Below are 50105 nucleotides of genomic sequence, written 5' to 3'. Positions count from 1 at the left end.
TTTCGCTTAATTATTGCTTCTGACCAATTTGAGGGGCTCACAACCTTGGCCAAACACCGCCTTATTTACGAGCATGTCCAAGACCTGATCCCCCACCCCATCCATGCTCTTGCTATCGAACTGAAATAAAAAAGGATTTTTCATGAAAAGACTTGCTGTACTAACCCTAAGCTGTGCGTTAGCCGCACCGTTGGCTGCTCAGAACGTCGCTACCGTCAATGGCCAAGCCATTACCCAACAACAACTGGACGAGTTCGTTAGCCTACTTGTCAAACAAGGGGCGCAAGACAGCCCAGAGCTACGCAATCAGGTCAAAGAGGAAATGACCATTCGCCTTGTCGCAGTTCAAGAGGCAGAAAAACTTGGCCTCAACAAAAAATCCGAAGTCGCCCAAGAACTAGAGCTCGCTCGCCAAGGGATTTTAGTGCGTGCTTTACTCAACGACTATATTGAAAAAAACCCCTTAAGTGACAAAGCCCTAAAAGACGAATACGATCAACTAAAAAAAGCTGAAGCTGGCAAAAAAGAATACAAAGTCAGTCATATTCTGGTCGAGGACGAAGCCGAAGCCAAACAGCTATTAGCCGATATTAAAGCGAAAAAAATCAGCTTTGCCGACGCCGCCAAACAAAAATCCATTGATTCCGGTAGCGGCGCTCAGGGCGGAGACCTTGGGTGGGCACCTAATACCATCTATGTGGCCGAATTTGCACAAGCAGTAGAAAAGCAGAAAAAAGGCGAGCTCAGCGCCGCTCCCGTTCAATCTCAGTTTGGTTGGCACATTATCCAAGTCAACGATGTGCGTGATATGAGCTTCCCTAGCTTTGAGGAAGTCAAACCACAACTCGAGGAGATGCTCCGTCAAAAACAATTGACCGAGTACCAAGAGTCGTTGATGAAAAAAGCAAAAATCAATTAAACCCACAAAAAAGCCCCAACCAGTTTACCCGTTGGGGCTTTTTTTACTTACAGAGCATATATCAAGAGACCAGTAGCTGCTGCAAGCCCGCTTCGTCTAAAATCGTAATACCTAACTGCTCGGCGCGCGTTAGCTTCGATCCTGCTTCTGCTCCTGCCACCACATAATCCGTCTTTTTTGAAACAGAACCTGTGACTTTACCACCAGCTGCTTCAATTTGTGCTTTGGCCTCGTCACGTGTCCAGTTAGGCAAAGTTCCCGTTAATACAAAGGTTTTACCAGCAATCGCACTAGCAGTCGTCACTGCTGTCTGTGCCGGAGACTGAGGCTGTACCCCAACCTGTTGTAGCTGCTCTAGGACCTGAATGTTATGCGGTTCGGCAAAAAAATGAGCAATAGATGCCGCCACAACCGGCCCTACATCATTAACCTGTAGCAGTTGCTCTTGCGTTGCCTGCATAAGATGCGAGAGTGTTCCAAAATGCTCAGCCAGCGCTTTGGCTGTGGCTTCACCAACATGCCGAATTCCCAATGCATAAATCAAACGCGCTAAAGGCGGGGTTTTAGCCGCAGCAATCGCCTGAACCACATTTGCAGCCGACTTCGCCCCCATACGCGGATAAGCCGCCAGCTCCAGGGTTTGTAAAGTAAATAAATCTGCTAGGTTTTTCACACGACCACTATCGACCAGTTGCTCTATGAGCTTAGTGCCGAGGCCTTCGATATCCAGCGCCTTACGACTGGCCGCATGCTCCAAGCTCTGCTTACGTTGCGCCGCACAGACCAGCCCCCCCGTACAACGAGCAATGGCCTCGTCTTCGGGGCGCTCAATCGCAGAACCGCAGACGGGGCATTCTGTAGGGAACACAAACTGCTGTGTATGCGCTGGCCGTAAATCTAATACCGGAGCCACTACCTCGGGAATCACATCCCCAGCGCGACGTACAATTACGGTATCACCGATACGCACATCCTTACGTCGAATCTCGTCTTCATTATGCAAGGTCGCATTGGTAACAGTAACCCCGCCTACTTCGACTGGCTCTAAGCGAGCAACCGGTGTTATGGCACCCGTTCTCCCGACTTGTACCTCGATAGCGAGTAGCTTCGTCGTGGTTTCCTGAGCTGGAAATTTATGCGCAATTGCAAAGCGCGGGGCTCGTGCCACAAAGCCTAAAGCGCGCTGCCAGGCTAAATGGTTTACCTTATACACCACGCCATCAATTTCATACGGTAAGGCTTCGCGCTCGGCCATGGTTCGTTGATAAAAATCCATTAAAGCCTGCACCCCCTGTAACACCGCTCGATGCGAATCCACAGGGAAACCAAACTGTTGCAGCCAATCTAACATGTCAGACTGGGTCGAAAAAGGCTCAGCTTGGTCCGTGTCCCCAGCAAACAGATCCGCTTGAGTTCCCGATGGCATTTCTATCGCCCCCCAGCCATAAGCATAAAAGCGCAAAGGGCGTTGTGCTGTGACTTTCGGATCAAGTTGGCGCAAGCTGCCCGCTGCCGCATTGCGTGGATTAGCAAAAGGTTTTTCCCCTCGCTGGTGCTGCTGCTGGTTTAATACGATAAAATCCGCATGGTGCATTAAGACCTCGCCACGCACCTCTAGCACCAAAGGCCAAGTGCTGGGCTCCCCTTGCAACTGCAAAGGAATGGATTTAATCGTACGTACATTAGCCGTAATATCCTCACCGGTATAGCCATCACCTCGTGTAGCAGCTCGCACAAGCACACCCTTTTCATAACGCAAGCTAACCGCTAAACCATCAAATTTATATTCTGCGTTATAGGATAAGGATTCGGTGGCTTTTAATAACCCCTGCTGTTTTAGACTGTCTGTAACCCGCTTATCAAAGGCGATTAACTCGTCCTCAGCAAAAGCATTCCCTAATGACAACATGGGTACCGCATGAGCAACAGGGCTAAAAGCGCTAGAAGGTGTAGCCCCTACACGCTGTGTAGGCGAATCGGCTGTCACCCACTCCGGATGCTCCGCTTCCAGTTGCTGGAGCTCACGCAACAAAGCGTCATATTGCGCATCCGCAATGAGCGGGTCATCCAACACATAGTACCGATAGTTATGATAATGCAGTTCTTTTTTTAATGCTTCTAAACGCTGCTTCACGCAAAAACCCGCTGTGTACGTGGCTCGCCGGCATAAAAACCAGCTTGCTCAATTTGTTCATACATTTGATAAAGCTGTTGATCAATTTCATCATCAAAATGATCCGTTAACAGCTGTCCCTGATCATCGACCAGCTCACCACCTAAACGAGCTGCCAAATCCCGCCCTACTGTCGCCATACGACTGAAAGCCTGCTCATCTTTAGGACTATTTGGTAAGTCCAATAGAAAATCCAAACGCTCAACCGAAGCTGACAACATAGCTAAAGCAGGCTTACCATTAAACAACAAGGTAAAACGCGGCAAGCCTGAGCTTGCCAACCATGCCAATTGCTGGCCATACTCCATAAAACCAGCACTCACTACAACTTGGCGCACGGTTTCTGTAGGAATGGGCTCTGCCAAACGCAAACTTAAGCCCACCTGAGCATCTAGGCTCGCACACAGCTGATCTAACTGCTGTGCTTGTGCCACGACTTCGGCCTGCTCCGGCCCATCTACCGTGCCATCTAGCTGTTGAGCTAAATTTTGGGCTGCCATCCATAACCGAGACCAATCAATATCCGTAAGGGGGCCACGACGGTTCGCCAATAAAACAACCAGCTGTATCGAAGTATAGGCTTCTTGATCATGAGGGTAAGCATGATGCTCACCATTAACCGCTGTAGCAAATAGTCGTACGGGCTTCGTATCCACACGTAAATAAGCCCGCAACAAATCGATGAGCTCACCCCCTGGCACGGGCTGGGGAAAATGCACATCAATCACAGCTTCTGTAGTGGGATCTATCTCTTCGGCCGGAATAGCCGGTTCCGCTTTATCCTCGGCTAATGTTTCCGCTATACGTACCGTTGGCTCACGCCGCTCCTTATCCGCTTCTAGCTGTGCCATCAGTGGATCAGCAGGTACTTCGGGAAATTTCCCCTGCATTTTGCGGCGAATACGTCGATCTTGCCACCAGTTGAACACTACGACCAGCAAAATCAGTACCGCCCCCAGCGCCACCAACCCTATTTGCAAATCACTCATTATGCGACCCGACCCTTTTTTAGGCTAAACATATTAACGATATTATGACAATATTATTGCGCCATTTCGACTGCAGCAGCCATATCTACAGCAACAATACGGGAAACCCCCTGTTCTTGCATGGTCACTCCAACCAGTTGCTTGGCCATTTGCATAGCAATTTTATTGTGAGAAATAAATAAAAACTGTGTTTGATCACTCATACTCTGAACTAAATTGGCATAGCGCTCTGTGTTGGCATCATCTAAAGGCGCGTCGACCTCATCCAGCAAACAAAATGGTGCGGGGTTTAGTTTAAAAAAAGCAAAAACCAAAGCCGTTGCTGTCAATGCTTTTTCTCCACCCGATAAAAGTTGGATTGTACTATTACGCTTACCCGGTGGCTGAGCCATGACCTGAACACCTGCATCAAGAATTTCATCCCCTGTCATCATTAGTTTGGCTTCCCCCCCACCAAAAAGTTGTGGAAACAGATTACCAAAATGCTGATTAACTTCGTTAAAAGTACTTTGTAGCAATGCTCGCGTTTCTCTATCAATTTTTCGAATCGCGTTCTCTAGGGTTTCTATGGCTTGAGTCAGGTCATCATGTTGCGACTGAAGATACTGTTGGCGCTCTTGAGCCAAACGGAGCTCCTCTAGGGCTGCCAAGTTAACCGCCCCAAGTGCTGTAATCGCTCGGTTCACGCGCTGTACTTCTGTCTGTAGCCAAGTGACTTTATGCCAATTTTCGGGTTGCTCTTGCATAAAAGCCGCTAAATCCTGCCGATCCACCTGCTGAGCGTTTAGCTGCTCAGCATATTGCTCTACGGTCATACGAGCCGCTTGCTCTGCAAGCTGCAGCTCAATGACTCGTTGACGTAAAGGCTCAATCCCATCCCCAGTCTGGTGGCGGTTTTGCTCTAAGTCTTGTAGCTGCATCGCAAGCTCTGCTAAATGTTTTTGCTGCTGCTGTACCTGATCCTCTTGCTCTACACGCTGCTCTAAAGCCTCTTGCAACATCGCATGTAGTTCATCCACATCGATATGCTCGTATTCACTCTCTAGACCAGCAAGCTCCATTTGCGTACGCTGAGCCAAATCGAATGCTTGCTGCTGACTACGTAAAAGCTCATCAACACGAGCCTCTATTAAGCTTTTATTATATTGTAAGCGCTGATGTTGCTGTTCGATTTCACGCAACTGCTGGCGTAATTGCTGACAGATATCGTCAATATCCGTTAACTTCTCCTGGTACTGCTCGATGTGCTCATTGAGCTCTTCGATTTGCCATGTGAGCTCTTCTTGCTGTAAAGCAATCTCCTCGCTCTGTAACCGGTAGGTATCCAACTGCTCTGTTATTTCTTCGATCTCTTGCTTTAACTGTTGCTTGCGTTGTTGTGCTTGCTGCTGAATCTGCAACGCCTGCTGATAGACAAAACGCTGCTCATGCATTTGTTGCGTATTCGCTTGCACCTGCTGTATCTGCTGTTGCACCGCTAAACGCGTTTGCTCCACGTGTTGTTGAGCCTGCTCAAATTGTGTTTGTGCCACATCTACATGTAAGCGCTGTGCTTTCGCTGCTTTCTTTTGCTCCTCGATCAGCTGCTGTCTAGCGAGCACACCGGCCTGCTCTGAGTCGGCAGCGTACAATAAAACCTGATAGGCTTGGACGATATGCCCTTCGGGAGTCACCAACATCGCTTCGGCAGGTAGTTTTGCTCGCTGAGCCAAAGCCTCAGAAAAAGTAGGAACACTATACACATGAACTAGCATCGCTGCTAGGGTGGTCTCCCAAGCTGAATCTTTAAGTCGAATCTTATTAAATAAAGGCTCAGCAAAGTCCACGGCATTCGTTGCCGGTGACAAGAATAGCTCTTGCTCAGCCTTACTAAACCCAACACGCGCCGGCGGACTAGCCTGCATAGATGTTAACTCGCTCCAGTCTTTTAACACCAAAGCTTGTAAACGCTGACCAAGCACAGCCTCGACCGCTTGCTCCCACCCTGGCTCTACTTGCAACATCTGCCACAAACGTGACTTGTGAGCGAAACCATGGGTACTTAACCACCCTTCTAGTTCCTCTTGTCGCTGCACTTGCTGCTGCACGCTTTCTAAAGCAGTCAGTTGCGCTTCAATTTGTGTCAATAGCTGTTGCTGCTCATGCAATAATTTTTGCTTTTGTTGCTGCTGCTCGCGTGCAACATCTAAAGCCTGCTCTAGTTCTTGTAACTGCCGCTGGGAGGCATGGGCTTTTTGCTCCGCCGCAGTCGCTTGCTCATGCAGCCTCTCGATCTCCTGCGGCTGGGCCTGATGCAGCTGCTGCCACTCCTCCTGATAACGTCGCTGGCGATGCAATAATTGCTCTTGCTGTTGTTGCAATGACTGTCGCCTTTGTTCTGCTAACGCTACCTGATGCTTCGCCTCTTGTTGTTGCTGCACCAACTGGTCACGCTTGGCTTGAAGTTGATGCTGCTGTTGTTCTGCTGGCTCTAGCTGCTCTTGCATCTGTTCAATACGCATCAAGCTTTCTTCTATTTGCCCAGCCAACTCTTCAAGCTCCAGCTGCTTTTGCTCTAGCTCGGCCGCGCTGTCCTGATGCAGCTGCTCCCATTCTTTTTTTTGCTGCTCAAGTTGTTGCTGGCGTTGCTCCATACGCGTTTGCGCCGTATTCGCGTGTTGAATATCGGCTTCAATTCGGCTCACTGTTGCGTTGATCTGATACAGGCCCCCTTGCGCTTTTTGTACCTGCTCTGTGGCATCAAAATGCTGCTGTCGCAATTGCTCAATGCGAGCCTCGGTATTGCGCATCGTCGCCATGGCTGCTTCCACTTCGTTTTGAGCCTGCTCTATAGCTAAAAAATGTCGCTTTTGCTCCTCACGAGCTTGGTTTTCTTTCAGCCACCACAGCACATGTTGCTTTTTTTCGCCTTCGGCTTGCAGCGCCTGATATGTTTTAGCCACTTCGGCTTGAGCCTCTAGGCGTATTAACTGCTGCTCAAGCTCCTGCAAAATATCCTCTAAACGCGTCAGATTTTCCCGCGTATCACGTAGCCGACTCTCGGTTTCTTTACGTCGCTCTTTATAACGGGAAACGCCCGCTGCTTCCTCTAAATAAACACGTAGCTCCTCTGGCTTGGCTTCAATAAGCCGGTTAATCATTCCCTGACCAATAATGGCATAACCACGCGCCCCTAGCCCCGTACCAAGAAACATATCATTGATGTCTCGACGACGTACTTGCTGGCCGTTAATAAAATAACCGCTGGTTCCATCGCGAGTCAGCTCTCTACGTACCGCTATCTCGGTATAAGCACCCCACTGCCCCGTAATGCGCCCTTCGGCATTATCAAAGGTTAGCTCTACCGAAGCACGTGCTGCAGGCTTACGCTGATCCGAACCATTAAAAATTACATCCTGCATGGAGCCACCACGTAGCTCCGAGGCACGGCTTTCCCCCAGCACCCAACGTACTGCATCAATAATATTTGACTTACCACAGCCATTTGGCCCTACGACCCCCACTAACTGGCTTGGGGTAGGAATCACCGTCGTATCGACAAACGACTTAAAACCCGATAATTTAATTTGTGTTAGACGCACTAAAAACCCACTAGGCAAAATAGTTACAGCTTTCGTATGATAACGCAGTCGCTTCGCAAACGTGTTCCTTTAGCCAGAAAAATAACATAAGGCTATACTGAGTTACATCCAATCAAAATCACCTACGTGGGGATTTTCATCCCACCTCTTCATCGAGATACGTTTTGAATAAAGGTTTCTATCTAGTTATGGCAGCGCAAGCGCTGTCTTCTGTTGCTGATAACGCATTATTAATCGCCGCCATCGCTTTAATCGCCGACCTAAGCGGGCCCGATTGGATGGTTCCCCTTATGAAATGGTGGTTTGCTTTGGCCTATGTCGCCTTAGCGGCGTTTGTAGGCGCTTTTGCCGATGCATTCCCTAAAGGGCGTGTGATGTTTATCACCAATGGCATCAAATTTATCGGCTGCGCCTTGATGTTTAATTTGCATACTTTGGCTAGCACCCAAGACATGCAACTGTTTTACATCTTCTTTGCCTACACACTGGTCGGCATTGGTGCCGCGGCCTACTCACCGGCTAAATACGGTATTGTCACCGAAATGCTCAAGCCTGAGCTCTTAGTCAAAGGCAATAGCTGGATCGAGGGTCTAACCGTGCTTTCTATCATTGTAGGGACGGTATTAGGCGGCGTTTTAATCCACCCCGATATTAGCCCCACCCTCCAAAACACGCCCGGTATCAATCAAATGGCAACCAATCGAACCGAGGCCGCCATTTTAATCATTGGTTTTATTTATCTTGCGGCGGCAGCCTGCAATTTACTCATTCCTAAAACCCATGTTCACTACCCCCAGCAAAAAACCAATCCTTTTGCCTTGATTCATGATTTTAAAGGCTATGTCTGTGTGCTTTGGCAAGACAAGCTAGGCCAAATTTCGCTTGCTGTCACCACCCTTTTTTGGGGTGCTGGTGCCACCTTGCAATTCATCGTTATTGAGTGGGGCGCGCAACAGCTCGGCTACCGTTTAGATCAAGCCTCAATTTTAATGGGGGTCGCAGCCCTAGGAACAATTGTAGGCGCCTATTTAGCCGGTAAAGTTCCTCTGAAAAAAGCCTTATCTGTACTGCCTATGGGGGTAGCTATGGGGCTAGTGGTACTACTGATGCCTTTTGTCAAAAGCACATGGGCCGTACATAGCTTATTACTTTTAATTGGCGCTACTTCTGGCTTTTTTGTTGTTCCCATGAATGCTCTCTTACAGCATCGCGGTCATGTGCTTTTGTCTGCTGGACACTCGATTGCTGTGCAGAATTTTAACGAACAGCTGAATATTCTTTTTATGTTAAGCCTTTATAGCCTACTATTGTGGTTACGCTTACCCATCAATGTCATCATTATGATTTTTGGCTTACTCGTAGCCACTATGATGATGGTGTTTATTTACTGGAATAAACAAAATCATAAACGCGACCCCCTTCTTTCACAGTGCATTGGCGAAGAGGGTCACGGCAAAGCATTACAAGAGCGCTAACTGCTTGCGCTGCATATAAAAATCGTTTAGATAAGCCGATTCATAAGCATACGCCACTTGTAACAACAAGCGCTCATTGAGCTGTGCTCCAACTAGTTGTAACCCTATGGGCAAATTTTCTCCAACTCGCCCATAGGGTATGGATATGGCTGGGTGCCCAGTTAGGTTAAATGGAGCGCAATGGTGGGTAGTTGCGGAGAATAAATCGTGGGTATCCCCACCTAAAGTTAAGGTATCCACTCCAATTTTTTGCATACCAAAACCCACTGTGGGCGTAACCAGAAGATCCACGTCTAAGAACAACGCGTTAAACTGCTCTGTTAATCGCTGTTGCTCCTGTCGAGCGTAAATATAATCCATTGGTGTAAACTGTGCGACAGAACGCAAGGCCTGAAGTACATCCTCGCCAAACAGGGACTCTGCCTCTTGCAAACGTTGGGCATGCTCGGCCGCCGCCTCACAAATCGCCAGTGTAAATAACGTACCAATATGGTCTTGATTCACGGGCACAGGCACCTCAACCAAAATAGCACCTAGATCCTGTAACTGTTTCAGCGCTTTTTCATAATGTGCCTTAACCTCTGGTTCCACATACTGCTGAAAATAGGTCATCGGTACACCAATCCGGACACCTTTTATATCCCGCTTTAACCCTGTCAGATAATCCGATTGATCGTATATACCCAACAAAAAAGCCATATCAGAAACCGTTTTCGCTAAAGGCCCCACATGATCTAAAGACAAGGAAATAGGACGTGTGCCTTTTGCCGAAATATGATGACGCGATGTTTTAAATCCAACTACCCCACAAGCCGCTGCAGGAATACGAATCGAGCCACCCGTATCGGTACCTAAAGTTGTCACTGCCAAATCAGCCGCTAAAGCAGCTCCACACCCGCCACTCGACCCTCCAGGCGTATATTCTGGATTCCATGGATTTTTTACTGGCCCATAAAAAGGGTTGTTACTGGTAATACCAAACGCATACTCATGCATATTTAACTTACCCAAATTCACCGCACCCGCTTGTTGCATCACCTGCACAGCGGGAGCTGTATGATCGGGGACATAGTTTTTCTCCACCGCCGAACCGCTGGTTGTTCGCAGGCCCTGAGTCAACAAATTATCTTTATAGGCAACGGGGATACCCTCTAGAGGGCCAACGGGATCCTGATGCTGATAACGCTGTGTAGCAATCGCAGCCTGCCGTCGAGCTTGTTCCGCATTCACCGTAATATAAATATTGAAACCGTGATGTTTTTCTATGCGTGTTAAGTAATCCTCGACGATCTCAGACGGTGATACTTTTTTTTCTATATAAAGCTGGCGCAATGTAAGTAAATCATAATGGGCCATCTTGTCTCCTCATTCCTTTATTTTATGTTGTCATTAAGCGCTTACATAGTAGCAAATCTGCCCACGCGCGGGCTTTTAACTGTGGGCGTAATAAAATAGATGCGGGGTGATAACTCACAATTGTGGGCAGCGTTATCCCTTCAGGACTTTTCCAATGGTGAACTTCCCCACGCAAAGCCTCAAAATCCCCTTGTAAAAATATCGCCGTGGCCTTCGATCCCAATAACAATAAACGCTTTGGTTGTAAAAGCTCTATTTGCCGCAACAACACACCAAAACAAGCCTGTATGTATTCCATTTGCGGCTGACCTGCAGAACGACATTTTAATAACTGCGTCATGTACATCTGCTCAAAAGGCACAATACCAATGCTTTGCATTTGTGCTGCAAATAACTCCCCACTTTTACCCTGCATCGGTAAGCCTGCTAGCTCTTCGTAGCTACTCGGAGCAGAACTAATCACCAACCAATCCGGTTGCTGCTGCTGGCCTGCCCCCACAACCACTTGTTGTCGCTGCTCATGCAAAGCACACTGTTGGCACTGCTGTACATAAGCGTGCAATTGCTCCCAGCCCATTTGCTCTACATCGATTTGGGATACATCCGTCGTCGCACCTACGCGTGTCGTTAATACCGTATCCTGCGTCACCTTAGGGAGAGCAGACGGTGTCGTCTCCGGCGCCAATAAGGCCTTGGCTTGAGCTAAAGCTTCTTTCGCCTGAATAGGCACAACCGAAGAAGAAGTCATCACAGGTGCCGAGACGGATTTCATCTGGGCGGGTGCCGACACTGATTTACGATAAGGCGCTAGAAACGGAGAGGCAACACCAATTTCTTGGAGCCAACTTGTTTGTAAAGCAGATAATTGAAGAGAAGGCATGGGTATAGGTAATTAAGCCAGTATTTTTGTATAGAGCACCGCGTCTTCGCGCTGCTGCTCAGGCAATGCATAATAATTTTTTCTGACACCCACCTGAACATAACCTGCCCCTTCGTACAAGGCAATAGCAGGCTGATTCGACGCTCGCACCTCAAGATGTATATTTTTCGCACCTTGGGCTCGTGCGTGTTGTTCTGCATAACAAAGAAGCTGTTGAGCAACCCCCTGCCGTTGGGCCACAGGCGCCACCCCAATAAGCAAGAGCTCCCAATCCTCTTGCGCTGGCATCATCACCGCATAAGCCACGACCTTATCTGCTTGTGAAGCCACCCACAACACATGACCACTCGCCATACTACTTTCTAAAGCTGATTGTGACCAAGGCGCAAACTGCAACTCTGTCTCTAAAGCTGCTACTTCGGCTAAGTCCGTCGCTACTGCCGGGCGGATATGCGTGGCTTGCCACGTCGAGCTAGGATTACCACCTAAACCGGTTTCTCTCTCCGCCGTCGTAAATGCGACGCGATTGCGCACATAAAGCGGTGCTGCCAACGCAGGCTCAATCAACTGTTGGTGTTGGTATTGCAACCAGGCTAAGTCCGCAATCGTCGTTGCTTTAGGCAGCTCAGTGCCACCTAGGTGTACAGGTAAAGCCTGTAAAGAGGCTAACAAATCAGGAAAAGCCACTAAACCATCACCCGACACACGTAAAACACTCGGGTTTTTAAAGCTTTGTTGTTGCGCTAAAACGTGCTGGATATACTGCAAAACTTGAGAATGATGAATTAACATGGGCTTATGTAGAGCATACCAAGCGCCTGTGGTGGTTTGTTGATATGCCCCCACATACAGCTCCTGCATACGCGCATCCGCCACAACAATTTCAATGGTTTCTATATCATGCTGCGCCTGTTGAGCTGCTACGCCCAATAATGAAGGCACCGCTGCTACTTTTAAGCCCAGCCCATAAGCCAAGCCTTGAGCAACACCGCACGCCACACGTAAGCCAGTAAACCCCCCAGGCCCTTGCGCAAAAGCAATCAGATCCAGATCCGCTCGCTTTAGATTAGCTTGCGTTAACACCTGATCAATAAGCGGCAACATACGCTCTGCATGCTCTGTACTACCTTGATGCTCTACAACATAATGCTGACGCTGACTCTGATGGACACAAAGCAAAGCCACACCACAGACTGCACTCGCACTATCGAGAGCTAGAATATTTACTTTCATCCTATTTCCATCCCAACAAATGCTGCTCGCATCCAGATAAAAAAGCACCTATCGTACGCTTTTGCGTCAAGCAATGACCGTATTTTTCACACCAAAAAGGTAACAAATTGTATCTATATGTGTTTTTTACAGGGTGTCCATCCAGAAAAAAGCATCAAATGTAAAATTTTTCTACGAGCCTGTACGCCCACCTTTTTGCCTGTTACATTTTAATCATGAACACACAAAATCAGCCCCTTACCAGAAAAATACTCGTCGTCGATGACGACCCACGTTTACGCGATTTATTGCGTCGCTATCTTTCAGAACAAGGCTTTAATGTCTTTGTTGCAGAAGATGGCAAAGAGATGTCCAAGCTCTGGCAACGCGAACACTTTGATTTACTGGTCCTTGATTTAATGCTGCCAGGCGAAGATGGACTATCAATTTGTCGTCGTTTACGTGGTGGTCACGATAACACACCTATTATTATGCTAACGGCAAAGGCCGAGGAAATCGACCGCATTGTTGGCTTAGAAATGGGTGCAGACGACTATTTAGTTAAGCCATTTAACCCGCGCGAGCTCTTAGCGCGAGTCAATGCCATTTTACGTCGCCGCGGCACAGAAGAACACCCCGGCGCCCCTAGTCAGGAAAATGAGTCCATTGAGTTTGGGCCTTACACCCTAAACCTATCGACTCGCACCTTACTAAAAGGCGAAGAAGTGGTACCCATTACCACGGGCGAGTTCTCTGTCTTAAAAGTCTTTGCGCGCCATCCAAAAATTCCTTTGTCTCGCGACAAACTAATGGAATTAGCACGTGGTCGCGAATACGAAGCTTTTGACCGCAGCTTGGATGTACAAATTTCTCGTTTACGTAAACTGATCGAACCCAACCCATCTAAGCCTGTTTTTATTCAAACAGTGTGGGGTTTAGGCTATGTTTTTGTACCAGATGGTGGCCATTAACGGTATGATCATGGCATGAAAACCGCCAAAACAATCTCTACAGTCTCTAAAAAGCCCCCTTTTAAAATGGGGCTTTTTAGTCGCACCTTTTTCTTACTCCTAGGCCTAATGGGCGTCAGCTTTGGTATCTGGCTTCAAACTTTTTTCTCCATGGAGTCCGGTCCACGCGCAGTACAGATGGCACACCGCGTTATTACCTCTGTTAGTATTACGCGCTCTGCGCTAACCTACGCCCCACTAGAGCAACGTCCAGCGTTACTACTAGATCTTGCCACCCAAGAAGGCCTACGCGTACAACCCCGCGAAGAAGAAGACATCCTCGAGCCTATTTTACGATCACCTTATTGGCAACGTGTTTCAGAAGAGGTACGTAATGGCCTAGGTAGCCAAACACTAATTATGTGGTCCGTTAATGAAGCGCCTGGCATCTGGGTCTCTTTCGATCTAGAGGGAGATAAATACTGGTTGGTCTTTGACCGAGAACAACTAAGTCTGATAGCGGGCGCAGAGTGGATAGGATGGATTCTCTCAGCATTGCTTTTATCTTTTTTAGGCGCTGCCGTCAGCGTACGTTTTGTAAACCGTCCCCTTGCTCAACTAGCACAAGTCACCCAACAACTCGCTCGTGGTGAAACGCCATCCCCTTTACCCGAAAAAGGCCCAGCAGAAATCCGTGACATGAATGTGGCTTTTAATCGCATGACCCGTGATATCCGACAGGCCGAAGCAGATCGGGAAATCATGCTTGCGGGGATTTCTCACGACTTACGAACCCCTCTAGCCCGCATGCGCTTAGAGATCGAACTCTCAAATGTTAGCGAGGAGACACGCCAAGCTATTGATGAAGACTTAGCTCAAATTGATCGCAGTATTGCGCAATTAATGGAATATGCTCGCCCAGCCGCCAAAGCCCCAGATGAAGGGATCAATATCAGTCAGGTCCTAACAGACCTTTTTGATCGTGAGCGCAGCCATACAGAAAGTCTTGGTGGACAGCTAACAGCAGATATTGTGCCCCACCTTTTTGCTCGTATAGACGCCAATGATTTAAAACGTATTGTAAGCAACCTCATTGAAAATGCACGACGTTATGGACGTAGTCCAACCGACGACCGAGCTTATATTCATCTGAGCGCACACTCCAAAGGCAACATGATAGAAATTAAAGTCCAAGACCAAGGCAAAGGCATCGAGGAACACGAAGTGCAGCGTCTACTACGCCCTTTTTCTCGTGGTGAGCTTGCCCGTACAGGTGTCAATGGTGCAGGCTTGGGCTTAGCAATTGTAGAGCGTCTTTTACAGCCTATTGGCGGGCGTTTAGAGCTACGCTCGCCTCCAGGCCAAGGCCTAACTGCACGTATCGAAATCCCTAAGCTAAAAGTCCGTGAAAGTGCTAGAAAAACGGTGTGATTCGCGTAGAATCTACTCTATGTTTAGAGTATAAAGGATCCATATGAAAACCGTTGGCGATAAAATCGAGCCTTTTAAAGTCATAGGGGTTAAACCAGGGTTTAATGACCCCCAAGAAAACGGGATCTCCGCTTTCGAGGACATCACAGAAAGCTCGTTTCCAGACAAATGGAAAATCGTTTATTTTTATCCTAAAGATTTTACTACGGTATGCCCAACCGAAATTACGCGTTTTAATGCACTAGGCCCCGAGTTTCAAAAGCGGGACGCAGTAGTTTTAGGCGGCTCCAGTGATAACGAATTCGTAAAACTGGCATGGCGACGCGAACACCCAGACTTAGCGCGTTTACAGCACTATCAGTTTGCAGACACCACCGGTGCACTGATTGATCAGCTGGGTATTCGCCACAAAACCGAGGGGGTTGCCCTACGCGCCACCTTTATTATCGATCCCGACAACGTTATCCAACATATTTCCGTTAATAACCTTAACGTTGGCCGGAACCCAGATGAAATTCTACGGGTTTTAGATGCGATCCAGACTGAATCCCTTTGCGCCAGTAATCGTGAAATCGGTGGCCCTGTCTTAAGCTAGCCTACACTTAGCCACACTACGTGCCTTAGCGTATTTACGTGGCACGTAGGAGCTAAAAAATTAGGTTTCAGACTGGTAAATCAATACCACCACGTTTGCAGCAATCCCCTCTTTACGCCCTAAATGCCCTAAGCCTTCGTTGGTTTTGGCTTTGATATTGATACGATCGGCACTAAGCTGCAAATCCGCGGCAAGGTTTTCTATCATCGCAGGTGCATGCGGCCCAATTTTTGGCGCTTGCGCATGAATCGTGGCATCCAAGTTGATAATTTCCCAACCTTGTCTTTTAACCATATCCAGTGCGGTACGCAACAAAACCCGACTATCCGCTCCCTTGTACTGTTCATCCGTATCGGGAAAATGTCGGCCAATATCCCCTAAGCCCGCCGCACCTAAAATCGCATCCGTAACAGCATGCAATAATACATCCGCATCAGAATGCCCCAATAGCCCATGCGTATGTGGAATGGTAACGCCGCCAATAATCAATGGACGATTTTCCACCAATGCATGAATATCAAACCCCTGTCCTACTCGTAAATTCATAACCATTTTTCCAATAAATGAAAATCATGCGGCCACGTCACCTTGAAATTTCTAGGATCACCCTGAACTAATAAAGGTTGATAGCCTTGCTGCTCCATTGCTGAAGCCTCGTCTGTCACAACAAACCCCTGCTCTTTAGCCTGTTGCAATGCGGCTTGTAACGCTACCGCTTTGAACATTTGTGGTGTTTGCGCCAACCACAGGGTCTCTCTAGGCACGGTCTGGCTAATCCTTGGTAGCTCCTCAACCGTGGCGCGCTTGACGGTATCCGGAATAGGAATAGCCAATATTCCACCTTGATTATGGGCCAAACACTGGTCAATCAAACGTTGTAACGCCTGCGCAGGCAGCCCTGGCCGAGCGGCATCATGCACCACTACCCACTCGTCTTCCTGAGGCTGCCAGTCCTGTAAGCCGTTATACACGGTGTCAGCACGTGTAGCACCGCCAACCGGACGCCAGATCACTCGCTCTAGCCCAGCAAGCGCTCGCTCCACCCAAGTATCCGTTGGGCTTACAATGACTCTTACCTGATGAATACGCGGATCGGCTAACATAGCCATCACCGATAATCGGAGCATAGGTAAGCCATTAAGCAACTCATACTGCTTAGGTAAATCAGGCTTTAAGATAGCCGCTGTAGACGGACGCCTAGCGCGTGCTCCTATGCCCGCCGCAGGGACCAATGCAATTATTTTTTTCGACATAAACTACCCTTCATCCTATGAGCAAAACCCAACGCCCTTCTGATCCAGTGCAATATCTTAACAGTACCACTCAAACCTTACAGGCATTAAAAAAAGGACAACGCTATCAGCAACCTATGCCCCCTGGATCTGGCGACGCGTGTTTAATTGCCGATTTGGCTACTCATGGCCAAGCGCCTCTTGCGGTATTTTGTGCACACCCTGTCGATGCACAACGCCTCTGTGATGAAATCCTATTATTTAACCCACAGCTACACGTGCAGGCTTTCCCAGATTGGGAAACCCTTGCCTATGACCGGTTTTCCCCTCATGAGGACCTGATTTCAGCACGTTTACGCACACTCAACGCCCTACTTGAGTCTAATGTCGACGTGCTCACCATTCCGGTCAGTACTGCATTATACCGGCTTGCTCCCCCTACTTTTTTAGCTGCTTATAGCTTTAGCTTTAAGCAAGGGGACCAACTGGACGAGCAACAATTTAAAGAACAAATGTTGCTTGCCAACTACAGTCATGTCACCCAAGTCTCCGCACCCGGCGAGTTCTCGATACGTGGTGGCTTAATCGACTTATTCCCTATGGGGTCTAGCCTACCTTATCGCTTAGACCTTTTTGATGACGACATCGAATCCATCCGTGCTTTTGATGTAGATAGCCAGCGCAGCTTGTATCCCGTCTCCCAGATTGACCTGCTTCCAGGACGCGAGTTCCCTTTAGATGAAACGGCACGCCACCTTTTCCGCTCCCAATTTCGTGAGCATTTTGAGGGGGATCCTTCTCGTGCCCTTCCCTATAAAGATATTGGAAACGGTATCGCTTTTGCGGGGGTCGAATATTATCTGCCTTTATTCTTTGAAGAAACGGCGACTATTTTTGACTATCTACCCAAAGACAGCATTCTTATTACACATCAAGACTGCCAACAAGCCATTGATGCCTTCCACACCGATACCGCCCAACGGTATCACTTTTTGAAAAGTGATCCTGAGCGACCCATACTGGCTCCCGATTTGCTCTTTTTGTCAGCAGAAAGCTTTTTTAGTCAGCTAAAGCATTTTTCACGTCTGGATTTACAAAAAGGGGAAGCCCATCCTGATTTTATTCCCGTCCCTAATGTTGCCGTAGCAAGACGAGCCGAAGATCCTATTGCGGCCTTGCGTGCAGAAGTGCTAGACCCTAGCCGCCGTACATTATTGTGTGCGGACTCAGCTGGGCGGCGCGAAACCCTTACACAAATGCTCAATGAGTTTGATCTGAGCCCTCGCACCGATTGTGCAGATTTCAATGACTTTCTCCATAGTGATAGCCATTTTGCTTTAGTCACGGCTTCACTCTTTCAAGGGTTTGCACTCAAAAAAGCCGCCATCACCATTCTTACGGAAAACGACCTTTACCCCAATCAGGTTCGCACTTCCCATCGCGGACGACGGAGCCAACGCAGCCAAGTCGAAGCAATGGTGAAAGACCTGTCGGAACTGCGCGAAGGAGATCCTGTGGTACATGCAGAACATGGCATTGGGCGTTATCACGGTCTGATTGAAATGGACCTAGGAGAAGGTCCGGTGGAGCTACTTCATTTGGAATACGCCAATGAAGCAACGCTTTATGTACCGGTCGCCCAGCTACATGTTATTTCCCGCTATAGCGGTACCGATGCCGAGTCCGCCCCCTTGCATCAGCTCGGCTCAGGCCAATGGGAAAAAGCACGTCAAAAAGCGGCTAAACAAGCCCGCGATACGGCAGCAGAGCTTTTAGCCCTCTACGCACAACGCGCGCTGCGTCAAGGGCAGCAATACCAAGTCCCTCTGAATGACTATGAGGCCTTTGCGGCGGGGTTTGGTTTTGAGCCCACTCCAGATCAAGCGGCTGCCATCGAAGCCGTCTTAAATGACATGAAATCGGGACAGCCCATGGATCGATTGATCTGTGGTGATGTTGGCTTTGGAAAAACAGAAGTGGCTTTACGTGCGGCTTTTGTTGCTGTCGCCAATGGCAAACAAGTCGCCATTCTTTGCCCCACGACCTTATTAGCCGAACAGCACGCTCAAAGCTTTGCTGATCGCTTTGCCGACTGGCCCGTTACCGTGGCTGAGCTTTCGCGCTTCAGAACCAGCAAGCAAACCAAAGCCACCATCGAGGGTCTAGCAACTGGTCAGGTCGATATTGTCATAGGCACCCATAAAATTCTCTCTAAAGATGTCAAATTCAAAGACCTCGGCTTAGTTATTATCGATGAGGAGCATCGCTTTGGTGTGCGCCAAAAAGAGGCGCTCAAAGCGCTGCGTGCCGAAGTCGATATGCTGACCTTAACCGCCACGCCCATCCCACGCACACTAGGTATGTCTTTAGAGGGGATCCGTGACTTTTCTATTATTGCCACAGCACCTGAAAAGCGTTTAGCTATTAAAACCTTTGTACGGCGCGAGGACGAAGGCACCATCCGCGAAGCCTTACTGCGTGAGCTAAAGCGTGGCGGACAAGTCTATTTTTTACACAACGAGGTCGAAACAATTGAAAATCGACGCGCACGCTTGCAAGAGCTCGTTCCAGAAGCCCGTATCGGGGTCGCCCATGGACAAATGCCTGAGCGTGAATTAGAAAGCGTGATGAAAGACTTCTACCAAAAGCGATTTAACGTATTGCTTTGCACCACGATTATTGAAACAGGGATTGACGTACCCACAGCCAATACGATTGTGATTCAGCGTGCAGACAAACTAGGCTTAGCCCAGCTTCATCAACTACGCGGGCGTGTTGGTCGCTCTCATCACCAAGCCTATGCGTACTTACTTACACCTGGTGAAGAAGCCATCACTAATAATGCCAAAAAGCGTTTAGAGGCCATTAAAGCCATGGATGAACTGGGCGCGGGTTTCTTTTTAGCCATGAATGATCTAGAAATCCGCGGCGCCGGTGAGGTTTTAGGGGAGCACCAGTCTGGTAATATTCAGGAAATTGGTTTTTCTATGTATGCCGACATGCTAAACCAAGCCGTCAAAGCCCTCAAAGCCGGTGAAGAACCGGACTTGCTCTCACCCTTTGAGAATAAATGTGAGGTCAACTTACGCGCTCCCGCCTTATTGCCAAGTGATTATTGCCCAGATGTACATGCACGTCTTAGCTTTTACAAAAAGCTCTCTCACGCTCAGCATAACGACGATTTAGAGCTCGTCCACGAGGAGCTGATTGATCGCTATGGTCTATTACCCGAGCCAGCAAAAAACCTACTCACAGTGCACCAGATCCGTATTAAAGGCGAACAACTAGGCTTAGAAAAAGTGGACTTACAAGAAGAGCAAATCATTCTACAGTTCAATGCCAAACCCAACGTAGATCCAGTGCAGCTAATCGAACTCGTACAGCAACATAGCAAAACAATTCGCTTTAACGGCCCCGACCAGCTTCGTGTCCAGCTGCCACAAGCCACGCCTCTTGCCCAGCGTGTCCAAAAGCTCAACCAGCTATTTAAGCAGCTTGGTCTACAGGCAATGGCTTAAACCGTCTCAGCGCTCTTTATTCAAGAGCGCTGTCTATCCCTGCTTTTGATCAGAAGCTCAATCTAAACCAATTTAAAATCGCATCCAAAGGCGCCACATTTAATGCAAAACGTGCTTGCTGCTGCACCACTGGTTTAGCGCGATACGCTACGGAATAATACGCCTGTGCCATCATGGGTAGGTCATTTGCACCATCACCTACTGCAATAATCTGTTCTTTGGTGGCATTGAGTGTTTTGGCTAAACGCAATACGTGATCCGCTTTGGTTTGTGCGCCAACAATATCCCCCTGTACTCGCCCCGTCAGCTTGCCGTCTTTGATCTCTAGGGTATTCGCATACGCCTCATCAATACCTAAACGCTCCTGCAAGCGTTGCGTAAAAAATGTAAAACCACCTGACACAAGTAAAGTACGCACACCGTGCTGCTTGGCTACCTTTACCAAGCGCTCTGCCCCAGCGTTTAATTGCAAACGCTGTTCATATACCTGCAACAAGGCTGACTCAGGCACCCCTTCTAATAACGCTACCCGACGGGTTAAGCTTTCAGCAAAATCTTTAATCTCTCCACGCATGGCGGCTTCTGTGATCGCTGCCACCTCGGCCTTGCGCCCAACTGCTGCGGCAATTTCATCAATACACTCAATATTAATAAGCGTAGAATCCATATCCATAGCGAGGATTTTTATGTCACGCAACAAATGCACGGGATCAATAAACGCATAATCCAACTGTGCTTGTTGGCAGGCTGCAATAATTTCAGCCGATTGACTCGTATCTACCCCCAACAAACGCACTGCTGTCGGACCTAGCTCTTGGACCCCTTCTGCATTAGCTAATGCCGCAATCGTTTCTATAGTAGATGGCTCAAAACGTAGAGCTTGTAAAATTAAATTTGACATAGACGTAAAGAAAAAACCCCTCGTAATAGAGGGGTCATTATAAAACAATTGCCACTTATACGGCTTTGGGCTGAGTGACTAAAACACGACGACGCTTGAGCAAGTAACGAATAACAAACCCAGGATACGCCAACACCAAAAACAGACTATATGTAATGGCATAAAACTCCCAGCCTTGAGGGAACACATTACCTAAGCTGGACTCAAAACCAATCCCAAGTACACCAATCAACCCATATAGCACGCTAACCTCGAGCAAGCGTGCAAAAAAGGATTTACTAATGAGTTGTTTACGTTGTGTCCAAGCAGGCACCGCTAACAATAAAGCGGCCACCAACACACATGCCACACTCAATAAAAGTAAATGCATCGGACTCACAAACAATGTTTGACTTAATGTACGATGCATTAGCCAACCCGCAGCAAGCAAAACCCCCGTATACACGATAAAAACCAACCATCGTGCTAACACCGAGCGGTTTTGCTCACCTTTTTGTTGCCAGGGTAAAAACAACAAAGGTCGCTCAACAAAGAAGGGAATGTTGGCGCTGACCAAAGACAGCACAATTAATACCCAAATAGCAACGTTTTGACTCATGATAAACCCACATTAAAAGCGCAAAGATTCTTGAATAACGCGCATGCTTAGATCCATGAGACCACCGGGTAAAATCCCGAGAATAATGATCAATAAGCCATTCACCGCAAAAACAGCTTTGGCTGCAAAGCCGATTTGAATGGGCTGATCCAGCACATCCGTCTCGGGCTCGTCAAAGTAAGCCGCTTTAACCACACGAATGTAATAGAAAGCACCCACTAAAGACATCAGCACCGCCAATACAGCTAGGCTCACATGACCTGCTCCAACAACGGCCTGCAACACCGCTAATTTAGCGTAGAAGCCAGCCATAGGGGGAATCCCCGCTAGAGAGAACATGGTCAGCAACAGCAACAGAGCTAACATCGGATGACGACGATTCAGTCCCTTGAGATCGGCAATGTTTTCACACTCAAAGCCTTTGCGACTCAAGACTAAAATCAAGCCAAATGTTGCTAAGGTCGTTAGTACATAGACCACGCCATAAAACAAGGCAGAACCATAAGCATAATTTGCCATCATCACGTCTTGACCGATCAACTGGCGAATAAACCCAGTTAAGCTATCGGCCTGAGCGCTTTCTGTGGCCACACCAGACAATAAGCCTAAAAACACAAAGCCCATATGGGAAATGGTGGAATAGGCCAGCATGCGTTTAAAGTTAGTCTGTACTAAAGCGGTTAAGTTCCCTACCACCAAAGAAAGCACAGCCATAAACATCAGCATAGGTTGCCAATCCAACGCAATACCATGTAATGCTTCTACCAACAAGCGTAGGGTCACCGTGAGTGCCGCCAGTTTCGGCGCTGCAGCAATCACTAAGGTAACTGTAGTCGGAGCCCCCTGATACACATCCGGTGTCCACATATGGAAAGGCGCTGCGGTAAGCTTAAACGCTAGCCCTGCCACCACAAACACCACCCCAAAAATCAACGCTAAGCGCTCTGCTTCACCAGCATTAATGACCGCAGCAATGGCTTTTAGATCCAAATGTCCTGTAGCGCCGTAAATCATGGACATGCCGTATAACAGCACCCCAGAGGACAAGGCACCCAAGATAAAGTATTTCATTGCAGCTTCGGTCGCTTGCGCATTTTCACGACGAATGGCAACCAAAGCGTAGAGCGCAAAGGACATGAGCTCTACCCCTAAAAACACCATGAGCAAGCTGCCGGCAGAAATCATTAACAACTGCCCTAGCAATGCCATTAGCGTTAAAGAATAAAGCTCACCGCCACGCTCTACCATCTCGCGCTGCTCAGCATATTGACGCCCATACAACAGCGTCACGGCCACAGCCACACAAGAAAGCAATTTCAAAAAGTGAGATAGCGAGTCCACCACATACAAGCCACTAAAGCTTACACCGGTTAGACCTTGGCTCCACTGCCAAAGCACGGCTAATCCCACCACCACAATGCTTAGCTGACTAAGCGCAAAAGTACTATGTCTGGCTTCTGTTTTATTGAATGAATCAAAAATCAGCACACCTGCAGCTAGGATCAGAAGCAGGATCTCAGGCAAAGCCAGAGCGAAATCAAATGAGTTTTGCATAATGTTCCAGGTCTACAGTTTCGATACAGAGACGTGCTGCAGCAGAGCATCGACGGAGACGTGCATGATTTCCGTAAAGGGTGCAGGATAAATCCCCATGCCCAAGACGGCGATAGCCATCACGCCTAACACAAAGAACTCACGGCTGCTAAGGTCGCTCATTTCCTCTACGGCAGGATTTTTGATGGGGCCATACGCCACACGCTTGAGCATCCAAAGCGAATACGATGCACCGGTAATTAACGCTGTCGCTGTTAATAAACCGATCCAAAAATTGTATTCAACCGCACCCATAATCACGGTGAACTCACCAATGAAACCACTTGTACCTGGTAGCCCACTATTAGCCATGGAAAACAGGACAAAGAAGGTCACGAAGCGAGGCATCACGTTAACGACGCCACCGTAATCAGCAATCTCACGTGTATGCATACGGTCATATAACACACCAATACACAAGAACATGGCTGCTGAAACAAAACCGTGCGAAATCATTTGCATGATCGCGCCTTCCATACCGGTTTTGTTGAAAATGAAAAACCCGAGAGTCACAAAACCCATGTGCGCTACAGAAGAATAGGCCACGAGTTTTTTCATGTCTTTTTGTACGATGGCTACCAAACCAATGTACACCACCGCTACTAAAGACAAGGCGATCATCAACCCAGAGAGGCTATGCGAGGCATCTGGAGCGATCGGCAATGAAAAACGCAAGAAACCATAAGCCCCCAGCTTAAGCATAATAGCCGCCAAAACCACCGAGCCCCCTGTAGGCGCTTCCACGTGAGCATCTGGCAACCAAGTATGTACCGGCCACATTGGAACTTTGACAGCAAAAGCCATCAATAAGGCAATAAAGATCAGAATTTGCGTATTCAAACCTAAGGGCAGTTTATGCCAGGTAAGAATATCAAAGCTACCTCCAGCCTGATGCCATAGGTACACAAAAGCCACTAAGGTGAGCAAGGATCCCATTAGGGTATAGAGGAAAAACTTCACCGAGGCGTAGACACGACGCGGCCCACCCCAAACCCCTATGATGATGTACATGGGGATCAATGTGGCCTCGAAGAAAATATAAAAGAGCAAACCATCGAGTGCGGCAAATACGCCAACCATTAACCCCGATAAAATCAGGAAGGCTCCCATATACTGGGCGACACGATCGGTGATTACCTCCCACCCCGCTAATACCACAATAATCGTGATAAATGCGGTCAGCAGAACAAACCAAACAGAAATCCCATCTACGCCTAAGTGATAATTCACTGCGTATGATTGGATCCAAGGCGTAAGCTCCACAAACTGCATGGAAGCAGTGCTAGGATCAAAGCCCGTATAAAGAGGAATTGTGACAAGAAACGCTACGACTGAGCCAATCAAAGCCAAAGTACGAGTGAAATTGGCTCGATCGTCTCGCCCAAGGGCGAGGACTAATAGCCCCGCCACAATAGGCGTAAAGATCGCAAGCGTTAGCCAAGGAAAAGTAGAAGACGCCATATCGCTAGCCATTATTGAACCGTCAGCACGAAAAAGGTTAAGAGCGCCATAATGCCGAGAATCATGGCAAAGGCATAGTGATAGATATAACCGGTTTGTAAACGACGAGAAATTGCTCCAAACCAGCCCACCACACGAGCGCTACCATTGACAATCAAACCGTCAATCAAACCTGCGTCAGCACCTTTCCAAAGTCCAGTACCTAAGCAGCGCACACCGCGTGCAATCACTTGCTCATTAATCCAGTCCACATAGTATTTGTTTTCTAGAACACGATAGACACCCGAGAAATTACGCTTAAGCGCAGCAGGGATGCTGGGGTTTACGAGATAGAAATACCATGCGACCACTAAACCTGCGACCATTAGCCAGAACGGTACGGTAACGAAACCATGTAAGGCGTAGGCCACCCAACCATGCCAACCTTCAGCTAATGTCTGCATCACGGTATGTTCCGGATGAACGGTGATCACACCATTGAAGAAATCGCCAAACAACAATGGGTCAATGAACCAAATGCCAGCGATAACAGAAGGAATGGCTAAGAGGATAAGAGGCAGCGTCACCACCCAAGGGGATTCTTTAGGATCACCCTGAAGCGCTTCGTGCTCACCCAATGCCTCTGCGGGAGGATTACGGAAATTTTCTTTGCCGTGGAAGACTAAGAAATACACACGGAAAGAATATAAAGAAGTAATAAAGACCCCAATTAAGGTCGCATACTGAGCAAAGCCGGCGCCCCATACCCCAGAGGCTGAAGCCAATGCCGCTGCCTCGATAATATTCTCTTTGGAGTAAAAGCCAGAGAAGAAAGGCGTACCAACTAAAGCCGCTGTACCAATCAAGAACGTGATCCATGTGATGGGCATATATTTACGCAAGCCGCCCATGGCACGAATATCTTGATTATGGTGCATACCAATAATGACAGAGCCAGCCCCTAAGAACAGTAGTGCTTTAAAGAAGGCGTGTGTCATCAAGTGGAAAATTGCCACCGAATAAGCCGAGGCTCCTAGTGCGACAGTCATATACCCCAACTGGGATAAGGTGGAATAAGCCACCACCCGCTTGATGTCGTTTTGGATAATGCCCAAAATCCCCAAAAACAGCGCGCCAATTGCACCAATCACAATAATAAAGGACAACGCGGTATTGGAGTACTCAAACACGGGGGAGAAACGCGCCACCATGAAAATCCCTGCGGTTACCATCGTTGCGGCGTGAATCAATGCAGAAATCGGTGTGGGACCTTCCATGGAGTCGGGTAACCATGAGTGTAAAGGGACCTGTGCCGATTTACCCATCGCACCAACAAATAAGGCAATACACGCTACCGTTAGCAGCTGCCAACTTGTACCAGGGAAACTGAGCTGTGCCAATTGTTCGGCTTTAGCAAAAATTTCACCGTAGTGCATAGTGCCTGTATAGGCATAAAGCAGACCAATCCCCAAGGCAAAACCAAAGTCACCAACACGGTTCACCAAGAAGGCTTTCATGTTAGCAAAGATGGCGGTTTCTTTTTTAAACCAGAATCCAATCAATAGATAAGAAACCAAGCCCACGGCCTCCCAACCAAAGAAGAGCTGTAGCATGTTGTTAGACATGACCAGCATCAACATGGAGAAGGTAAACAGGGAAATATAAGAGAAAAACCGTTGGTAGCCGGGATCCTCTGCCATATAGCCGATTGTGTAAATGTGCACCATCAGCGACACAGAGGTCACAACCACCATCATGAGCGCGGTCAAATTATCAATCAAAAAGCCAATTTGCCACGTGGCATCACCAATAGTTGCCCAGGTATAAACCGGACCATCAAAGGTGTGACCGTTTAGTGTTTGCATCAACACCATCACGGAGCCAACCAAGGAAATCAATACACCTAAAATAGTGATTGAGTGAGCGCCTTTTTTGCACACAAATCGGCCTAAAAAGCCGGTGCCAAAAAGCCCCGCAATCAGCGCCCCTGCTAAGGGAGCTAATGCAATGAGTAAATATAAATTTGGTGAGTTCATTGTTTGTGCTACCCCATCAACCCTTGAGCTGGTCAAGTTTTTCGACGTTGATTGTATTCAGGTTACGGAACAACAGCACCAGAATAGCTAAACCGATCGCGGCTTCGGCCGCTGCAACGGTTAAAACGAAGAAAACAAAGACCTGTCCGGCCGTATCCCCAAACCATGTGGAGAAGGCAATGAAGTTCATGTTGGCAGAAAGCAAAATGAGCTCTACCGACATCAACAGAATAATCAGGTTGCGACGGTTCAAAAAGAAGCCAAAAAGCCCGATTGTGAACAAAATAGCACCAAGAACCAGATAATGCGTTAGACCGATTGTCATCATTGCTTGTCTCCTGCATCGGCGGTAGTAGGTGTGACGGCTTTCATTTTGACCATTCGTAAACGATCTGAAGCCTTAACGCGGACCTGATCTGAGGATACGGTACGTTTTACATCACTACGCTTACGCAATGTCAACGCAATGGCAGAAACCATACCAACCAATAAAACAACGCCACCTACCTCTACAGCTAATATGTAGTCGGTGTACATCGCTGTACCCACCGCTAAGGTGTTGTTGTAATCCGCAGGCATTTCTACAGCAGGACCAACATCTAACCACGCCCGGGTCAGAACAAAGGCCATCTCTAAAATCATGATGCCGCCCACGGTTAAGCCCAATGGTAGGTAAGCTTTAAGGCCGCTTCGTAACGAAGGCATGCGCATATCCAGCAGCATAATGACGAACAAGAACATCACCATCACTGCGCCCACATACACCACGACAAGCAACAAGGAGAGGAACTCGGCACCGAGTGTCATCCAAATCATGGCGGCAGTAAAAAACGAGAGAATCAGATGTAAAGCAGCAGCCACGGGGCTGGCAGCGGTCACCACACGGAAGGCCGCCACCACCAAAACCAAGGCTAAGACATAAAACAGGATTGTAGTAAACATGTGTCAGTCCTTTGCCTTAGCGATACGGTGCATCGGCAGCGCGACGCTCGGCAATTTCAGATTCGTAACGATCACCAATCGCTAGAAGCATTTCTTTGGTGTAGTACAAATCCCCACGTTTTTCTCCATGGTATTCATGGATGTGAGTCTCTACGATAGAGTCCACAGGACAGCTTTCTTCACAGAAACCACAGAAAATGCATTTGGCCAGATCAATGTCATAACGAGTGGTACGGCGCGTACCATCTTCTCGCTCATGCGACTCAATCGATATCGCCATCGCTGGACAAACCGCCTCGCACAATTTACATGCAATACAACGTTCTTCGCCATTGGGATAGCGACGTAGCGCATGCAAGCCACGAAAACGTGGTGATGCAGGGGTTTTCTCATAGGGATAATGCAAAGTGACCTTGCGACGGAAAAAATATCGACCCGTCAGGCGCATCCCTTTCAGCATCTCCGACAGCATTAAGCTGCCAAAAAAATCTTTGATTGCTTCCATAATTTGCCCCTATGTCCTAGTTCCAGATATTAAGCGGCGTCTGCATCCAGATTGCCACAATCACGAGCCAAATACCCGTCAATGGAATAAAGACTTTCCAGCCTAAACGCATAATTTGGTCGTACCGATAACGTGGGAATGTGGCGCGGAACCAAACAAACATAGACACGACCACAAAAGTTTTTAGTCCTAACCAAAGCCACCCGGGAATCCACGTAAAGGGTGCATAATCCACTGGGGGTAACCAACCACCCAAAAACATGATGGATGCCAATGCAGAAAGCAAAATCATGTTGGCATACTCACCCAAGAAAAAGAGTGCAAAGCCCATACCGGAGTATTCAACCATGGGTCCAGCCACAATCTCGGACTCCCCCTCTACCACGTCGAAGGGGTGGCGGTTGGTTTCAGCAACGGCCGAAATCACATACACCACAAATAAGGGCAACAAAGGTAGCCAGTTCCAAGAGAGGAAATTCACACCTTTATCTGCAAACATACCGCTATCTTGGCTCATCACAATGCCGCTTAGGTTTAAAGTCCCCGACACTAACAAGACGGTTACTAGCACAAAACCAATAGCGAGCTCATAGGAGAGCACCTGAGCGGCTGCACGCAGCCCCCCTAGCAAGGCGTATTTAGAGTTGGATGACCAGCCCGCTACCACCACACCATAAACCCCTAAAGAAGTAATGGCTAAGATATAGAGCAAGCCAGCATTAACGTCCGCCAATACCATTTCAGGACCAAAAGGCATCACAGCCCATGCCGCTAGCGCTGGCATCAGCGTCACGACAGGTGCTAAAACAAACAATAAGCGGTTCGCATTAGCGGGGACAATGACCTCTTTGGTAAGAAGTTTGAATACGTCAGCAAAAGGTTGGAGCAAGCCGCGGTAACCCACACGAGTAGGTCCACGACGGACGTGCATAAAACCAATCATCTTGCGTTCCCAGTAAGTGAGGTAAGCCACACATAAAATAATAGGAATCGCAATACAAAGAATCTTAATTAGCGTCCACACCACATACCAAGCGGTCGGGCCAATCAGACCTTCGCCAAACTGTTGAATCGTCGATAGCCAGTCCATTACACGCGCTCCACTGTCAGTTGACCAAACGCACTGCCTAAAGCAGCCGTTTCAGCAAAAGCTGCTGCAATACGCACACTGTTCACGGCAACGGTGTTGTCGAGCTGTGCAACCAGCGTGATCTCGCCTTGGGCAGAACGTACCCGCACCTGATCCCCATCTACCAACTGCAATTGCTCTAAGGTTTGAGCATGTATGCGGGCTGTGGGTAAAGCACTAGCGGGAGTTTGCTGCAAAGGCTCTGAGCGACGAACCATCGCATCTGTACGGTAGATTGGTACATCCGTGACTCGCTCAATCGTATTTGCTTCGGGTAATAAGGCGGGTTTCGCTTTAATGTCGTTACATAAACGCGAGGCCACCCCTGAGCTAATCACCGTATCGCGTACCGCCTCTGAGGTTTCCTCATCAAAACCATCCAGCTCGAATAAATTACCCAACACGCGCAATACTTTCCAGGCTGGACGTGAATTTCCTACTGGGGCCGCTACACCTTTAAAGCTTTGCGCACGGCCCTCGGCATTCACAAAAGTACCAGAAGTCTCAGTAAATGGAGCAATAGGCAACATCACATCCGCCCAGCCCTCTGCCGCAGACCGATATGGAGTTAAGGCCACGGATAAGGTTGCACCTTTTAGGGTCTCAACCGCACGAGTACCTAAATCACTATCTAGCTCAGGTTCTACGTTCAAGACAAAATAAGCGTGTAAAGACTGAGCCAACATTTGCTCAGCGGTTAACCCACCATTAACAGGCGTAGCTCCTGCTAAGTAGCCCCCTACGGTATTTCCACCTGCGGTTAAGAAACCTAACGTGGCGCCTAAGGTTTTGGCTAAGGCAGAAGCGTTGGCCATAATGACACTTGCCTGATCAGAAGCCACCGCCATATTGCCTAAAAATACAGCAACACGCTCACCTGATACCAGACTTTGTGCAATCTGTTTCGCCGCTTCCGAAGGCTCGAGTGTAGCGAATTCGTCAATAGGCGTTTGATTTTTCGCCTGAGCAACGGCTACAGCGACCTGTGCCACAGCATTAGCGATTTGACTAGGCGCAGTAGTGATACGCCCTGCAATATGTGTAAATAACGGATCATCGGCGGCCGAATCAATAAAAGAAACCTGCGCGCCCTTTTTAACCGCTTGACGTAAACGTTGTGCCATCAAGGGGTGATCTTTACGCAAGAATGAGCCGATTACCACAACACGGTCTAAATGATTTAGCTCGGCAATAGGCATACCTAACCATGGTGTGCCCTCAAGAGCTTGGTCAAAACGTGCATCGGTTTGGCGTAAGCGGAAATCCACATTCTCAGAACCCAAGGCACGAGTTAAGCGTGCAAGCAAGGCAAGCTCTTCCGTCGTAGACTGCGGGCTGCCAATCGCCCCAATTTGATCACTGCCAAATTTTTCCTGAATGGCTTTTACCCCATGCACAATCATCTGTAGTGCATCATTCCAGGAAGCCTCACGCCATGAGCCATCATTTTCACGAATCATAGGGTGCTCAAGGCGATCTTCGTAAAGCCCAGCATAAGCAAAACGATCGCGATCACTGATCCAGCACTCGTTTACCTCATCGTTTTCAAAGGGCACTACACGTAGAACCTTGTCCATTTTGGCATGGACAATGATATTCGCACCCAAACTATCATGAGGGCTAACGGTGCGACGACGTGCTAATTCCCAAGAGCGTGCTTTAAAGTGGAAAGGCTTAGATAACAAAGCACCTACGGGGCAAACATCAATCATGTTGCCCGAAAGCTCCGACTCCACGGCTCGCCCTACAAAAGTGGTGATTTCGGCGTGCTCGCCACGCCCAACCATACCGACTTCTTGAATGCCAGCGATTTCCTCGCCTGTACGTACACAGCGTGTGCAATGAATACAACGCTGCATGGCCTCGGTGGAAATTAAAGGCCCCATAGATTTAGCGGCTACCACACGCTTTTCCTCTTGGTAGCGTGAGGCGGAGCCGCCATAGCCCACCGCTAAGTCTTGAAGCTGGCATTCGCCACCTTGGTCACAGACGGGGCAGTCTAAGGGGTGGTTGATGAGCAAAAATTCCATCACGTCTTTTTGCGCCGCTATGGCTTTTTCAGAGCGTGTGTGTACCACCATGCCATTGGTTACCGGCGTAGCGCAGGCAGGCAAAGGCTTAGGGGCTTTTTCTACGTCAACCAAACACATGCGGCAGTTTGCCGCAATACTGAGCTTTTTGTGATAACAGAAATGCGGCACATAGACCCCTGCACTGTGCGCAGCTTGAATAACCATGCTGCCTTCAGGGGCTTCTAGTTTGATGCCGTCGATGGTGAGTTCTACCATTAGTTTGTCCTGAGCCTACAAATATTGGGGCACCACACAGCTTTTGTGCTCGATGTGGTGTGCGAACTCGTCGCGGAAATGCTTAACAAAACTACGTACAGGTAATGCAGCCGCATCGCCCAAAGCGCAAATCGTGCGCCCCATAATGTTTCCGGCAATTTCATCAAGCATAGCTAAGTCTTCAGGCCGACCTTGGCCGTGTTCAATACGGTGAACCATGCGCCATAACCAGCCCGTACCCTCGCGACATGGTGTGCACTGACCGCAACTTTCATGGTAATAAAAATACGATAAGCGCAATAAGGATTTCACCATGCAACGGGTTTCATCCATCACGATGACCGCTCCCGAACCCAGCATGGAACCGGCTTTAGCGATGGAGTCATAATCCATATTGGTCTGCATCATGATGTCAGCGGGTACGACTGGCGCACTGGATCCCCCTGGGATCACGGCTTTTAATTTACGCCCGCCTCGTACCCCCCCTGCTAATTCCAATAGTTTGGAAAAAGGTGTACCCATTGGCACTTCGTAGTTACCAGGCAGCTCTACATCACCGGACACGGAGAAAATTTTAGTACCACCGGCATTAGGCACCCCGGCCTCTAGGTATTCTTTACCGCTATTGCGTAAGATCCAAGGCACGGCAGCAAATGTTTCAGTATTGTTGATGGTGGTAGGCTTGCCGTATAAACCATAGCTGGCAGGGAAAGGAGGCTTAAATCGCGGCTGGCCTTTTTTACCCTCTAATGACTCGAGCAGAGCGGTTTCCTCGCCACAGATATAAGCCCCATAACCATGAAAAGCATGTAGTTGAAAGCTAAAGCCCGAACCGAGAATATTTTCACCTAAGAAACCCGCAGCACGAGCTTGCTCCAGCGCTTCTTCAAAACGCTGATAGACCTCAAAAATTTCGCCGTGAATATAGTTATAGCCAACGCTGATCCCCATTGCATAAGCAGCAATTGCCATACCTTCGATAACGGCATGAGGATTAAAACGTAAAATATCACGGTCTTTAAAGGTACCAGGCTCACCCTCATCAGAGTTACAGACTAAGTACTTTTGGCCAGGTAAATTACGTGGCATAAAGCTCCACTTTAACCCACTGGGGAAACCAGCCCCCCCACGGCCACGCAATGCGGAGGTTTTAATTTCCGCAATCACGTCCTCTGGCGTCATACCCGTAGTCAGGATACGACGTAAGCCCTCGTACCCCCCACGTTTAATATAACCATCCAGGTCCCAATTCGTGCCATCTAAACCGGCAAGAATCTGCGGGTTGATATGGCGCCCATGAAAAATCATGCTGCGCGATAAGTCATTAGCAGGATTGGGATCCAAGCCTTGTGATAGGCGTTTTAAAACATCTAAACTCATGCCGACTCTCCGTCCTTGAGGGCAGCCAACATGGCATCAATGCGCTCAGGCTCCATACGTACGCACATGTGATGATTATTCACAAGCATCACTGGTGAATCTCCACATGAGCCCATGCACTCGCACTCTTCAATAGTAAACAAACCGTCTTCTGTGGTTTGACCATAGTCGATGCCAAGCTTTTGTTTTAGGTATTCGCCGGACTTCACCCCATCTCGTAACGCACAGGGTAAGTTTGTGCAAACGGAAATGGTGTATTTGCCAACCGGCTGTAAATGGTACATATCATAAAACGTGGCTACCTCTTGTACCATTACCGGAGGCAAACCGAGATAATTCGCTATATCTTCAATGATGTCGGTAGACACCCACCCTTTTTCTTCTTGGGCTATCGTTAGCGAAGCCATAATGGCCGAGCGCTTTTGCTCAGGCGGGAACTTGGCTAGTTCTTTGTCGATGCGTTGATAGGCTTTTTCGGAAAGCAGCATAATTTGATTCCGTTATGTTGAATGCCGCCTTAGCGGTCGATCTCACCAAACACAATGTCTTGGGTACCGATGATGGTCACTGCATCAGCCAGCATGTGGCCGCGCGACATTTCATCCAAAGATTGCAAATGTACAAAACCCGGGGCGCGAATTTTCATGCGGTAAGGCTTATTGCCCCCGTCAGACACTAAATAAATGCCGAACTCGCCTTTAGGGTGTTCGATACCAGCGTAGACTTCGCCAGGTGGAACGTGCATGCCCTCGGAGAACAGTTTGAAATGGTGGATGAGTTCTTCCATCCCCGTTTTCATGAGCTCACGCTTCGGCGGTGCGACTTTATGGTTATCTGTGATAACAGGACCTGGGTTTTTACGTAACCACTCTACACACTGGCGGATAATGCGATTGCTTTCGCGCATTTCTGCAATGCGTACTAAATAACGGTCGTAACAATCCCCATTGGTGCCCACCGGAATATCAAAATCCAAGCGATCGTATACCTCGTAGGGCTGCTTTTTACGTACATCCCACTCTACGCCAGAACCACGTAACATAGGCCCAGTAAAGCCTAGAGCCATGGCGCGCTCTGCTGTGACAATACCCACATCCACCAAACGCTGTTTCCAAATACGGTTATCTGTTAGAAGCGTTTCGTACTCATCCACGCACGCAGGAAATCGATTCGTAAAATCTTCGATAAAGTCTAATAAAGAACCGGAACGCGCCTCGTTCATCTGACGTAGTTCTTTATCACTACGATATTTATTACCCTGATATAAAGGCATGGAATCGGGCAGATCACGATAAACCCCACCCGGACGATAATAAGCAGCGTGCAGACGCGCACCGGATACGGCCTCGTACATATCCATTAAGTCTTCACGCTCGCGGAACGCATACAAGAACACCGCCATCGCGCCCACGTCCAGAGCATGGGAGCCCACTGACATCAGGTGATTGGATAAGCGTGTGATCTCATCAAACATCACACGGATATATTGAGCCCGCAAAGGGACCTCGATACCAAGGAGTTTTTCTACCGCCAAACAATAAGCGTGTTCATTACACATCATGGATACGTAATCAAGACGATCCATATACGGTAATGTCTGCAAATAGGTGCGGTGCTCGGCCAGTTTTTCAGTGGCCCGGTGCAACAAACCAATATGCGGGTCGGCACGCTGGATGACCTCGCCATCCATTTCTAGTACTAAGCGTAAAACCCCGTGTGCAGCAGGGTGCTGAGGACCAAAGTTTAATGAGTAATTTTGAATTTCAGCCATATTAGCGCCCTACTCCATAATCATCTTCACGAACAACGCGAGGGACAATTTCCCTTGGCTCAATGGTTACCGGCTGGTAGATCACCCGTTTTTGCTCGGGGTCATAGCGCATCTCTACATAGCCTGATATCGGGAAATCTTTACGGAATGGATGGCCAATAAAACCATAATCCGTCAAAATACGTCGTAAATCAGGGTGGCCCTCGAAAATGATCCCATACAAATCAAAGGCCTCTCGCTCAAACCAGTTAACCGAGGGCCAAACAGGAAATAAAGTAGGAATAGAGGGGAACTCGTCATTGGTGCAGTAAGCGCGAACCCGCATCCGCCAATTATGAGTTAAAGAGAGAAGATGGATGACCACCGCGAATCGGTGAGGAAAACGAGATGCTGCATCGGTATAGGTTGGAGCACCCCATGCAGAATAATCAATACCACAAAGATCAATACAGGTTTCAAAGCGAAGTGATGGATGATCACGTAGTGTGGTACAGATATCAACCCAGTTTTCTGCTGGGGTTTCTAGAGTGATTTCACCATGAGAGTGAATAATCGTTGCATCGTCGCCAAACACCGAGTGCAAAGTAGATTTAAGGGTTTCAAGCCGAGTCATGTATGTACCTTTGAAGCTTTAACGTGCAATGGTGTTAGTTAAGCGGATCTTATTTTGCATTTGTAATAAGCCGTAAACCAAAGCCTCTGCAGTGGGAGGACACCCTGGCACATAGATATCGACAGGCACAATGCGATCACAGCCACGTACTACAGAATACGAATAATGATAGTAACCGCCACCATTAGCACAGGACCCCATTGAAACCACCCAGCGCGGTTCTGCCATTTGATCATAGACTTTGCGTAAAGCTGGCGCCATTTTATTACAAAGGGTTCCAGCCACAATCATTAAGTCAGACTGGCGTGGGCTTGGGCGGAAAATAATACCAAACTGGTCTAGGTCATAACGGGCTGCCCCCGCATGCATCATTTCGACCGCACAGCAGGCCAAGCCAAAAGTCATCGGCCACATGGAGCCTGTTTTTGCCCAGTTCAGAAGCTTATCTGCACTGGTGGTAATAAAACCTTCTTTGAGAATACCATCGATAGCCATAGTTTTGCCTTTAAAGCGTTTAAGCTATTACTCCCAATCGAGAGCACCTTTTTTCCATTCGTAGATGAAGCCTACCGTCAACACCAATAGGAACACCATGACGGTCCAGAAACCCACCATACCTACCGTGCCCTGAGCCATAGCCCACGGGAACAAAAAGGCGATTTCCAAATCAAACATAATGAAAAGAATGGCGATAAGGTAGTATCGAATATCGACTTTCATGCGAGAATCGCCAAAAGCCTCGAAACCACACTCGTAGGGAGAGAGTTTTTCATCGTAGGGGCGGTGCGGTCCAAGAATACGCCCCGCTGCAATTAAAGCAAAACCGATTAAGGTTGCCACGATGATGAAGAGTAAAACGGGAAAATAATTTTGCAGATTCATGCAAACACCCACTCACAGTAAGTAAACTCTTTGATTGTAGCATTTTACATCCGGAGTTTACGTAAATCTGCCCATAAAACAAGCATTTATGGGCTTTTTAACGTGTAAGGCGCACCAGCATTCAGTTTAGAAACATTATCAGTTTTATCTAGCTGTACGTAGTGCGTACGAATTATTGCAAGCGTTTTGCAACGCACTTATTTTAACAGAGTTATCACTCTTATATAAGAGTAAACCCCAGATAATGTACTATATAAAACAACACTTGATGACTTATAGGCATAAAAAAAGCCACTCCGAAGAGTGGCTTTTTATTCCAGTGTATTGCAACGCAGTCATCTGCGTTAAACAATTAGAACTGGTGACGTAGGCCTACACCAACCAAAGTGGATTTGGCATCAGGTGCAAACTGAACGTTTTTGGCGTAAGAACCAATTGCGTACACATTGGTGCGCTTGGATAGGGGGTGTGTGTAACCCAAGCTGTATGTGTGCTGTTTTTTGAACTCGAAGCCAGGCTGATTACGGATAGCCTCAGGCGCTTTGTCTAGGTCAGCCATGTGCCAGGAGGCCATTACTTTACCAGCACCCACAGGAGCGCTTAGACCAGCTAGGTAGGAGTTAACACGTAGACCTTTCAAACCCTGGAAGCTAGGCAAGAAGCTCTCATCAGCGTAGGACTGTGTTGCAAACATACCGTCGCGTGTTTGACCACCAGCTAGGTGTAGCTTAACAACCTCGAAGTCGTAGCTGAAAGCCGCTGCCCAAGCTTTAGCAGTCACATTACCCACTTCGTTAGCTTTAATGCCGTTACGGTCTTTAAACTGATCGTAAGATAGCGCCGCACCGATAGGGCCGTTTACATAACGTAGACCGGTTGTCCAACCTGCCTTGTTGTTTTTGTTACCGTCACGATCCCAATCGTCGCCGTCTTTAGCATCAACGTTGGTAGAGTAACCCACACCAAACTGGAAGCCAGAGAAGTTAGGGGTTTGGTACATGACCATGTTGTCGTAACGAGCGGTGTTCGCTGCAGACAAAGCACCACCGATGTTAGCTTGGTCGAAACCACCACCAAAAGGATCACCCACACCAGGGATGTATTTGGAAGCGATGTTGGTTTGACGACCTAGGTCTAATTGACCCCAGCTGTCACCAGCCAAACCTAAAGTGGCTTGACGACCAAACAAGCGACCACCCTGTGCTTGGTTACCGTTAGCGATGTTGAAACCGCTCTCTAGTACGAATACAGCGCGTAGGCCGTTACCTAGATCCTCGGAACCTTTTAGACCCCAGCGGTTACCGGACTGAATACCACCGATCAAGCCAGTACGCTTGTTTTTGAAGTCCTGACCACGCGTATTAGAGTAAGGATTAACACCAACAACGTCACCCTCGGCATTAAGTACAGGGCTAACAGAACCTTTGATTTGCTGGAAGCCGATACCACCGTCAAGGATACCGTATAGAGTTACAGAAGTTTCTGCTTGAGCGATGCCAGCAAAACCGGCCATCAGAGCAGCAGCGAGCAGAGTCTTTTTCATTTGTGAAATCTCCGTGGATTTTTTGAGTAAATCAGAGCAGCCCAACAATCAATTTGTGTGCTACTGCTCTTTCTAACTCCGCAATGGGAAGTTGATGCTATTGCAGCAAAATTCTGGCCTACTGGCTATGGTTTGCAGCGAAAAACCGACATATTCCTGCTTTTTCGTTGCTTAACCACAACATTCCGTGGTTTTGTTGCCACAACCCAGATTTAGCTCGGGTTATGTAAAACAGCCAGTCCATGCATTTGCTTTGACGTGCATCACTTCAACCAAAGCAGTGAAGTGTTGATTCTATTTAAGCCTGTATCGGCATAAATATGCAAGCATAAAAAAACCGAGCCTGGCTCGGTTTTTAGTATTCTGGTGCCGACGGCGAGAATCGAACTCGCACAGCTTTCGCCACTACCCCCTCAAGATAGCGTGTCTACCAATTCCACCACGTCGGCATTGTCTGCGCTAACGCGCCAAACAACAAGATTTAAACTATAGCACCATTTTCACAAAAAAGGATGGTTTCCAGCAAAAAAACGACAAAACCACCCTAGTCCGTATTAAAAAAACAACAAATTAATCTTGTTGCTCTGCTGGGCTTGTGTTTTCTACATTAGGCACCGCGTCCACTGCGCTGGGCACAGAAGGCACACTTAAATTATTTTCTGGTTGTTGTACTGGTGCAACAACACCACCAGGAATAGCTGGCTCAAAGCCCTGCATAATACTGCTTTCGGCCTCTACACGCACTGGATGATGAGCTACCCATGCTAAGCCCCCTGTAGCGACAAAGAACACAATCGCCGCCCATTTCGTCATCCGTGATAAAAAGTTAGCCGCACCTGCTGCACCAAACACACTACCCGAGGCCCCAGCCCCAAAGGCAGAGCCCATATCCGCGCCTTTACCCTGTTGTAAAAGCACCAAACCAATAATAGATAAAGAGGCAATGACTTGCACTGCTTGTAAAACGGAAGATAACCATTCCATGAAATATTCTCCGAGCCGTTTAGGCGGCCGCTATAGATAAAAAATCGTTGGCTTTTAAAGAAGCCCCGCCAACCAAAGCACCATCAATATCAGGCATTTTAAACAAATCGGCTGCATTTGTTGGATTTACACTGCCGCCATATAGGATACGTACGTTAGGAGCTTCGGCCTGTTGTAGTAAGGCACGAATATAAGCATGTACGCTTTGGGCTTGCTCGGGGCTTGCACTTTTCCCTGTTCCTATTGCCCATACCGGCTCGTACGCAATGACCAATCGGCGCAATAAATCAGGGCTTAATTCTAATAACTGCTGGAGCTGCTGCAAAATCACCGACTGGGTTTGGTTTTGCTCATGTTCGGCTTCTGTTTCACCGACACAAACCACCGGTGTCAGTCCGGCTTGCAATGCAGCCTGCGTTTTAGCTAAAACCAGTGTATCGGTCTCGCCATATAATGCGCGACGCTCAGAATGCCCGAGCAACACCCATTGGCACCCAAAATCTTTTAGCATGGTGGCAGAGACTTCGCCTGTGAATGCCCCCGCTTCGTGCTCGCTCATGTTTTGGGCCCCCCATTGGATGGGCGAGCCCGACAAAAGCTGTTGTAACTGGGCTAAATAAGGGTGTGGTGCGCACACAACAATATCTGTCTGTGAGTGGGCATTGCCTAGGTCAGCGATGAGCTGATTTAGTAACTGCGCATTTTGGTCCAAAGACCCATGCATTTTCCAGTTACCCATTACTAATCGTTTTTTAGTCATACAAAAACCCGGTTGTGTGGTTTACACCACAATTATTCTCAAACCCATTATTGTAGCCTGTCGCCCTAGCCTATGCCTAGACAGTCAGAATAATTTTACCGACCTGATCCCCCCTTTCCATTAAGGCATGCGCCTGTGCAGCCTCTGTCAAAGGAAAGGTTTGATAAATTAATGGTTTAACTTTCCCCTGTTCGAGTAAGGGCCAAACCTCTTGATATAAGGCTTGTGCTACCTGAGCTTTAAAAGCGGATTCTCTGGGGCGCAGGGTAGAGCCTGTAATTGTTAAACGACGGCGTAAGATTTGCCCGGCATCCAGCTGCGCTTTAGCTCCCCCCAAGAGCGCAATCACAACAATACGCCCATCATCCGCCAAACACGCTAGATCTCGATTTAAATAATCCCCGGCCACCATGTCTAGAATGACATCAACGCCCCGACCATGTGTATGCGCTAACACCACCTCTTCAAAAGATTGCGTTTTATAGTTAATACCAATCGCGCCTAGCTGCTCTACAGCTTGAACTCGCTCATCTGACCCCACTGTCGCAAAAACCTGATGACCTTTAGCAACGGCAAGCTGAATGGCAGTAGTACCAATACCACTCGCCCCACCATGCACTAAAAGGCTTTCGCCTGCTTGTAACTGAGCACGCATCCAAACATTGCTATAGACCGTAAAAAAAGTTTCAGGAATGCCAGCGGCTTCGGTTAAAGACAAGCCTTTTGGCACGGGTAAACAATGCGAGGCGTCAACAGCAGCAAACTCAGCATACCCCCCGCCGGGCAGTAAAGCACAAACCGTATCCCCTATTTTTAAGCTCGTCCCGCGCAAATCCCCCGCTATCAAGGTGCCAGCCACCTCTAGCCCTGGCAGATCTGAGGCACCGGCCGGAGCAGGATAAGCCCCTTTACGCTGAAACACATCGGGGCGGTTAACACCTGCGGCCGCAACCTGGATCAAAACCTGACCTGCTGCTAGAGTAGGCATCGGACGCTGCGTAGGCTGCAATACCTCGGGACCACCTGGGGCGGTGATTTCTACAGCTAACATGGTGTTGGTCATATTTCCTCCTTAAATGGCTTTAAATCGAGACTGATTACATTGTAATTCAGTATTTTGCTCTATTTTCCGTACTTTTATAAAAAAAACGTGACAAATTTATTTTAATCGGTTAATATTATTTTTTTAGCAGTTATAGCAACTACTAAATATGTGTGATTAGGCACCGGAAGCGTGCCAGAGTGGTTGAATGGACTGGTCTTGAAAACCAGCGATGGGGTAACCCATCCGTGAGTTCGAATCTCACCGCTTCCGCCACAACACACAACGCCGCATCCATGGCGGAATAGGTAGACGCAAGGGACTTAAAATCCCTCGAACGCAAGTTCGTCCCGGTTCGATTCCGGGTGGATGCACCAAAATTCAAAGCCCTGACAGGTGAAAACTTGTCAGGGCTTTTTATATTTGCTCTGCGCATAAAAAAAGCTGAGCGTACTCAGCTTTTCTTTACACCAATGGATTTTCTGTTTTAACAGAAAACCCATGCTTGCGAAATTTACTCGTTTTCTTTGGTGTCTTTAGGGCCCTGAGGACCGCCTTGGGCTTCGATGCCACCAATGGCTTTCATCGACAAGCGTAAGCGACCCTTGTCATCGGCTTCGATAACCTTAACACGAACCTGCTGCCCCACCGCCAATACATCATTAATGTTGTTGATACGGTAGTTAGCAATTTCAGAAATGTGCAATAGGCCATCTTTACCAGGCAGGACTTGAACAATAGCACCAAAGTCCAATACACGCACCACTGGCCCCTCGTATTCTTGACCCACTTCGACTTCGGCTGTGAGCTCTTTAATACGACGCTCTGCTTCTTGGGCTTTATCCAAGTCAGCACTTGAAATAGTAATGGTGCCGTCTTCACCAATGTCAATCTGTGTACCGGTTTCTTCGGTTAGGCTGCGAATCGTTGCACCACCCTTACCGATAACATCGCGGATTTTATCGGGATTGATTTTAAGCGTGAGCATGCGAGGAGCAAAAGCTGATAGCTCTGTACGCGAGCCTTCGAGCGCCTCTTTCATTTTTCCTAAAATATGTAAGCGACCCTCTTTGGCTTGAGCCAATGCCACTTGCATGATTTCAGTGGTAATACCCTGGATCTTAATATCCATTTGCAGCGCTGTAATACCAGCTTCGGTACCAGCCACTTTAAAATCCATATCACCTAAATGGTCTTCGTCACCCAAAATATCGGTCAGAACGGCGAATTTACCACCCTCTTTAATTAGCCCCATTGCTACACCCGCCACGTGATCTGCCATGGGCACACCCGCATCCATCATGGATAGCGAGCCACCACATACAGACGCCATGGAAGACGAACCGTTGGACTCGGTGATCTCAGAAACTACACGAATGGAATACTGGAAGTCTTCTGGGCTAGGCAATAATGGAATCAATGCACGCTTAGCCAAGTTACCGTGACCAATTTCACGACGTTTAGGTGCCCCAAAACGCCCGGTTTCACCAGTAGCAAACGGAGGGAAGTTGTAATGCAGCATAAAACGATCACGCGACTCGCCCATCACGGAATCAATAATCTGCTCGTCTTGCTTCGTACCTAGAGTTGCTACCACCAAAGCTTGGGTTTCACCACGCGTAAAGAGAACGCTCCCATGCGCACGTGGTAATACCCCCAAGCGAATAGAAATAGGACGCACAGTGCGAGTATCGCGCCCATCAATACGAGGCTCCCCACTGAGGATTTGACCACGTACAATTTCACTTTCGAAGTCAAAGAGAATGTTATCGACCTCGACACTATCGGGGGCATCGGTACCGGCGGCTTCCGCTTGCTCGACCAAACCAGCGTGGACTTTAGCATACACATCGTTCACAGCCGCTGTACGCGCTTGCTTTTGACGAATTTGGTACGCGGCTTTTAAGTCTTCGTAAGCTAAAGCTTTAACCGCATCAATAAGAGGCTGATTCACAGGCGCTGGCTGCCAATCCCACTCGGGTTTACCGGCTTCCTCGACCAGCTCATTGATTGCATTGATCGCTACTTGCATTTGTTCGTGACCGAATGCAATCGCCCCTAACATGACCTCTTCGGAAAGCTGCTGCGCCTCGGACTCTACCATGAGCACAGCGGCTTCTGTACCTGCGACCACCAAATCCAATGCGGACTGATCGAGCTGGCCAGAAGAAGGGTTCAGCACATAATTGCCATCCACATAGCCCACACGGGCGGCACCAACGGGGCCATTGAATGGAATCCCAGAAATAGCCAAAGCAGCCGATGCCCCAATCAGAGCTGGAATATCCGGACTGATTTCAGGGTTAACCGACAAAGCATGAATAATAATCTGGACTTCGTTATAAAAGCCTTCGGGGAATAAAGGACGCAACGGACGGTCAATTAAACGAGCCGTTAACGTTTCACGGTCAGAAGGTTTACCTTCGCGCTTGAAAAAACCACCCGGGATACGACCGGCGGCATAGGTTTTTTCAACATAGTCAACAGTTAAGGGGAAAAAGTCCTGCCCAGCTTTGGCCGTTTTTGCGCCAACAACAGTAGCTAAAATAACAGTATCTTCGATAGAAACAAGAACAGCACCGGAGGCTTGGCGAGCAATCTCACCGGTTTCGATCACAACTTGATGCTGTCCATATTGAAATGACTTCGTCACTTTATTGAACATTAGGAGATATCCTTACAATAAAAAAGCCGCGCACATGCGAAGCTATGTTCGCACCATGCACGGCTATATCGCGGGGCAATGCCCGTGAATCACTTACGTAAACCGAGTTTTTGAATTAGTTCACTGTAAGCGCTAGGTTTACGGTTTTTGAGGTAGTCGAGTAATTTACGACGACGGCTAACCATACGTAATAGACCACGACGAGAGTGATGGTCTTTTTTGTGGCTCTTGAAGTGCTCAGTTAACACATTAATGCGTGCGGTTAATAGCGCTACTTGGACTTCGGGAGAGCCAGTATCACCTTGGGTGCGTTGAAACTGTTCAACGACTTCGGCTTTATTGATGTTTGTTCCAGACATAATTTCCTCGAAAAACTGGCGTTAGGGCCGAGTATGCCCTAACGTGCAATAACAACAAATAGATAAGAGTGTAATTATAGCGGATTTTAACCAAAAAGCCGATGCTTATGTTTAAAATCCGTAAAGTCGCTTATATCCAAGGATATACTACACCATCCAACTTGATTTCCCGAGGTTTACTATGCTTCGTCTTTCAGCTCTTTGCCTGCTGCTATTAGGAGCTTGCACCACTATTAGCGAAACCCCTACGGGCACCCCCATCGAACAGGTTTTACAGCGCTATGGTGCGCCCACCTCTGTGTGCCCTGCACAACACCCTACTCGCTATATCTGGTCACAACAACCTAATGGACGCTACGCATGGGCGATAGAGGTAGACGCTAACCAGCAAGTCGCTCATGCTTCTCAAGTGCTCACCGACCATGAGTTTGCCCGCCTACAAATAGGCGTTTGGACCAAAGAGCAAGTGCTCTGCCATTTTGGTCCCCCTGCCGAACGAGACATCACCCCCTATCAGGGCATAAAAAGATTAGTCTGGTCCTACCGCTATAAACAAAATAGCGTATGGGAATCACTCATGTATGTGTATTTTGATGAAAATGGTGTAGTACAACATTACCACCCAGGCCCAGATCCGCAGGTTATTGATGAGTGGAACCTGTGGTAGGCAGCGGCAAAAACACGATCACATCGAAGCCCCACTCGTCGCTTTACGTTGACGCAGTTGGCGCGCTTTGCGCCAACGCCAAAACATCACTACCCAGCCCGAGACGCTGTATAAAATAAATAAACTAAATAAGACTATAGGCGGGTCTGATGACACAAAAACAAACAACAGCACAAATAACAACATGACCCAAAAGGGAACACTACGCCCTAAAGCAAAGGATTTCCCACTGTAAAAAGGTGCATTTGATACCATCGCTACCCCCGCATATACGGTTAGCGCAAAAGCACCCCAAGCCAAAGGCTGGGCATCGATATTGAGTTTGTTATCTACGGAAAGCCAAACAAAACCTGCTATTAATGCCGCCGCGGCTGGACTAGGTAACCCCTGAAAAAAGCGTTTATCTACCACAGCGATATTGGTATTAAAGCGCGCTAAACGCAACGCGGCCCCAACAACAAATACAAAAGCGGCCAGCCAGCCCCAACGCCCTAGGTCTTGTAAGGCCCACACATACATCACAAAAGCTGGTGCTACCCCAAAGGAGATAATATCTGCCATTGAGTCATATTGCTCCCCAAAAGCAGATTGTGTATTTGTCAGCCGAGCCACACGCCCATCCATGCCATCAAATACCATAGCTAAAAAGATGGCAATGGCTGCTATTTCAAAGCGGCCATTCATGGCTTGCACCACAGCATAAAAACCGGCAAATAAATTCGCTGTCGTAAACGCATTGGGCAATAAGTAAATGCCACGGCGGCGTTTATCATCGGAATGGTAATCAGGCATAAGCACCTAACAGATGGAAAAGAAAAGCCTATTTTAACGCCAATCAGACCAAGCGACAAAAAAACCTCCGCCATTTTAGGTGGCGGAGGTTTTTAATAGTGACCAGCAAAATTAGTTCTTGCTTTGGTCTACTAGTTTATTAGCTGCAATCCAAGGCATCATCGCACGTAACTGAGCACCCACTTTTTCAATTTGGGACTCTTCGTTAATGCGACGACGTGCTGTCATGGATGGCGCACCGGCAGCGTGCTCAAGAATGAAGTTTTTCGCGTACTCACCATTTTGAATATTGGTTAAGCACTCACGCATGGCTTTGCGCGTTTCGTCGGTAATGATCTTAGGACCAGTTACGTACTCGCCGTATTCCGCGTTATTGGAAATGGAGTAGTTCATGTTGGCAATACCACCCTCGTAGATCAAGTCCACGATGAGCTTGAGTTCGTGCAAGCATTCGAAGTATGCCATTTCGGGGGCATAACCTGCTTCGACCAAGGTATCAAAACCGGCTTTGATGAGCTCAACCGCACCACCACAAAGAACCGCCTGCTCACCAAACAAGTCAGTTTCGGTTTCTTCACGGAAGTTGGTTTCGATAATACCAGCACGGCCACCGCCATTAGCACTGGCATAGGAAAGCGCGATATCACGAGCAGCACCTGATACGTCCTGATATACAGCGATCAGATGGGGCACACCGCCGCCTTGCTGGTAAGTACCACGTACGGTATGGCCAGGGGCTTTAGGAGCCACCATGATTACATCCACGTCTTTGCGGGGTACGACTTGACCGTAGTGAACGTTAAAACCATGTGCAAAAGCCAACGCGGCACCGGCTTTCATGTTGGGCTCTACTTGGGTGCGGTAAACCTCTGCAATATTTTCGTCAGGCAGTAGGATCATGACCACATCGGCATCTTTAACGGCATCCGCCACTTCTTTTACGTTAAGGCCAGCGGCTTCGGCTTTTGCCCAGGAGGCACCGCTTTTACGTAGACCAACCGTTACGTTAACACCCGAGTCATTTAAGTTGTTCGCATGCGCGTAGCCCTGGGAACCGTAACCGATGATGGCAACGTTTTTGCCTTTAATTAAAGACTGATCGCAGTCTTTGTCGTAAAAAACTTTCATGGATAACTCCAAATTAATTTGTGTAATCTGCTTACTACAGCGTTATAGCTTTAAAATTCGTTCGCCACGGCTAATACCTGAGACACCGGTACGTACCGTTTCAAGAATAGCACTGCGATCGATGGCTTGGATGAAGGCGGATATTTTTTCCTGCACCCCAGTTAATTCAATCGTATAGGTTTTGTCCGTTACATCGATGATACGCCCACGGAAAATATCCGCTAAACGTTTCAGTTCTTCGCGCTCTTTACCTACAGCACGGACCTTGATGAGCATTAGCTCACGCTCTACATGGGGACCCTCGGATAGATCAACGACTTTGACCACATCCACTAAACGATTTAAATGTTTTGTAATTTGCTCGATGACCTCGTCTGAACCAATGGTGACGATAGTCATGCGCGATAGTGTATCGTCTTCTGTTGGCGCGACGGTGAGGGTTTCAATGTTATAGCCACGAGCAGAAAACAAGCCTACCACACGAGACAACGCGCCGGGTTCGTTTTCGAGCAGGATAGAGATTACGTGTTTCATTATTCGTCCCCCTCTAGGTCGGCAGCGCTAAGGATCATTTCCGTGAGGCCTTTACCCGCTTTTACCATAGGCCATACGTTTTCGGTTTGGTCTGTAATAAAGTTCATAAATACCAAACGGTCTTTATGCTTGGTAAAAGCTTCGCGAATGGCTGGCACCACATCCGAGGGGCTCTCAATATGTAAGCCTACATGCCCATAGCTTTCGACTAGCTTTGTGAAATCAGGCAAAGCATCCACGTACGATTCAGAATAACGGGAACCATAATCGATTTCCTGCCATTGACGCACCATACCTAAATAGCGGTTATTTAAGCATAAAATCTTGGGTGTAAGGCGATACTGACTGCAGGTGGAAAGCTCTTGAATATTCATCTGAATCGAGGCTTCACCAGTGATCACAGCCACATCGGCATCTGGGTTCGCCATTTGTACCCCCATGGCGTAAGGCAAGCCAACCCCCATCGTCCCCAATCCGCCAGAGTTAATCCAACGGCGTGGGTGGTTAAAGCGATAGTATTGTGCGGCCCACATTTGGTGCTGTCCAACGTCTGAGGTCACAAAAGCGTTGCCGCCAGTGACTTCCCAAAGCGCTTCTACTACTGACTGTGGTTTAATGACGCTATCGGATTTTTCGTAGGATAGGCTTTTTACGCCACGCCACTCATTGATCTGCTGCCACCATTTGGCCAATGCGGTTTTTTTCGCATTCGAGGCAGATTTGGTTTGGGCGTAAAACTCGTTTAATTCGGTTAGGACGTCTTTGACACAACCAACAATGGGAACATCGGCTTTAACCCGTTTTGAAATTGAAGACGGATCAATGTCAATATGAATGATTTTGCGTGGTACTTGAGCAAAATGACGGGGATTGCCGATCACACGATCATCAAAACGTGCGCCCACCGCAATCAACACATCACAATGCTGCATGGCCATATTGGCTTCGTAAGTGCCGTGCATACCGGGCATACCTACGTACTGATCATCGCAGCCGGGAAAAGCGCCCAAAGCCATGAGCGTGGTTGTACACGGGGCCCCGGTGAGCTTAACCAGTTTATTGACCTGCTCAGAAGCATCGCCCAAAATAGCACCACCGCCCACATATACCATGGGGCGCTCAGCCTGAGCGAGCAGCTGCGCGGCTTTTTTGATCTGCCCCTGATGGCCTTTAGTGACGGGCATGTAGGAGCGTAGTTTAGGCTCGCCCCGTTTAGGCGTATAACGCGCCATTGCTACGGTAATGTCTTTAGGGATATCGACAAGCACCGGACCAGGACGACCCGTTTTAGCAATATAGAAGGCTTTGCGAATAATATCCGCCAAATCTCGTACATCACGTACTAAGAAGTTATGCTTAACACAGGGGCGGGTGATACCGACCGCATCACATTCTTGGAAAGCGTCCTCGCCAATAGCCTGTGTGCCGACTTGGCCACTGATAATCACCATAGGCACTGAGTCCATGTAGGCGGTAGCAATGCCTGTTACGGCATTCGTTAGCCCGGGGCCACTGGTCACTAAAGCCACACCGACTTTGTTAGAGGAGCGGGAATAAGCATCTGCAGCATGTACTGCAGCTTGTTCATGACGAACTAAGATATGACGAAATTTGTCTTGTTTGAATATCGCATCGTAGATGTATAAAACCGCACCGCCGGGGTAACCAAAAACATGCTCCACCCCTTCTTCGGCCAACGTGCGAACTACGATATCGGCGCCATTGAGTTCCATAATATAAATATTTCCTTTCAGGTTTTGCTCGAATATCCCACCTGGCACCTAAGCCGGAGTCTGGACCAGCTACAGCAACATGATTTAGCGCTTTAAAGCCCACTGAGCTTTTCCACCTAAACACATTACAGAGCCGTCTGCACTCTGTGGAACACGGCAAGCACGCAAACAGTGCGTATAGCTTGAAACGAAAGCTCGGCACCACACGCTTGTGACGCGGCCAGCAGCAGTAAAAAGGCGCAAATTAACAGGCGGATAACCGTAAAACTTAGCCTATTATCCATTCTGGTAAGAATGAATCAAATAGAATAACCCGTTTGGTTCACCCTAAGCAACCCTAAGCCATCGCATGTTGGTATTGTGCAAAGCAAAACCTACATCGTAACGTGTTTTTACAACAAAGGGAGTAAAAAGCGAAAAAAGCCAGCATCCTGTGAAAAACTGGCTTTTTTACTACAAAGGAATTGCGTTATTTTTTAAAAAAAGGCTTGTAGTCCTGTTTGCGCTCGTCCCAAAATCAACGCATGAATATCATGGGTACCCTCATAGGTATTTACTACCTCTAGATTCACCAAATGACGCGCCACACCAAACTCGTCAGAAATCCCATTACCCCCTAGCATATCTCGCGCTAACCGCGCGATGTCTAATGCCTTGCCGCACGAGTTTCTCTTCATGATTGAGGTAATTTCTACCGCCGCGATCCCCTCGTCTTTCATACGCCCCAAGCGCAAACACCCTTGAAGCGCCAAGGTGATTTCGGTTTGCATGTCCGCAAGCTTTTTCTGAATAAGTTGATTAGCGGCCAATGGGCGCCCAAACTGCTTACGATCTAATGTGTACTGACGTGCGGTGTGCCAACAGTCTTCTGCCGCACCCAATGCCCCCCAAGCAATTCCATAGCGCGCCGAATTCAAACACGTAAAGGGTCCACGTAAGCCCGCGACCTTAGGCAACATATGCTCAGCGCCGACTTCTACGCCATCCATTACTATTTCCCCAGTAATAGAGGCACGCAAACCAACTTTGCCATGAATCACTGGGGCCGATAAGCCCTTCATGCCTTTTTCCAAAATAAAGCCACGGATTTTGCCGTCGTCCTCACCGCCCACGACTTTGGCCCATACGACAAACACATCGGCAATAGGGGAGTTAGTAATCCACGTTTTATTTCCATGTAAAACATAACCGTCAGCGGTTTTTTTAGCGCGTGTCTCCATCGCCCCCGGATCCGAACCATGGTTAGGCTCTGTTAAACCAAAACAACCTACCCACTCACCACGCGCAAGTTTGGGTAAGTATTTTTGTTTTTGCTCCTCGGAACCAAACTCATAAATCGGCACCATCACCAACGATGATTGCACGCTCATCATGGAGCGATAACCCGAATCAACGCGCTCTACCTCTCGCGCAATCAAACCATAGGACACATAATTTAAACCTGCCCCACCATATGTTTCCGGTATCGTCGCCCCTAATAAACCTAGCTCCCCCATTTCCTGAAAAATA

At 48.2% G+C, this 50105-nt stretch carries 43 protein-coding genes and 3 tRNA genes; 10 read left to right on the top strand and 36 right to left on the bottom strand.

The genetic code is table 11. The features are described 5' to 3' along the window. Positions 1–9: 9 nt before the first annotated feature. Both Q1V74_RS09505 and Q1V74_RS09500 read left to right on the top strand, forming a co-directional pair. Entirely contained in the window at positions 10–129 is a 120-nt protein-coding gene (locus Q1V74_RS09505; RefSeq protein WP_366524673.1) for a BolA/IbaG family iron-sulfur metabolism protein, read from the top strand. 13 nt (positions 130–142) lie between these two features. After that, on the top strand, positions 143–919 hold the full coding sequence (locus Q1V74_RS09500; RefSeq protein WP_300648427.1) for a peptidylprolyl isomerase: 777 nt from the start codon (positions 143–145) through the stop codon (positions 917–919). A gap of 61 nt (positions 920–980) precedes the next feature. Here Q1V74_RS09500 and ligA read toward each other — a convergent pair whose 3' ends face one another. The 3 genes from ligA to smc are packed head-to-tail and all read right to left on the bottom strand — an operon-like array spanning position 981 to position 7662. Beyond that, the gene (ligA, locus tag Q1V74_RS09495; protein WP_300648425.1) at positions 981–3053 is read right to left on the bottom strand and encodes an NAD-dependent DNA ligase LigA; all 2073 of its coding nucleotides are present in this window, start codon (positions 3051–3053) and stop codon (positions 981–983) included. Next, the gene (locus tag Q1V74_RS09490) at positions 3050–4081 is read right to left on the bottom strand and encodes a cell division protein ZipA C-terminal FtsZ-binding domain-containing protein (protein WP_300648423.1); all 1032 of its coding nucleotides are present in this window, start codon (positions 4079–4081) and stop codon (positions 3050–3052) included. Before Q1V74_RS09490 ends, ligA begins: the two co-directional genes overlap by 4 nt. A 53-nt stretch (positions 4082–4134) precedes the next feature. Continuing rightward, positions 4135–7662: a chromosome segregation protein SMC gene (smc, locus tag Q1V74_RS09485; protein WP_300648421.1), complete on the bottom strand. Its 3528-nt coding sequence runs from the start codon at positions 7660–7662 to the stop codon at positions 4135–4137. Positions 7663–7826: 164 nt separating this feature from the next. On the opposite strand from smc, the gene lplT reads away from it, so the two are divergent. Beyond that, positions 7827–9137 (top strand): lysophospholipid transporter LplT, encoded by a 1311-nt coding sequence (lplT, locus tag Q1V74_RS09480; RefSeq protein ID WP_300648419.1) that lies wholly within the window; start codon positions 7827–7829, stop codon positions 9135–9137. Here lplT and Q1V74_RS09475 read toward each other — a convergent pair. From Q1V74_RS09475 to tsaB, 3 genes are read right to left on the bottom strand one after another with little or no spacing between them, the layout of a single operon-like run. Continuing rightward, positions 9123–10493, bottom strand: coding sequence for an amidase (locus Q1V74_RS09475; protein ID WP_300648417.1), 1371 nt, complete (start codon positions 10491–10493; stop codon positions 9123–9125). The two genes, lplT and Q1V74_RS09475, sit on opposite strands and share 15 nt — an antisense overlap. Before the next feature lie 22 nt (positions 10494–10515). Further along, on the bottom strand, positions 10516–11373 hold the full coding sequence (locus Q1V74_RS09470) for a uracil-DNA glycosylase (protein WP_300648415.1): 858 nt from the start codon (positions 11371–11373) through the stop codon (positions 10516–10518). A gap of 12 nt (positions 11374–11385) precedes the next feature. Further along, entirely contained in the window at positions 11386–12606 is a 1221-nt protein-coding gene (gene tsaB / locus Q1V74_RS09465; protein ID WP_300648413.1) for a tRNA (adenosine(37)-N6)-threonylcarbamoyltransferase complex dimerization subunit type 1 TsaB, read from the bottom strand. Positions 12607–12821: 215 nt separating this feature from the next. On the opposite strand from tsaB, the gene ompR reads away from it, so the two are divergent. The 3 genes from ompR to Q1V74_RS09450 are packed head-to-tail and all read left to right on the top strand — an operon-like array spanning position 12822 to position 15561. Continuing rightward, positions 12822–13556 carry a two-component system response regulator OmpR gene (gene ompR, locus Q1V74_RS09460; RefSeq protein ID WP_260649858.1) on the top strand — a complete coding sequence of 245 codons (735 nt, stop codon included), beginning with the start codon at positions 12822–12824 and terminating at the stop codon, positions 13554–13556. Between the two features lie 15 nt (positions 13557–13571). Next, positions 13572–14966: a sensor histidine kinase gene (locus Q1V74_RS09455; protein ID WP_300648410.1), complete on the top strand. Its 1395-nt coding sequence runs from the start codon at positions 13572–13574 to the stop codon at positions 14964–14966. A gap of 43 nt (positions 14967–15009) precedes the next feature. Then, entirely contained in the window at positions 15010–15561 is a 552-nt protein-coding gene (locus Q1V74_RS09450; protein WP_260649860.1) for a peroxiredoxin, read from the top strand. Between the two features lie 60 nt (positions 15562–15621). Here Q1V74_RS09450 and ispF read toward each other — a convergent pair whose 3' ends face one another. Further along, on the bottom strand, positions 15622–16113 hold the full coding sequence (gene ispF / locus Q1V74_RS09445; protein WP_300648407.1) for a 2-C-methyl-D-erythritol 2,4-cyclodiphosphate synthase: 492 nt from the start codon (positions 16111–16113) through the stop codon (positions 15622–15624). After that, positions 16104–16814: a 2-C-methyl-D-erythritol 4-phosphate cytidylyltransferase gene (gene ispD / locus Q1V74_RS09440; RefSeq protein ID WP_300648405.1), complete on the bottom strand. Its 711-nt coding sequence runs from the start codon at positions 16812–16814 to the stop codon at positions 16104–16106. The genes ispF and ispD overlap by 10 nt, the downstream gene beginning before the upstream one ends. Positions 16815–16831: 17 nt before the next feature. On the opposite strand from ispD, the gene mfd reads away from it, so the two are divergent. Further along, entirely contained in the window at positions 16832–20311 is a 3480-nt protein-coding gene (gene mfd / locus Q1V74_RS09435) for a transcription-repair coupling factor (RefSeq protein WP_300648403.1), read from the top strand. A 49-nt stretch (positions 20312–20360) separates the two neighbouring features. Here mfd and serB read toward each other — a convergent pair whose 3' ends face one another. The 21 genes from serB to Q1V74_RS09330 form a co-directional block, all read right to left on the bottom strand. Further along, positions 20361–21212: a phosphoserine phosphatase SerB gene (gene serB, locus Q1V74_RS09430; protein ID WP_300648401.1), complete on the bottom strand. Its 852-nt coding sequence runs from the start codon at positions 21210–21212 to the stop codon at positions 20361–20363. Between the two features lie 55 nt (positions 21213–21267). Then, positions 21268–21810 carry a DUF2818 family protein gene (locus Q1V74_RS09425; protein WP_300648399.1) on the bottom strand — a complete coding sequence of 181 codons (543 nt, stop codon included), beginning with the start codon at positions 21808–21810 and terminating at the stop codon, positions 21268–21270. Between the two features lie 12 nt (positions 21811–21822). Continuing rightward, positions 21823–23367: an NADH-quinone oxidoreductase subunit NuoN gene (gene nuoN, locus Q1V74_RS09420; protein WP_300648431.1), complete on the bottom strand. Its 1545-nt coding sequence runs from the start codon at positions 23365–23367 to the stop codon at positions 21823–21825. Positions 23368–23376: 9 nt separating this feature from the next. Next, complete coding sequence (locus Q1V74_RS09415) at positions 23377–24864, bottom strand: NADH-quinone oxidoreductase subunit M (protein ID WP_300648397.1); 1488 nt, start codon at positions 24862–24864, stop codon at positions 23377–23379. An 11-nt stretch (positions 24865–24875) separates the two neighbouring features. Further along, complete coding sequence (nuoL, locus tag Q1V74_RS09410; RefSeq protein WP_300648395.1) at positions 24876–26879, bottom strand: NADH-quinone oxidoreductase subunit L; 2004 nt, start codon at positions 26877–26879, stop codon at positions 24876–24878. 16 nt (positions 26880–26895) lie between these two features. Then, entirely contained in the window at positions 26896–27204 is a 309-nt protein-coding gene (gene nuoK, locus Q1V74_RS09405) for an NADH-quinone oxidoreductase subunit NuoK (protein ID WP_260649977.1), read from the bottom strand. Next, complete coding sequence (locus Q1V74_RS09400) at positions 27204–27821, bottom strand: NADH-quinone oxidoreductase subunit J (RefSeq protein ID WP_260649868.1); 618 nt, start codon at positions 27819–27821, stop codon at positions 27204–27206. Before Q1V74_RS09400 ends, nuoK begins: the two co-directional genes overlap by 1 nt. Positions 27822–27837: 16 nt before the next feature. Beyond that, entirely contained in the window at positions 27838–28326 is a 489-nt protein-coding gene (gene nuoI, locus Q1V74_RS09395; RefSeq protein ID WP_260649869.1) for an NADH-quinone oxidoreductase subunit NuoI, read from the bottom strand. A 16-nt stretch (positions 28327–28342) separates the two neighbouring features. Beyond that, complete coding sequence (gene nuoH / locus Q1V74_RS09390; protein WP_300648392.1) at positions 28343–29416, bottom strand: NADH-quinone oxidoreductase subunit NuoH; 1074 nt, start codon at positions 29414–29416, stop codon at positions 28343–28345. Beyond that, positions 29416–31743, bottom strand: a complete 2328-nt coding sequence (gene nuoG, locus Q1V74_RS09385; protein WP_300648390.1) for an NADH-quinone oxidoreductase subunit NuoG — start codon at positions 31741–31743, stop codon at positions 29416–29418. Before nuoG ends, nuoH begins: the two co-directional genes overlap by 1 nt. 15 nt (positions 31744–31758) lie before the next feature. Next, positions 31759–33123, bottom strand: coding sequence for an NADH-quinone oxidoreductase subunit NuoF (gene nuoF, locus Q1V74_RS09380; RefSeq protein WP_260649872.1), 1365 nt, complete (start codon positions 33121–33123; stop codon positions 31759–31761). Continuing rightward, positions 33120–33611 (bottom strand): NADH-quinone oxidoreductase subunit NuoE, encoded by a 492-nt coding sequence (gene nuoE / locus Q1V74_RS09375; RefSeq protein WP_260649873.1) that lies wholly within the window; start codon positions 33609–33611, stop codon positions 33120–33122. Before nuoE ends, nuoF begins: the two co-directional genes overlap by 4 nt. Before the next feature lie 29 nt (positions 33612–33640). Next, positions 33641–34894 (bottom strand): NADH-quinone oxidoreductase subunit D, encoded by a 1254-nt coding sequence (locus Q1V74_RS09370; RefSeq protein ID WP_260649874.1) that lies wholly within the window; start codon positions 34892–34894, stop codon positions 33641–33643. A gap of 1 nt (position 34895) precedes the next feature. Next, entirely contained in the window at positions 34896–35507 is a 612-nt protein-coding gene (locus tag Q1V74_RS09365) for an NADH-quinone oxidoreductase subunit C (RefSeq protein WP_300648387.1), read from the bottom strand. A gap of 18 nt (positions 35508–35525) precedes the next feature. After that, on the bottom strand, positions 35526–36002 hold the full coding sequence (locus Q1V74_RS09360; protein ID WP_077733703.1) for an NADH-quinone oxidoreductase subunit B: 477 nt from the start codon (positions 36000–36002) through the stop codon (positions 35526–35528). 27 nt (positions 36003–36029) lie between these two features. Beyond that, positions 36030–36389, bottom strand: a complete 360-nt coding sequence (locus tag Q1V74_RS09355) for an NADH-quinone oxidoreductase subunit A (RefSeq protein WP_260649876.1) — start codon at positions 36387–36389, stop codon at positions 36030–36032. 352 nt (positions 36390–36741) lie between these two features. Beyond that, positions 36742–37932: a porin gene (locus Q1V74_RS09350; RefSeq protein WP_300648384.1), complete on the bottom strand. Its 1191-nt coding sequence runs from the start codon at positions 37930–37932 to the stop codon at positions 36742–36744. A 364-nt stretch (positions 37933–38296) separates the two neighbouring features. Beyond that, positions 38297–38381: transfer RNA gene (locus Q1V74_RS09345), tRNA-Leu, on the bottom strand. 121 nt (positions 38382–38502) lie between these two features. Then, positions 38503–38916 carry a preprotein translocase subunit SecG gene (gene secG / locus Q1V74_RS09340; RefSeq protein ID WP_260649878.1) on the bottom strand — a complete coding sequence of 138 codons (414 nt, stop codon included), beginning with the start codon at positions 38914–38916 and terminating at the stop codon, positions 38503–38505. A gap of 19 nt (positions 38917–38935) precedes the next feature. Then, on the bottom strand, positions 38936–39676 hold the full coding sequence (gene tpiA / locus Q1V74_RS09335; protein ID WP_300648382.1) for a triose-phosphate isomerase: 741 nt from the start codon (positions 39674–39676) through the stop codon (positions 38936–38938). Between the two features lie 76 nt (positions 39677–39752). After that, positions 39753–40727, bottom strand: a complete 975-nt coding sequence (locus Q1V74_RS09330; protein WP_300648429.1) for an NAD(P)H-quinone oxidoreductase — start codon at positions 40725–40727, stop codon at positions 39753–39755. 177 nt (positions 40728–40904) lie between these two features. On the opposite strand from Q1V74_RS09330, the gene Q1V74_RS09325 reads away from it, so the two are divergent. Then, positions 40905–40994 (top strand) — tRNA-Ser (locus Q1V74_RS09325). Between the two features lie 14 nt (positions 40995–41008). Next, positions 41009–41095, top strand: a tRNA-Leu gene (locus Q1V74_RS09320). Positions 41096–41232: 137 nt separating this feature from the next. Here the strand turns inward: Q1V74_RS09320 and pnp are convergent. Both pnp and rpsO read right to left on the bottom strand, forming a co-directional pair. Beyond that, positions 41233–43383, bottom strand: coding sequence for a polyribonucleotide nucleotidyltransferase (pnp, locus tag Q1V74_RS09315; protein WP_260649880.1), 2151 nt, complete (start codon positions 43381–43383; stop codon positions 41233–41235). Positions 43384–43472: 89 nt separating this feature from the next. Then, on the bottom strand, positions 43473–43742 hold the full coding sequence (gene rpsO / locus Q1V74_RS09310; RefSeq protein ID WP_300648379.1) for a 30S ribosomal protein S15: 270 nt from the start codon (positions 43740–43742) through the stop codon (positions 43473–43475). 181 nt (positions 43743–43923) lie between these two features. On the opposite strand from rpsO, the gene Q1V74_RS09305 reads away from it, so the two are divergent. Further along, the gene (locus Q1V74_RS09305) at positions 43924–44409 is read left to right on the top strand and encodes a hypothetical protein (protein WP_300648377.1); all 486 of its coding nucleotides are present in this window, start codon (positions 43924–43926) and stop codon (positions 44407–44409) included. A gap of 18 nt (positions 44410–44427) precedes the next feature. Here the strand turns inward: Q1V74_RS09305 and pssA are convergent, their stop codons facing one another. The 5 genes from pssA to Q1V74_RS09280 form a co-directional block, all read right to left on the bottom strand. Beyond that, positions 44428–45201 carry a CDP-diacylglycerol--serine O-phosphatidyltransferase gene (gene pssA / locus Q1V74_RS09300; RefSeq protein WP_300648375.1) on the bottom strand — a complete coding sequence of 258 codons (774 nt, stop codon included), beginning with the start codon at positions 45199–45201 and terminating at the stop codon, positions 44428–44430. Positions 45202–45312: 111 nt separating this feature from the next. Further along, complete coding sequence (gene ilvC, locus Q1V74_RS09295; RefSeq protein WP_260649979.1) at positions 45313–46356, bottom strand: ketol-acid reductoisomerase; 1044 nt, start codon at positions 46354–46356, stop codon at positions 45313–45315. A gap of 15 nt (positions 46357–46371) precedes the next feature. Beyond that, a complete protein-coding gene (gene ilvN, locus Q1V74_RS09290) occupies positions 46372–46863 on the bottom strand; it encodes an acetolactate synthase small subunit (RefSeq protein ID WP_260649883.1) in 492 nt (163 codons plus the stop codon). Continuing rightward, entirely contained in the window at positions 46863–48596 is a 1734-nt protein-coding gene (gene ilvB, locus Q1V74_RS09285; RefSeq protein WP_260649884.1) for a biosynthetic-type acetolactate synthase large subunit, read from the bottom strand. Before ilvB ends, ilvN begins: the two co-directional genes overlap by 1 nt. Before the next feature lie 476 nt (positions 48597–49072). Beyond that, the coding region (locus Q1V74_RS09280) for an acyl-CoA dehydrogenase (protein ID WP_300648372.1) at positions 49073–50105 on the bottom strand (1033 nt) is incomplete at its 5' end.

The sequence above is a fragment of the Paenalcaligenes sp. genome (genome assembly GCF_030152715.1).
In the GTDB taxonomy this organism is placed as follows: Bacteria; Pseudomonadota; Gammaproteobacteria; order Burkholderiales; family Burkholderiaceae_B; genus Paenalcaligenes; species Paenalcaligenes hermetiae.
This window is presented reverse-complemented; position numbering and strand designations above follow the sequence as displayed.

Excerpts from the sequence above, each read along its gene's own strand:
- mfd (WP_300648403.1), top strand. The coding sequence starts at position 16,832 with ATGAGCAAAACCCAACGCCCTTCTGATCCAGTGCAATATCTTAACAGT.
- Q1V74_RS09455 (WP_300648410.1), top strand. The coding sequence starts at position 13,572 with ATGAAAACCGCCAAAACAATCTCTACAGTCTCTAAAAAGCCCCCTTTT.
- ispF (WP_300648407.1), bottom strand. The coding sequence starts at position 16,113 with ATGGTTATGAATTTACGAGTAGGACAGGGGTTTGATATTCATGCATTG.
- Q1V74_RS09475 (WP_300648417.1), bottom strand. The coding sequence starts at position 10,493 with ATGGCCCATTATGATTTACTTACATTGCGCCAGCTTTATATAGAAAAA.
- nuoH (WP_300648392.1), bottom strand. The coding sequence starts at position 29,416 with ATGGACTGGCTATCGACGATTCAACAGTTTGGCGAAGGTCTGATTGGC.
- nuoI (WP_260649869.1), bottom strand. The coding sequence starts at position 28,326 with ATGGAAGCAATCAAAGATTTTTTTGGCAGCTTAATGCTGTCGGAGATG.
- Q1V74_RS09490 (WP_300648423.1), bottom strand. The coding sequence starts at position 4,081 with ATGAGTGATTTGCAAATAGGGTTGGTGGCGCTGGGGGCGGTACTGATT.
- Q1V74_RS09365 (WP_300648387.1), bottom strand. The coding sequence starts at position 35,507 with ATGACTCGGCTTGAAACCCTTAAATCTACTTTGCACTCGGTGTTTGGC.
- Q1V74_RS09400 (WP_260649868.1), bottom strand. The coding sequence starts at position 27,821 with ATGTTTACTACAATCCTGTTTTATGTCTTAGCCTTGGTTTTGGTGGTG.
- Q1V74_RS09425 (WP_300648399.1), bottom strand. The coding sequence starts at position 21,810 with ATGAGTCAAAACGTTGCTATTTGGGTATTAATTGTGCTGTCTTTGGTC.
- pssA (WP_300648375.1), bottom strand. The coding sequence starts at position 45,201 with ATGCCTGATTACCATTCCGATGATAAACGCCGCCGTGGCATTTACTTA.
- Q1V74_RS09360 (WP_077733703.1), bottom strand. The coding sequence starts at position 36,002 with ATGGCTATCGATGGTATTCTCAAAGAAGGTTTTATTACCACCAGTGCA.
- ispD (WP_300648405.1), bottom strand. The coding sequence starts at position 16,814 with ATGTCGAAAAAAATAATTGCATTGGTCCCTGCGGCGGGCATAGGAGCA.
- nuoK (WP_260649977.1), bottom strand. The coding sequence starts at position 27,204 with ATGACAATCGGTCTAACGCATTATCTGGTTCTTGGTGCTATTTTGTTC.
- Q1V74_RS09415 (WP_300648397.1), bottom strand. The coding sequence starts at position 24,864 with ATGGCGTCTTCTACTTTTCCTTGGCTAACGCTTGCGATCTTTACGCCT.
- secG (WP_260649878.1), bottom strand. The coding sequence starts at position 38,916 with ATGGAATGGTTATCTTCCGTTTTACAAGCAGTGCAAGTCATTGCCTCT.
- Q1V74_RS09305 (WP_300648377.1), top strand. The coding sequence starts at position 43,924 with ATGCTTCGTCTTTCAGCTCTTTGCCTGCTGCTATTAGGAGCTTGCACC.
- Q1V74_RS09350 (WP_300648384.1), bottom strand. The coding sequence starts at position 37,932 with ATGAAAAAGACTCTGCTCGCTGCTGCTCTGATGGCCGGTTTTGCTGGC.
- Q1V74_RS09500 (WP_300648427.1), top strand. The coding sequence starts at position 143 with ATGAAAAGACTTGCTGTACTAACCCTAAGCTGTGCGTTAGCCGCACCG.
- Q1V74_RS09370 (WP_260649874.1), bottom strand. The coding sequence starts at position 34,894 with ATGGCTGAAATTCAAAATTACTCATTAAACTTTGGTCCTCAGCACCCT.
- ompR (WP_260649858.1), top strand. The coding sequence starts at position 12,822 with ATGAACACACAAAATCAGCCCCTTACCAGAAAAATACTCGTCGTCGAT.
- nuoE (WP_260649873.1), bottom strand. The coding sequence starts at position 33,611 with ATGCTGCTTTCCGAAAAAGCCTATCAACGCATCGACAAAGAACTAGCC.
- ilvN (WP_260649883.1), bottom strand. The coding sequence starts at position 46,863 with ATGAAACACGTAATCTCTATCCTGCTCGAAAACGAACCCGGCGCGTTG.
- nuoG (WP_300648390.1), bottom strand. The coding sequence starts at position 31,743 with ATGGTAGAACTCACCATCGACGGCATCAAACTAGAAGCCCCTGAAGGC.
- rpsO (WP_300648379.1), bottom strand. The coding sequence starts at position 43,742 with ATGTCTGGAACAAACATCAATAAAGCCGAAGTCGTTGAACAGTTTCAA.
- tsaB (WP_300648413.1), bottom strand. The coding sequence starts at position 12,606 with ATGAAAGTAAATATTCTAGCTCTCGATAGTGCGAGTGCAGTCTGTGGT.
- nuoL (WP_300648395.1), bottom strand. The coding sequence starts at position 26,879 with ATGAACTCACCAAATTTATATTTACTCATTGCATTAGCTCCCTTAGCA.
- Q1V74_RS09470 (WP_300648415.1), bottom strand. The coding sequence starts at position 11,373 with ATGCCTTCTCTTCAATTATCTGCTTTACAAACAAGTTGGCTCCAAGAA.
- serB (WP_300648401.1), bottom strand. The coding sequence starts at position 21,212 with ATGTCAAATTTAATTTTACAAGCTCTACGTTTTGAGCCATCTACTATA.
- tpiA (WP_300648382.1), bottom strand. The coding sequence starts at position 39,676 with ATGACTAAAAAACGATTAGTAATGGGTAACTGGAAAATGCATGGGTCT.
- ilvB (WP_260649884.1), bottom strand. The coding sequence starts at position 48,596 with ATGGAACTCAATGGCGCCGATATCGTAGTTCGCACGTTGGCCGAAGAA.
- Q1V74_RS09450 (WP_260649860.1), top strand. The coding sequence starts at position 15,010 with ATGAAAACCGTTGGCGATAAAATCGAGCCTTTTAAAGTCATAGGGGTT.
- nuoF (WP_260649872.1), bottom strand. The coding sequence starts at position 33,123 with ATGAGTTTAGATGTTTTAAAACGCCTATCACAAGGCTTGGATCCCAAT.
- Q1V74_RS09330 (WP_300648429.1), bottom strand. The coding sequence starts at position 40,727 with ATGTTAGCTGTAGAAATCACCGCCCCAGGTGGTCCCGAGGTATTGCAG.
- Q1V74_RS09355 (WP_260649876.1), bottom strand. The coding sequence starts at position 36,389 with ATGAATCTGCAAAATTATTTTCCCGTTTTACTCTTCATCATCGTGGCA.
- pnp (WP_260649880.1), bottom strand. The coding sequence starts at position 43,383 with ATGTTCAATAAAGTGACGAAGTCATTTCAATATGGACAGCATCAAGTT.